Consider the following 57,671-nt stretch of genomic DNA (forward strand, 5'->3'; position numbering starts at 1 on the left):
CGTCGCCGTGGAAGCCGCGGTGCGCAGACGGCTAATAACGTCATGGTGGGTTGTGCACTGTCTGTTGTTCAGCAGGCCCGAGTTCGCCGCCAGCAGCGCCCCTGAACAGACGCACATCACGGTGATATCCTGGCGCTGGATCTGCGGCTGCAGGCGCATCAGCCAGTGCTGGATCTGCTGCGCCTGCGGCGTGGAGAATTGACAGCGGGAGTCGCTCACTCCCGGCAGCACCAGCAGGCTGCCGGGAGGCAGGCTTTCGGGCAGCGGCTTAATGCCGCTCATCGTCAGGCCTATCGACGTCAAAACCTCAGGTTGCGGGCCAATGTAGTGCAGACGAAACGCGTCGCCTGCCAGCACAAAGGTCTCAGCCGGGCCGGTCAAATCTAACGACAGCACCCCGGGCATCATCACGAACCAGACGTCGATGCGCATTACAGTGACTCCAGCGTCTCCGCTACCGTTTTAATCTCGGCAAAACGCCCGGCCAGTACCGTTTCGGTACGATGGCGAATTTCCGCTGCGCTAAGGGTAATACCCTTGTACGTCATAGGGAACGTTAGCGTTGCCTCGCTCACAAAGGTCACAGCATAACCCAGATCGGATGCCACCCGGGCGGTGGTTTCACAGCATTGTTCAGTGCGAATGCCGCACACGATCAGCTGGTTGATATCGCGCTCGCGCAGCCAGCGATCAAGCCCAGTATCCGTGAAGGCATTATGGACGTGTTTCTGGAAAACCACATCCGGCTGATGACGCAAAAAGGCCATCGGTTTGACATAGCCGCTTTGCAGCGTGAAGGGACCGTCTTCATCAACATGAAAAATATCAACGACCGGAATAGCGCGCGCTTTACAGCCTTCAATCAGCCCCAGCATTGCCTGCTGAAAGGCTGGAATATCGTCTTCCTGCCAGTAATTGCGATGATGAAATGACTGCTGAGTATCGATATTGATTAATGCAATGCGTGACATGATAGATCTTCTCGCCAGTGGGTGTGACACCATACTGGCAAGGAAACGAAGGCACGCACAGACCAAAAAAGGACATCATCGTGCCTCTGTCGGACAAGCGTGTTTACAACATCATCGGCAGCAGCTGCTGATAGATTTTGCGGAACACGTCGCGCCTTTCCGCGTAACGCGCGTGGCGTGCCGCGTCAGGCAAATGCGCCTGTTCAAGCGTAAGCTGCGGCAACAGTTGAGGAAGCGGTTTTTCCGGGTTCATGGCTATCTGCGCCAGGCGCGCTGCGCCGAGCGCAGGCCCGACATCGCCACCGGTGCGAAAATCCAGCTGTAATCCGCTGATATCCGCCAGCATCTGCCGCCAGTACGGGCTTCGCGCGCCGCCGCCAATCAGGGTGACGCTTGCCGGTTTCAGGCCGCAGTCATGCACCACGTCCATCCCGTCAGCCAGCGCATACCCCACGCCTTCCAGAACCGCACGCGCCAGTTCTGCCCGGCCGTGTTGATGCGTTAACCCAAAGAACACCCCTTTCGCTTGCGGATTGTTGTGCGGCGTACGCTCGCCGGAAAGGTAGGGTAAGAACCAGACCGCACCGGCACTTTCATCTGCCCGCTGCGCGGCTTCGATAAGGGCAGGAACATCCGCCATACCGGTCAATTTTGCTGCCCAGTCAAGGCAGGAGGCCGCACTCAGCATCACCGACATCAGATGCCATTTACCCGGCAGTGCGTGGCAGAAGCTGTGAACCGCGCTTTCTGGGTTGCTGCGATACCCGTCGCTAACGGCAAAATAGACGCCTGAGGTCCCCAGGGAAAGCATGGCCTGCCCTGCTTCGACCATCCCGACACCGACGGCTCCTGCCGCGTTATCCCCGCCTCCGGCAACGACCGGCACGGCAGGCATGTTCCAGCGTTCCGCAAGGGATGGCTGTAACGTCCCCGTAATCTCGCTGCCTTCGAACAGTGCAGGCATGTGGTCGCGGGTCAGGTGGCAAGCACTGAGCATTGCCTCACTCCAGTCGCGTTTCGCCACGTCAAGCCACATGGTCCCCGCAGCGTCGGACATGTCGCTGGCGAAGTCGCCCGTCATGCGAAAGCGCAGATAATCTTTTGGCAGTAAGACTTTCGCCACCTGGCGGAAAATATCCGGCTCATGACGTTGTACCCACAAAAGTTTTGGTGCGGTGAAGCCCGGCATCATCAGGTTGCCGGTGATCTGACGGGATGTAGTTACTCGCTCCTCCAGGATCGCACACTCTTGCGCACAGCGGCCGTCGTTCCAGAGAATGGCGGGTCTTAGCACACGGTGCTGGCTATCCAGCAGCGTTGCTCCGTGCATTTGCCCGGCGATGCCCAGCGCTTTTACTTCCCGCAGGCTGTGCTGCTCGCCCAATGCGCTAACTGCGCGATCCGTCGCCTGCCACCACTGCTCCGGGTCCTGCTCCGACCATAGCGGATGCGGACGTGAGACCTGCAGTTTTTCCGTCTGCGTGGCTAAGACGTCGCCCTGCTCGCTTAACAGGATGGCTTTCACGCCCGATGTGCCAAGATCGATCCCGATATACATTACGGTGCTCCTTTAACAGAAATGCCCGGTGGCGCTAACGCTTACCGGGCCTACGTGCATCTTCAGCTAAATCACTTATCAAACAGATAGTGGTTTACGAGGTTTTCCAGCAGCTCCTGATGCCCGCTATGATGCTGCGGCGCCAGATGATGTTGTTCAGCGTACTTCGCGATTTCAGCCAGCGATAACTGCCCTTTCAAAATTTGCTGGCCCAGCTCACTGTTCCAGCCGCTGTAACGCTTCGCAACGCGTTTATCCAGTTCGCCGTCTTCAATCATGCGAGCCGCAATTTTCAAGGCCAGCGCCATGGTATCCATCGCACCAATGTGGCCGTAGAACAGGTCGTATTTATCGGTGCTTTGACGGCGCACCTTAGCGTCGAAGTTCAGGCCGCCGGTCGTAAAGCCACCCGCTTTGATGATTTCGTACATCACCAGCGCATTCTCTTCCACGCTGTTCGGGAACTGATCGGTATCCCAGCCCAGCTGAGGATCGCCACGGTTTGCATCCACAGAACCAAAGATGCCCAGCGCAATGGCGGAGGCAATTTCGTGGTGGAAAGAGTGGCCCGCCAGCGTCGCGTGGTTGGCCTCAATGTTCACTTTGATCTCTTTTTCCAGACCGAACTGTTTCAGGAAGCCGTACACGGTCGCAACGTCATAGTCATACTGATGCTTCGTTGGCTCTTGCGGTTTCGGTTCAATCAGCAGCGTACCGCGGAAACCGATTTTGTGCTTATGGTCGACCACCATCTGCATAAAGCGGCCAATCTGTTCACGCTCCTGACGCAGGTCGGTGTTCAGCAGGGTTTCATAGCCCTCGCGGCCGCCCCACAGAACGTAGTTCTCACCGCCCAGCTGATGCGTAGCGTTCATGGCGGTCACGACCTGAGTGGCTGCCCAACTAAACACTTCCGGATCCGGGTTGGTTGCCGCACCTGCACCGTAGCGTGGGTTGGTGAAGCAGTTTGCCGTGCCCCACAGCAGCTTAACGCCGCTTTGCTGCTGTTTTGCAGCCAGTACGTCGACCATCTGGGCGAAATTGTTCAGATACTCTTTCAGTGATGCCCCTTCCGGCGACACGTCCACGTCGTGGAAGCAGTAATACGGTACGTTCAGCTTGTGGAAAAATTCAAATGCGACATCCGCCTTACGTTTCGCCAGTTCAATGGCCTCACCCGGCTGTTGCCACGGACGGTCAAATGCACCAACCCCGAACATATCGGCACCGTTCCAGCAGAAGGTATGCCAGTAACAGGCGGCAAAGCGCAGGTGATCTTCCATACGCTTACCCAGCACCAGCTCATCCGGGTTGTAGTGACGAAAAGCTAAAGGATTAGCCGTTTTCGGGCCTTCGTAACGAACGCGATCGAGTTGGTCGAAATAAGCTTGCATATTGAGCTCCATAATCAGGGTATGCGGCGAAGTAGTGCGTCTTGCGTTAATAGTGAATAGACATTCGACGTTGCTCAATTACGTTATTTCACACTGCTATTGAGAGAATGCACAACTGTGCGCTGGCTCGCAAAATAATGCGCAAGCAAACTATTTTTCGGCGCATATTCCAGAATCAAATGTAATTAATAAGTTACGCATTTTAAAATCCGATCGCGGTCATAAATTCAGAAATAAACCAAATATCGTAATGAGAAGGTAAAAAACTGTAATTGCCAGCAGGCCTTTCCACGTTAAAAATTTGCTGCGTCTCAGCAGTGAATGTTTCTTTTATCTCAGCAACACATACCCCTACAAAAAGGCCTAATAATTATGAAGATAAAGAACCTGTCCCTTACTCTCTGCACTACTCTCCTGCTAGCCAGCTTCGCCGGGCACGCCAAAGAGGTCAAAATCGGTATGGCGATCGACGACCTGCGCCTGGAGCGCTGGCAAAAAGATCGCGATATTTTTGTAAAAAAAGCAGAATCACTTGGCGCAGAGGTGTTCGTTCAGTCGGCTAACGGCAACGAAGAAACACAAATGTCGCAAATTGAGAATATGATCAACCGCGGCGTCGACGTACTGGTTATTATCCCGTACAACGGCCAGGTACTCAGTAACGTGGTGAAAGAGGCAAAACAAGAAGGCATAAAAGTGTTGGCCTACGATCGCATGATTAATAATGCGGACATCGATTATTATATTTCTTTCGACAATGAAAAAGTCGGTGAATTACAGGCCAAAAGCCTGATTGATAAAGTGCCACAGGGCAATTATTTCCTGATGGGCGGCTCGCCGGTGGATAACAATGCCAAACTGTTCCGCGAAGGACAAATGAAGGTCCTCAAGCCTTATATTGATGAGGGTAAAATTAAAGTGGTCGGCGATCAGTGGGCCGATGGCTGGCTCCCCGAAAACGCGCTGAAAATTATGGAAAACGCGTTAACGGCGAACAACAACAAAATCGATGCGGTTGTGGCCTCCAACGATGCCACTGCAGGCGGTGCCATTCAGGCCCTTAGCGCACAGGGTCTTGCCGGGAAAGTCGCGATATCCGGTCAGGATGCCGACCTGGCCGGCGTGAAGCGCATTATCGCCGGAACCCAGACCATGACGGTCTATAAGCCCATTACCGAGCTTGCAAATACCGCCGCGGAGATTGCCGTGGAGCTGGGTAACGGTCAGCAACCGAAAGCCGATGCCTCTCTGAACAACGGGCTCAAAGACGTCCCTGCCCGCCTGCTCACCCCTATTGAAGTCAATAAAGAGAACATTGACGCCACCGTGGTGAAAGACGGCTTCCACAAAAAGAGTGAACTGTAATCCCGCGTTGCCCCTGCTCAGCGGGGGCGCATTGCCTTGTCCTGTTCTTCCCTCGGGTCATGTGGAGCAGTTATGCCTTATTTACTGGAAATGAAAAGCATCACTAAAGCCTTTGGCGCGGTGAAAGCGGTCGATAACGTAAGCCTGCGGCTGAACCCTGGTGAAGTGGTTTCGCTGTGCGGCGAAAACGGTTCGGGCAAATCAACGCTGATGAAAGTGCTGTGCGGTATCTATCCGCACGGCAGCTACGAGGGTGAAATACTCTTTGCCGGCGAGGTAATCCAGGCCACGCATATTCGCGATACCGAGCGTAAAGGCATTGCCATTATTCACCAGGAGCTGGCGCTGGTGAAGCACCTCACGGTGCTGGAAAACATCTTCCTCGGCGCCGAAATTTCACGCCGCGGCGTGCTGGATTACGACACCATGACGCTACGCTGCGAAAAGCTGCTGGCTCAGGTGAGCCTCGCCATCTCGCCCGATACCCGCGTGGGCGACTTAGGCCTGGGTCAGCAACAGCTGGTGGAGATCGCCAAAGCGCTGAACAAACAGGTGAGGCTGCTCATCCTTGATGAACCCACGGCCTCGCTCACCGAACAGGAAACCGCTGTTCTGCTTAACATCATCCGGGACCTGCAAAACCACGGGATCGCCTGTATTTATATTTCGCACAAGCTTAATGAGGTGAAGGCCATCTCGGACACCATCTGCGTGATCCGCGATGGGCAGCACATCGGCACGCGCGAAGCCACAGGCATGAGTGAAGATGACATCATCACCATGATGGTCGGACGCGAACTCACTGCACTTTATCCGAACGAACCCCATACCGTCGGGGAGGAGATCTTACGCGTTGAAAACCTCACCGCCTGGCACCCCGTCAACCGCCACATCAAGCGGGTGAACAATATCGCCTTCTCACTGCATCGCGGTGAGATCCTCGGCATTGCGGGGTTGGTCGGTGCAGGGCGAACCGAGGCCGTGCAGTGCCTTTTCGGCGTGTGGCCGGGGCGCTGGGAAGGGAGCATTTATATCGACGGCCAGCCGGTGAAAATCGATAACTGCCAGCAGGCGATTGCGCAGGGGATCGCCATGGTGCCAGAAGATCGCAAAAAAGACGGCATCGTGCCGTTGATGGCGGTGGGGAAAAACATTACGCTCGCCGCGCTTAATCAGTTCTCCGGCACGCTCACCAGCCTCGACGATGCCGCAGAGCAGCAGTGTATTCTTCAGTCGCTCGCCAGGCTCAAGGTGAAAACCTCCTCACCGGAACTGGCGATTGGACGACTAAGCGGCGGCAACCAGCAGAAGGCCATTCTGGCGCGCTGCCTGCTCCTCAACCCACGCATTTTAATCCTTGATGAACCGACGCGCGGGATCGACATCGGCGCAAAGTATGAAATATACAAACTGATTAATCAGCTTGTGCAGCAAGGGATTGCCGTCATTGTCATCTCGTCTGAACTGCCCGAAGTGCTGGGCCTGAGCGACCGCGTGCTGGTCATGCACGAAGGGAAACTGAAAGCCAACCTGATTAACCAGAACCTGACGCAGGAGCAGGTGATGGAAGCCGCTTTAAGGAGCGAACGCCATGTCGAAAAGCAACCTGTCTGAAAGTAAAGTCACTGTACCGGTGCCCGGTGCGTTCGCGGGGCTAAAAGCGCTGAACCTGCAGGTTTTCGTGATGATCGCGGCCATTATCGCCATCATGCTGTTCTTCACCTGGATGACCGACGGCTCTTATTTAAGCGCGCGTAACGTCTCTAACCTGCTGCGCCAGACCGCCATCACCGGCATTCTGGCCGTGGGGATGGTATTTGTGATTATCTCCGCGGAAATTGACCTGTCGGTAGGCTCTATGATGGGCCTGCTTGGCGGCGTGGCGGCGATCTTTGACGTCTGGCTCGGCTGGCCGCTGCCGCTGACGATTGCCGTCACGCTGGTGCTGGGCCTGGTGCTCGGTGCGTGGAACGGCTGGTGGGTAGCCTATCGCAAGGTCCCGTCATTCATCGTCACCCTGGCGGGCATGCTGGCTTTTCGCGGCATTTTAATTGGCATTACCAACGGCACCACCGTCTCCCCTACCAGCGCGTCAATGTCGCAGATTGGTCAGAGCTACCTCTCCGATGGCGTGGGCTTTACGATCGGCGTGCTGGGGCTGATGGTGTTCGTCGCGTGGCAGTGGCGTGGACGTATGCGCCGTCAGGCGCTGGGTCTGGCGTCACCGGCTTCAACCGCCGTTGTGGGCCGCCAGGCGCTGACGGCCGTGATTGTGCTCGGGGCTATCTGGCTGCTGAACGACTACCGCGGCGTCCCGACGCCCGTCCTGCTGCTGGCCCTCTTGCTGCTGGGCGGGATGTTTATGGCCACGCGCACCGCGTTCGGCCGCCGTATTTATGCTATCGGCGGCAACCTTGAGGCGGCACGTCTGTCGGGCATCAACGTGGAGCGCACCAAGCTCGCCGTCTTTGCCATCAACGGCCTGATGGTCGCGATTGCGGGCCTGATCCTCAGCTCACGCCTGGGGGCAGGTTCACCGTCCGCAGGGAACATTGCAGAGCTGGATGCCATTGCGGCCTGCGTTATCGGCGGTACCAGCCTCGCCGGCGGCGTCGGCAGCGTGGCGGGTGCGGTGATGGGCGCATTTATTATGGCTTCGCTGGATAACGGGATGAGTATGATGGACGTCCCGACGTTTTGGCAGTATATCGTCAAGGGTGCCATTCTGTTGCTGGCAGTCTGGATGGACTCTGCCACCAAGCGACGTGCCTGAGAACAGTATCGTTACCTATTTGGGAAAGTGAGCCATGTTTGAGAAGCGTCACCGCATTACGTTGTTATTCAATGCCAACAAGGCCTACGACCGCCAGGTGGTTGAAGGAGTTGGTGAATATTTGCAGGCGTCGCAATCAGAGTGGGATATCTTTATAGAAGAAGATTTCCGCACCCGTCTGGAGAACATCAAAGACTGGCTGGGTGATGGCGTCATCGCCGATTATGACGATCCGGTCATTGAGCAGTTGCTCACTGACGTCGACGTCCCCATCGTGGGCGTCGGCGGCTCTTATCATGCGCCCGAGAACTATCCGCCGGTCCACTACATCGCCACCGATAACCATGCACTGGTCGAAGCCGCGTTCCTCCATTTAAAAGAGAAAGGCGTGCATCGCTTTGCCTTTTACGGGCTTCCCGCGTCCAGCGGCAAGCGCTGGGCGGTAGAGCGGGAGCACGCGTTCTGCCAGCTGGTAGCGCAGGAGAAATACCGCGGGGTGGTCTATCAGGGGCTGGAAACGGCGCCGGAGAACTGGCAGCACGCGCAAAACCGCCTGGCAGACTGGCTGCAAACGCTGCCGCCGCAGACCGGGATTATTGCCGTAACGGATGCGCGCGCCCGCCACGTGCTTCAGGTCTGCGAACATTTGCATATTCCGGTGCCTGAAAAGCTGTGCGTAATTGGTATCGATAACGAAGAGCTAACGCGCTACCTGTCGCGCGTGGCGCTCTCCTCCGTGGCGCAGGGAACCCGCCAGATGGGCTATCAGGCCGCAAAGCTACTTCATCGATTGCTTGATAACGAATCCCTGGTGCTGCAGCGTTTGCTCGTCCCCCCCGTTCGCGTGGTAGAGCGTCGCTCCACTGACTACCGCTCCTTAAATGACCCGGCCGTTATTCAGGCCATGCACTACATTCGCAACCACGCCTGTAAAGGCATCAAGGTTGATCAGGTCCTGGATTCCGTGGGCATCTCTCGCTCGAATCTGGAAAAACGCTTTAAAGAGGAAGTGGGTGAAACTATTCACGCGGTGATCCATGCGGAAAAACTGGAGAAAGCGCGCAGTTTGCTCATCTCCACGTCGCTGTCCATCAACGAGATCTCACAGATGTGCGGCTACCCGTCGCTGCAGTATTTTTATTCGGTATTCAGAAAGGAGTATGAGACCACGCCGAAGGAGTATCGGGAGCGCTACAGCGAAGTGCTGATTTAAAAAAACAAAACGCCTTCTGAAGGAAGGCGTTTGGGTGAATTACATATGTGCGGCAATCAGGCGCTGGTTATCCTGGTACATCGCAAACAGATAGTTGTTATAGCGCTGTCCCTGAGTGGAATACCCCTTCAGCTTGTGGATCATCGTGCTGGCAGTCACTTCCTGATCCGCTTTACGCAGCTGGGCACGTGACTTACGGAACGAGGAGTAAGCCGGGTGCGTATTCAGGTTTACCACGTAAGCATTCACGGAATCTTTAACTGACTCAAACTGTGAATAGCCCTTCACCTTGCCCGGCGCGTTAGAACAGCGACCTTTGGCACATTTCATGCCAAACAGGTTGTTGTTATTACGGGCCAGCTTAGAGGTGCCCCAGCCGCTTTCGGCTGCAGCCATCGTTGCTACCATGCTGCCAGGAATAATGTCCACGCGTTCTAACAGCGTGTTCCACGGCACGCGACGCGTGTTGCCGTTCCAGCTCACTTTATAGCGTTTTGAAATGTCTTTGAGACGCGTGCGCTCAGACGGCGACCAGCGGCTATCGTACTGTTTTGAGATCAGCCAGTTACGGTCCGCGGTAATCGCAGAGTTTTGACTTGTAATATAAGGCATTACCGTCCGGAGAAACGCTTTTTTCCTTGGTGTCCCGGAAGGGTATTTTCGCAAATCAGGAAGTGAACTACTCTTTGCACTATTGCGAGAATACTCTTGTTTACTGCTAACCTTACTACTACTTGTACTTGTCGTCTTTATGACGTGGGCTTTCTTACTCGTTGTATCCGTGTGCGTCTTAGCAAGCACCTCACCCGAAAATGCCGTGGTGAGTAACATGAGTATCGCGGCCCCATATCGTCGAATGGGAGTCGATATCATTAGGTCTCCTGGTCGGATATATGCATTCCAACACCTTATTTTTTTCACAAATTTGAGAGCGGAATCTCAAATCATAGCAAAAATAGTCTTCCAGAGCACGTATAGAAATAGTCCAATTCCGAAACTATGTCACTCAAAAGCTGCTCATTAAAACAACATTCGCCATAAATTGTGTGCGATATCGCAGTTAACTGGCTAATTTTGCGCGAGATCACTCACCCCTTCGTATCCTCCTGGCAGAACGCGCCGGAGGAGGAGTTTTTCATCCTCGCCCGATGGCACACTGGTCAAAAATGCCGCGACAGGAAAATGGAATGAAACGCACCGCATTAGCTTTTCTGATGTTACCCGCACTGGCACACGCAGACTGGTCTTCGCCGGAGTTTGGCGCATTCAGCGCTGAAGGAACCGGGGTCTTCACCAGCCAGGCAAAGCTTGCGAAGGGTACCCGTCCTCTTACGCTGAGTTTTGACAAGACGTGCTGGCAGCCAACCGATGCGATAAAACTCAACGAGATGCTGTCGCTAAAACGCTGTGAGGGTACACCGCCGCAGTGGCGTCTGTTCCGGGACGGCGAATACCAGATGCGCATCGATACCCGCTCCGGCACACCCACCCTGATGTTGACCATTCAGAGCGCAGCGGAACGTCCTGTCGCGGACGTCACGCGACAGTGTCCGAAGTGGGACGGTAAGCCCTTAACGCTGGACGTGAGCAGCACCTTCCCGGAAGGCACGGTGGTGCGAGATTTCTACAGTAAGCAAACGGCAACGGTGCAGAGCGGGAAAATCACCCTGCAGCCCGCCGCTAACGGTAACGGTCTGCTGCTGCTTGAGCGCGCGGAAACCGATAAGCCTGCGCCGTTTAGCTGGCAAAACGCTACCGTCTATTTTGTGCTGACCGATCGCTTTGTGAACGGTGACCCGACAAACGACAGCAGCTACGGCCGTCATAAAGACGGTATGCAGGAGATAGGGACGTTCCACGGCGGCGATCTCAAAGGACTTGCCGGCAAGCTCGATTATCTTCAGCAGCTGGGCGTTAATGCGCTCTGGATAAGTTCCCCGCTGGAGCAGATCCACGGCTGGGTGGGCGGTGGAACCAAAGGTGACTTCCCGCATTACGCCTATCACGGCTACTACACGCAGGACTGGACGAAGCTCGATGCCAACATGGGCAGCGAGGATGATTTACGCCATCTTGTCGACGAAGCGCACAGGCGCGGGATCCGCATTCTGTTCGATATCGTCATGAACCACGTTGGTTACGCCACGCTGGCGGATATGCAGGAGTACCAGTTTGGTGCCTTATACCTGCAGGGCGATGAAGTGAAAAAGACGCTGGGTGAGCGCTGGACGGACTGGAAGCCGGGGGCAGGCCAAAGCTGGCATAGCTTTAACGACTACATCAACTTCAGCGACAAAGCGGCGTGGGAAAAATGGTGGGGCAAGAAATGGATCCGCACCGATATCGGGGATTACGACAACCCCAGCTTCGATGATTTAACCATGTCCCTGGCCTTCCTGCCCGACCTGAAAACGGAATCCACGACGCCTTCCGGATTGCCAAACTTTTACCAACGCAAGCCCGACACGAACGCTAAAGCAATAGCCAGCTTCACGCCCCGGGATTATCTCACCCACTGGCTCAGCCAGTGGGTGCGTGACTACGGTATCGACGGCTTCCGGGTCGATACTGCAAAACACGTTGAACTCGAGGCGTGGCAGCAGCTGAAAGATCGGGCAAGCCAGGCGCTGGCGGCGTGGAAAGCCGCCAACCCGGATAAAAAGCTCGACAACGCACCGTTCTGGATGACCGGGGAATCCTGGGGCCACGGCGTGATGCAGAGCGATTACTACCGCCACGGTTTCGATGCGATGATCAACTTTGATTACCAGGAGCAGGCGGCGAAAGCGGTAGATTGCCTGGCCGATATCGACCTGACCTGGCAGCAGATGGCAGAAAAACTGCAAAGCTACAACGTCCTGAGCTATCTCTCGTCGCACGATACACGCCTTTTCCGGGAGGGGGGCCAGCGCGCCGCCGAGCTGCTCCTGCTGGCACCGGGCAGCGTACAGATTTACTACGGTGATGAATCCGAGCGTCCGTTCGGCCCGACGGGCTCCGACCCGCTTCAGGGCACCCGCTCGGACATGAACTGGCAGGACGTGACGGGCAAACAGGCCTTAACCGTCGCGCACTGGCAAACTCTGGGACAGTTCCGCGCCCGTCACCCGGCGATTGGTGAAGGCAAGCAAACCACGCTGTCGCTGAAAGAGGGCTACGGCTTCGTGCGTGAGCACAAAGGCGATAAGGTGATGGTGGTATGGGCGGGTAATCAATAAACGGCCCCTCACCCCGTCCCTCTCCCCGATGGGGCGAGGGGGTTTAAACCGCACCGTGCAATCCCCTCTCCCCTCCGGGGAGAGGGTTAGGGTGAGGGGAAACCAACCAGAACAATTCACTACCCAAATAAAAATCCACCACACAAAACAACAAATCCGACCACACCCGTCGATTTGCACCCGCACGGTGCTAGCGTTATGGTTACCCCCTTTCATAATAAGCCCGACAGATCACCTGCTATGACCTTTTCACTTTTCGGCGACAAATTTACCCGCCATTCAGGCATTACCCGCCTGATGGAGGACCTCAACGACGGGCTGCGCACACCGGGCGCAATCATGCTCGGCGGCGGTAATCCGGCTCAAATCCCGGAGATGAATACTTATTTCCAGACGCTGCTGGCGCAGATGCTGGAAAGCGGCAAAGCGACCGACGCGCTTTGCAATTACGACGGCCCTCAGGGAAAAACTGAGCTCCTGTCGCTCCTTGCCGAAATGCTGCGTGAAGAGCTGGGTTGGGATATCGAGCCACAGAATATTGCGCTGACAAACGGCAGCCAGAGCGCATTTTTCTACTTGTTTAACCTCTTCGCAGGGCGTCGCGCCGACGGCACCACCAAAAAAGTGCTGTTCCCGCTGGCACCGGAGTATATCGGCTACGCTGATTCCGGCCTCGAAGAAGACCTGTTCGTCTCCGCGCGCCCGAATATTGAGCTGCTGCCGGAAGGCCAGTTCAAATACCACGTTGATTTTGAACATCTGCACATTGGCGAAGAGACGGGCATGATCTGCGTATCGCGTCCCACCAACCCAACGGGCAACGTCATCACCGACGACGAGCTGATGAAGCTGGATGCGCTGGCCAATCAGCACGGTATCCCTCTGGTTATCGATAACGCCTACGGCGTACCGTTCCCGGGGATTATCTTCAGCGAAGCCCGCCCGCTGTGGAACCCGAACATTGTCCTGTGCATGAGCCTGTCGAAGCTGGGTCTGCCGGGCAGCCGCTGCGGCATCATCATCGCCAATGAAAAAATCATCACTGCCATCACCAATATGAACGGCATTATCAGCCTTTCTCCAGGCGGTATCGGCCCGGCGATGATGTGCGAAATGATCAAACGCAACGACCTGCTGCGTCTGTCGAATGAGGTGATCAAGCCGTTTTATTATCAGCGCGTTCAGGAGACGATCGCGACGCTTCGCCGCTATTTACCGGAAAAACGCTGCCTAATCCACAAGCCGGAAGGTGCCATTTTCCTGTGGCTGTGGTTTAAGGATCTGCCGATTACAACGGAACTGCTTTACCAGCGCCTGAAAAAACGCGGTGTGCTGATGGTGCCGGGTGATTACTTCTTCCCGGGGCTGGATAAACCGTGGCCGCATACGCATCAGTGCATGCGCATGAACTATGTGCCGGACCCGGAAAAAATCGAAGCGGGCGTGAAGATTCTGGCCGAAGAGATTGAAAACGCCTGGCGCGAAGGCGCTCAGTAGCGCGTTATGCCAGATTACGCAGCCTTTCCGCGCGTAATCTGGCGGGATCGACACAGCTCAGCGCGCGGGTTGGGCAGGCTTCTACGCAGGCTGGCCCACCCTTGCGATGCGCGCACAAATCACATTTCAACGCCTGGGCGCGGTTACCCACCGCTCTGACCTGCATCGCCCCAAACGGGCACGCCACCATGCAGCTTTTGCACCCGATACAGCGCGCCTGCTCCACCTCCCAGACGCCAGCGTAACGGCGGATTGCCTGCGTCGGGCAAACGTTAGCACAGGGCGCATCTTCACACTGATGACAGCCAACGGCCGTGGTGTATGAACCGCCTTTAACCACCCGAATGCGGGGCGTAAAGGTGCTTGCGGAGACAGCGCCCTGATGCGACACCACGCAGGCCACCTCACAGGTACGACACCCAATGCATTTTTCCGAATCCGCCGTGATAAATCGGTTCATGTGTTACGCCTCGCGCACGTTAAAACCCAGTTCTTTTGAGATGGCTTCCGCGGTTTCACGCAGCGGTTTGAGCAGGTTCTTCTCGCCCACCTGCTTCATGCGCGACGTCGACAGCGAAATGGAGATCGCATACGGCACGCGCCCGTGAATATCAAAGACCGGCACGGCAATGCAGGATACACCCAGCTCGTTCTCTTCTTTGTCCATCGCCATGCTGCCCTCGCGGATTTCCGCCAGCTCATCATACATCGCGCTCAGTTCGGTAATGGTGTTGCGGGTCAAAGGTTGGATCTGTTCCTGGTGGCTTTCCCAGTAGCTCGCCACGTAATCCTGATGGCCAAACGCCATATAGATTTTGCCCATTGCGGAGCAGTAGAGCGGCATATGCTGGCCGATATAGGCGCGCGTGCGCAGCATGCCGGTTGTCGGCTCCAGCTTATAAATCAGGATCGCGTGGTCGTCTTCGCGGCTGGAAAAGTTGACCGTCTCGCCGGTCGCAATGTTCAGCGCCTCGAGGTGCGGAGCCGCCACGTGGATGATGTTCAGCGACGACAGCGCCTTTTGCCCGACGGCGATAAATTTGGTGGTGAGGCGATAGCTGCCCGCCGCAGGCGCCGGGGTGACATACCCGCACGACTGTAGCCCCTGTAGCAACCGGTGCACGGTGCTCTTATTCAGCCCCGCCAGTTCCGATAAATGCGCAAGCGGGCACCCGTTCGGATAGTTGCTGAGGATCTCAATCAGCATCAGGCCGCGAAACAAGCTCTGGCTACCTGCTGGCCTCTCTTTTTCTTGCGTCATTTCGCTCTCTTTCGTGCTCATCAAATGGCTCCTTTTTTGTCGGCCCTGATGGTAGCGCAAAGTGTGGTTCAGTTCACGATCTCAACAGAAAAAACACAAGCGGTTGATTTTAATCGATTTTGAAAATCATGAATGTCGTTGATCTGGCAAAAATTGATCGCTATATTTGAAATCAGATTTCGCATAGTGAAATTTAGCGATAAAAAAGCACACGCACTTGCCCCTAAAAAAACAGGAGAACAGGGATGAAAGTGACCTTTGAAGAGTTAAAAGCGGCGTTCAATCGAGTTCTGCTCGATCGCGGCGTGAAGGCGGAAACCGCAGACGCCTGCGCCGACATGTTTGCCCGCACCACGGAATCTGGCGTCTATTCACACGGCGTCAACCGCTTCCCGCGCTTTATTCAGCAGCTTGATGCTGGCGACATCATCCCTGACGCCCAGCCAAAACGGGTGACAACATTAGGGGCGATCGAACAGTGGGATGCCCAGCGCTCCATCGGCAACCTGACGGCGAAGAAGATGATGGATCGCGCCACCGAGCTGGCGTCCGATCACGGCATTGGCCTGGTGGCACTGCGTAACGCGAACCACTGGATGCGCGGCGGCAGCTACGGCTGGCAGGCGGCGGAGAAAGGCTACATCGGCATATGCTGGACCAACTCTATCGCCGTGATGCCCGCGTGGGGATCAAAAGAGTGCTGCATCGGCACCAACCCGCTGATCGTTGCTATTCCATCAAGCCCAATCACCATGGTCGATATGTCGATGTCGATGTTCTCTTACGGCATGCTGGAAGTAAACCGTCTGGCCGGGCGCGAGCTGCCGGTTGACGGCGGTTTTGACGATGAGGGGAATCTGACCAGAGAGCCGGGCGTGATCGAGAAAAACCGCCGCATTCTGCCGATGGGCTACTGGAAAGGATCCGGGTTATCGATTGTGCTCGACATGATCGCCACCCTGCTCTCTAACGGCGCCTCCGTCGCGGAAGTGACCCAGGACAACAGCGACGAGTACGGCGTGTCGCAGATCTTTATCGCTATCGAGGTTGATCGCCTGATCGACGGCCCAACCCGCGATGCCAAACTGCAGCGCATCATGGACTTCATCACCACCGCAGAACGCTCTGATGAAAATGTCGCCGTCCGTCTGCCTGGCCATGAATTCACTCGCCTGCTGGAAGAAAACCGCCGGGACGGCATCACCATCGACGACAGCGTGTGGGCGAAAATCCAGTCTCTGTAAGGAGCCGACGATGATATTCGGACATATTTCACAGCCAAACCCGTGCCGCCTGCCGCTGGCGATTGAAAAAGCGCTTCATTTTCTGCGCACCACGGATTTCGCCTCGCTGGAGCCTGGCGTGGTGGAAATTGAAGGGCGCACTATTTTTGCCCAGGTTCTCGACCTGACGACAAAGGAACCGCACGAGAACCGTCCGGAAGTGCACCGCCGCTTTCTGGATATTCAGTTTCTGGCGTGGGGAGAAGAAAAAATCGGTATCGCTATTGATACCGGCAATAACGAAATAAGCGAATCATTACTGGAACAGCGGGATATTATTTTTTATCACGACAGCGAAAATGAATCGTTTATCGAAATGATATCCGGCAGCTATGCCGTATTTTTCCCGCAGGATGTGCATCGTCCTGCCTGTATTAAGAACAAGGAAGCCGCAATTCGTAAAATTGTGGTGAAAGTGGCAATCAGCGAATTAGATTAATTTTCTGATAAATACAGGAACGCGAAATGACCAACACCGGTTTTATTATTGGTGCGTACCCCTGCGCACCCTCGTTTCACCAGAAAGGGGAACAAGAAGAACAATCCTTCTGGCGGGAACTTTCCGACACACCGTATATCCGCGGGCTGGAACAGCCTTGTCTCGAAAGCCTTCATCCGTTTGGTGATGAATGGCTGTTCCGCCATACGCCGGGCGACTGGCAAATCGTAGTCACCGCGGTAATGGAAACCATGCGTAGACGCGGCGCTAACGGTGCCTTTGGCCTGGCATCAGCCGACGAAGAACAGCGTAAAGCGTGCGTTGATTTTTACCGTCATCTGCAACAGAGAATTACTGCCGTGAACGCCCGCTTCCCGGGCAAAGTGATTGCCCTGGAGATGCAGGCAGCCCCGCAGGCGGGCAATGCTTCCGTCGAACAGGCTACCGAGGCGTTTTCACGCTCGATCCGGGAAATCGCGGGCTGGGACTGGGGCTGCGATCTGGTGCTGGAACACTGCGATGCCATGACCGGCCCCGCGCCGCGCAAGGGATTCCTGCCCCTGAAGCAGGTGCTGGAGGTGGTGAAAGACACCGATATCAGCGTCTGTATCAACTGGGCGCGCTCGGCTATCGAAGGCCGTAATACGACGCTCCCGCTGGAACATGTTCAGGCCGCACTCCGTGCCGGAAAGCTGGGAGCAGTGATGTTTTCGGGCACGACTACTCGCGGGGAGTACGGTGAATGGCAGGATCTGCACACGCCCTTTTCTTCATTCTGCACCGACAGTTTGATGTCCACTGAACACGCAAAATCACTCTTTACTGCGGCGAGCGCCGCAACGTTGAAATTCTCCGGTATTAAATTACTGGAAATAAATGCTAATGCTGACGTCAGCCATCGCATCGCTATTTTGCGCGACGGCATTAGCGAAATGAATAAAGCAACGCAATAACAATAAAAACATCCCTATTCCGGTTACATTGACTGAGACAGTAAATATGAACACTTACTCGAATGCTCTACAAGCGGATATACCGCGTCAGCGCTGGCTAAGAATCATTCCTCCTATTCTTATCGCGTGCATCATTTCGTATATGGACCGCGTAAACATCGCCTTTGCGATGCCCGGCGGCATGGATGAAGAACTGGGCATCACCGCTACTATGGCGGGCCTGGCGGGTGGGATCTTCTTTATTGGCTATCTGTTCCTGCAGGTTCCCGGCGGCAAGATTGCCGTTCACGGCAGCGGCAAGAAGTTTATCGGCTGGTCGCTGGTCGCCTGGGCGGTAATTTCGGTGCTGACCGGTCTTGTCACCAACCAGTACCAGCTGCTGGTGCTGCGCTTCTTACTCGGCGTGGCGGAAGGCGGGATGCTGCCCGTCGTGCTCACCATGATCAGCAACTGGTTCCCGGACGCCGAGCGCGGCCGCGCCAATGCCATTGTGATTATGTTCGTTCCCATCGCGGGGATTATCACCGCCCCGCTGTCGGGCTGGATCATCACCGCGCTCGACTGGCGCTGGCTGTTCATCATTGAAGGTTTGATGTCCGTCGTTGTGCTGGTGCTGTGGGCCTTTACCGTTTACGACCGACCGCAGGAAGCGCGCTGGATTTCAGACGCCGAGAAGAATTACCTGGTGAAAACGCTGGCGGCTGAGCAGCGGGCCATTGCCGGTAAAGAGGTAAAAAACGCGTCCCTGAGCGCCGTGCTTTCCGACAAAACCATGTGGCAGCTGATTGCACTTAACTTCTTTTACCAGACCGGAATTTACGGTTACACGCTCTGGCTACCAACCATCCTGAAGGAGCTGACGCACACCAGCATCGGCCAGGTGGGCATGCTAGCCGTGCTGCCTTACGTCGGCGCGATTGCGGGTATGTTCTTGTTCTCGACCCTCTCCGACCGCACCGGCAAGCGCAAGCTGTTCGTCTCCCTGCCGCTGATTGGCTTTGCGCTCTGCATGTTCCTCTCCGTGGCGCTGAAAGAGAGTACCTGGCTGGCGTATTCCGCACTGGTGGGCTGCGGGTTCTTCCTGCAATCCGCCGCGGGCGTGTTCTGGACGATCCCGGCGCGTCTGTTTAGCGCAGAGATGGCGGGCGGCGCGCGCGGCGTGATCAACGCGCTTGGCAACCTTGGCGGATTCTGCGGCCCGTATGCGGTTGGCGTGCTGATCACCCTGTACAGCAAAGACGCGGGCGTTTATTGCCTGGCGGTGTCGCTGGCGCTGGCCTCTCTGCTGGCCCTGCTGCTGCCGGCGAAATGCGATGCCGGAGCAGAGTCTAACCCCACGGTGAACCCGCACAAGCGTGCGGCCTGATGCCCTCACCCCAGCCCTCTCCCACGGGGAGAGGGAGAAAACCGAACCGTAGGCCGGGTAAACGAAGCGCCACCCGGCGAATAAGTGAGATGAAGATGAGTGAAAAAGAGCCCTTCTGGCTGGGTATCGACTGTGGCGGTACGTATCTGAAAGCCGGTCTATACAACCGCCAGGGCAAGGAAATCTGCATCGAGCGACGCTCCGTTGCCACGCTTAGCCCGTGCCCGGGCTACGCGGAGCGGGATATGCACTCGCTCTGGCAGCATTGCCACGCTACCGTCTCCACGCTGCTCAAACATTCAGGCGTAGACAGTAAACAGATCAAAGGTGTCGGCATTTCTGCTCAGGGCAAAGGGCTGTTTCTACTCGATAAACAGGACCGGCCTCTGGGCAACGCTATGCTCTCTTCCGACCGCCGGGCGCTGGAGATCGTGCAGCGCTGGCAGCAGGACGGCATTCCTGAAAAGCTCTATCCGCATACGCGCCAGACGCTGTGGACAGGGCATCCGGCTTCGCTCCTGCGCTGGGTGAAAGAGAACGAGCCGCAGCGGTACCAGCAGATCGGCTGCGTGATGATGGCGCACGACTATCTGCGCTGGTGCCTCACCGGCGTGAAGGGCTGCGAGGAGAGCAATATCTCCGAGTCCAATCTCTACAACATGACTACCGGGAAATACGACCCCCAGCTCACGCGCTGGCTCGGTATCAGCGAAATAGACGGCGCCCTGCCGCCGATTGTCGGTTCAGCAGAAATTTGCGGGGAAATCACCGCTCAGGCAGCCGCACTGACCGGTCTCGCGGCGGGTACGCCCGTCGTTGGTGGACTGTTTGATGTGGTTTCCACCGCGATCTGCGCCGGGCTTCACGACGAACATACGCTGAATGCCGTTATGGGCACCTGGGCCGTCACCAGCGGGATCGCCAGCGCACCTCGCGACAACGAGCCGTTCCCGTACGTCTATGGCCGTTACGTTCACCCGCAGCAGTTCATCGTTCACGAAGCCAGCCCCACCTCATCCGGCAACCTGGAGTGGCTCACCGCGCAGTGGGGCGACATCTCATTTGATGAGATCAACCACGCCGTGGCCAGCCTGCCGAAAGCGGAAAGCGATCTGTTCTTCCTGCCGTTTTTGTACGGCAGCAACGCCGGGCTGGAGATGACCAGCGGCTTCTACGGCATGCAGGCGCTGCACACCCGCGCGCATCTGCTGCAGGCCGTTTACGAGGGCGTGGTGTTCAGCCACATGACCCACCTCAACCGCATGCTCGAACGCTTTACCCAGGTGCAGGCGCTGCGCGTGACGGGTGGCCCGACACATTCGGACGTGTGGATGCAAATGCTCGCCGACGTCAGCGGCCTGGCGATTGAGCTGCCGCAGGTGGAAGAGACAGGCTGCTCCGGCGCGGCGCTGGCGGCGCTGGTAGGCACCGGCATTTACCCGGACTTCCACACCGCGCAGCGGGCCCTCAAGCACGACATTCGTGTGATTGAACCCGACATGCACGCCCATGCGGCCTACCAGCGCAAATATCACCGCTACCAGCTACTGATTTCAGCACTACAGGGCTATCACGCCCGCGTTAAGGAGTACGACCTATGAGCCGACCATTACTGCAGCTGGCGCTCGACCACACCTCGCTTCAGGCCGCCCAGCGCGACGTCGCAACGCTTTCAGAGTGCGTCGACATCGTTGAAGCCGGCACCATTTTGTGCCTGACCGAAGGGCTGAACGCCGTGCGCGCCCTGCGAGAGCAGTGCCCGGATAAAATCATCGTGGCGGACTGGAAGGTCGCCGACGCCGGGGAAACCCTGGCTGAACAGGCATTTGGCGCAGGCGCGAACTGGATGACCATCATCTGCGCCGCGCCGCTGGCAACCGTTGAACGAGGCCACGAGGTCGCACAGCGCTGCGGCGGCGAAATCCAGATGGAGCTGTTTGGCAACTGGACGCTGGACGACGCGCGCGCCTGGTATCGCACTGGCGTGAAGCAGGCAATCTACCATCGCGGGCGCGACGCGCAGGCCAGCGGTCAGCAATGGGGCGAAGCGGATCTCGCGAAAATGAAGGCGCTTTCCGATATCGGCCTGCAGCTCTCGATTACCGGCGGTATCACCCCCGCCGACCTGCCCCTGTTTAAGCAGATCAACGTCAAAGCCTTTATTGCCGGGCGCGCGCTGGCAGGCGCCGCTAATCCGCCGCAGGTGGCACAGGCATTCCATTCGCAAATCCGCGACATCTGGGGAGCGTAACCATGCGTCAGCATCCGTTAGGTATTTACGAAAAAGCGCTGTCGAAAGATCTCTCCTGGCCAGAGCGCCTGGTGCTGGCGAAAAGCTGCGGGTTCGATTTTGTTGAGATGTCTGTCGACGAAACCGACGAACGCTTATCGCGCCTTGAGTGGAGCACCACGCAGCGCGCTTCGCTGGTTGAAGCGATGCTGGAAACCGGCGTGGCGATCCCGTCGATGTGTCTTTCCGCCCACCGCCGCTTTCCGTTTGGCAGCCGGGATGAATCCGTGCGTCAACGCGCTCGCGAGATCATGACCAAAGCCATCAGGCTGGCGCGTGACCTGGGCATTCGCACCATTCAGCTTGCCGGGTATGACGTCTATTACGAAGAGCACGATGAAGGCACGCAGCAGCGTTTCGCTGAAGGGCTGGCGTGGGCGGTAGAGCAGGCCGCCGCCGCGCAGGTGATGCTGGCGGTGGAGATCATGGATACCGCGTTTATGAACTCCATCAGCAAGTGGAAAAAGTGGGACGAGATGCTCGCCTCGCCGTGGTTCAGCGTTTACCCGGACGTTGGCAACCTGAGCGCGTGGGGCAACGACGTCACCGCCGAGCTGACGCTGGGCATTGACCGCATCGCCGCGATCCACCTGAAGGACACCCAGCCCGTTACCGCACAAAGCCCCGGGCAGTTCCGCGACGTGCCGTTTGGCGAGGGCTGCGTCGATTTCGTTGGCGTGTTTAACACGCTGAATAAGCTCAACTATCGCGGCGCGTTTCTGATTGAAATGTGGACCGAAAAAGCAAAAGAGCCGGTGCTGGAAATTATCCAGGCGCGCCGCTGGATTGAAGCCCGCATGCAGGAAGGAGGCATGACATGTTAGAACAACTCAAAGCCGAGGTGCTGGCGGCAAACCTGGCGCTGCCCGCCCACCAGCTGGTGACTTTTACCTGGGGCAACGTCAGCGCGGTTGACCGCGAAAGCGGCCTGATGGTGATCAAGCCCTCCGGCGTGGAGTACGACGTGATGACGGCAGAGGATATGGTGGTGGTGGATATCGCCACCGGCCAGGTCGTTGAAGGCAGCAAAAAGCCCTCCTCCGACACGCCAACCCACCTTGCGCTGTACCGCCGTTACCCGGAGATTGGCGGCATCGTGCATACCCACTCCCGCCACGCCACCATCTGGTCGCAGGCGGGTCAGGATTTACCCGCCTGGGGCACAACGCACGCGGACTATTTCTACGGGGCAATCCCCTGTACACGGCGGATGACCACGGCTGAAATCGCGGGCGAGTATGAATACCAGACGGGTGAAGTGATCATTCATACGTTCGAAGAGCGCGACTTAAGCCCGATGCAGATCCCGGCGGTGCTGGTGCACTCCCACGGTCCGTTTGCCTGGGGTAAAGACGCTGCCGACGCGGTCCACAATGCCGTGGTGCTGGAAGAGTGCGCCTATATGGGCCTGTTCTCGCGCCAGCTTGCGCCGCAGTTGCCGGTAATGCAGCAGGAGCTGCTCGACAAGCATTATCTGCGCAAGCACGGGGCGAATGCCTATTACGGCCAGTGATGCTCTTTACAGGTCGTAGGCCGGGTAAGGCGAAGCCGCCACCCGGCTTTACCGCATCAGAAACGCCAGGTCAGGCCGGTCATCAGCGCGAAGCTGTCGTCGCGGTCAATCATCGGGCTGTTCTTCACGTCGTCAGGCAGCACGGTATACACCGCGCTCGCATTCAGGAACAGGTTTTGCGTCAGCTGGTATTTCGCGGCCAGGCCAACGTATGGCGTCCAGCTGTTGCCTGCGGTGTATTCATCCAGGCCCGAGCGACGTGACTCGCTGCCCGATACGCCGTAGTAATAGTCGTTGTAGCTTTCGTCGCTGTAGAAAATGCCCAGGGAAGGGATCAGCGTCAGGCGATCCATGCGGATGGGATGGAAGTAAGAGATCTCACCGACCACGCCACCGCTTTCGTCCATTGCATCGCCGGAGACGGCAAATTTAAGGCTCCCCCAGCTTTCATGGCGATAGTATGCGCCGCCCAGGAATGCCGAGGCTTTACGCTCATCCAGGTGTTTCATCTGATGGTCGTCGTTATCATCCGGATCAAAATGCAGCGGCATCCAGGATGCGGTCAGGCTAATTTCATTCTTGCTGTCTTTCCACAGGATCCATCCCCCGGTGGTTTGACGAACATAGAAATTGTCACCCTCGTAGCTGATTAACGGCACTGCGGTGGTATTTTCATTGTACCCTTTGAAAGGTGACTCATTAAATACCGCCCCCGCCCCAACTGAAAAGTCACCGGCCATTGCAGATGATGCTGCAAATAACGTAGCAGCGATAAGTAAATTCTTTTTAATAGTCATTCCATGCAATCCATTTAAACGCCAACAGGCGGGGCGAATAATAATGGTTACAAATTTGCCAATGCAACGCCGTAGTTTATATAATATTATATATAGAATCATATAGATGAGCGTGCATGATGATTAAACTGCAATTAAAGCCGCGTGAGTTAAAAATTATCTCAGTCATCGCCGCAACGCGCAGCATTGGTGATGCCGCGGCGCTGTTAGGGATAGCGCAGGCCAATGTGAGTAAATATTTATCTGATTTTGAAACGCGCGTTGGACTCAAGGTGTTTGAACGCACGACTCGTCAGTTAGCGCTTACTCAGTTCGGTGAGGCGTTAATGCCCTACATCAATGAAACGCTTGATAAAAACACCCAACTTATTAATTTTATTGCGGATTATAAGCATGAGAAGCGTGGAAAAGTCACGATTTACGCCCCTACCGGCATCGTGACCTATCTGGCACGGCATGTGATCCACAGGATTGAGGAGATCGGCGATATTCGCCTGTCGTTGAAAACCTACAACCTCGATCGCAACGAGTTTTCTGAGGGCGTTTCCTTTCCGGATGACTGCGATATTTTAATCACCTACGCTCAGCCTAAAGATGAAAACTTAGTTGCCAGCATCCTCACTAAATATTCTGTCACCGCATTTGCAAGCAAAGAGTATTTAAATAAACACCCCATTACAGGGCCGGAAGATTTGATCAACCACTCCTGTATATTAATAGACTCGATGTTGGTTGACGATGCAAATATCTGGCGCTTCCGCGTTCACGGAAGCGATGAGGCTCAAGATTATAAAGTGACGGGAAACTATATTTGCGACAATACCCAGACCGCTCTCGAACTCGCCAGAAATAATCTGGGTATTGTTTTCGCGCCAAAAGAAAGCCTGAAAAAAGAGTTAACGCACGGGATGCTGGTCCCCTGCTTTCCGCACCAGGAAGAGTGGTGGCTCGATCTGACCGCCATCTTCCGCAAGCGTGAATATCAGCCATGGCGCGTGCAGTACGTGCTCGACGGCGTGCTGAACTGCCTGCGCCAGCAGGTTACTCAGGCCATCCACGGACGGCCTGAGCTGGGCGACTAGAACAGCCCAAGCGGTTTATCAGAATAGCTCACCAGCAGGCATTTCGTTTGCTGGTAGTGCTCCAGCATCATCTTGTGCGTTTCGCGCCCTATGCCCGACTGTTTGTAGCCGCCAAACGCGGCATGCGCAGGATAAGCGTGATAGCAGTTTGTCCACACGCGCCCGGCCTGAATGCCCCGGCCCATTTTATACGCCAGATTACCGTTACGGCTCCAGACGCCCGCCCCCAGGCCATACTGCGTGTCGTTGGCAATCTCCAGCGCGTCGTCCATCGTTTTGAAGGTCGTCACGGCCAGTACCGGGCCGAAGATTTCCTCCTGGAAGACGCGCATATCGTTCTTGCCGAACAGGATTGTCGGTTCAAGGTAATACCCTTCCTGCAGATCGCCGCCCAGCATCTTACGTCGACCGCCGGTCAGGACGTCCGCGCCCTCTTTCTTGCCGATATCAATGTAGTTGAGGATGGTTTCCAGCTGCCCGTGCGACACCTGCGCCCCCATCTGCGTAACGTTATCAAGCGGGTTACCGCTGCGGATAGACTCCACGCGGCGGATCGCCCGCTCCATAAAGCGCTCATAGATAGACTCCTGCACCAGCGCGCGGCTTGGGCAGGTGCAGACTTCACCCTGGTTAAACGCAAAGAGCGCAAACCCTTCCAGGGCTTTATCAAAGAAGGCGTCTTCTTCATCCATCACGTCGGCAAAGAAAATGTTTGGCGATTTACCGCCCAGCTCCAGCGTGACGGGAATGATGTTCTGGGTCGCGTACTGCATGATCTGCTGGCCCACTTCCGTCGACCCGGTAAACGCCACTTTGGCGATGCGTTTTGAGGTCGCCAGATATTCACCGATTTCGCCGCCGGCACCGTTAACCACGTTGATGACGCCAGGTGGCAGCAGATCGCCAATCACCTCCATCAGCAGCAGCACGGAAAGCGGCGTTAAGCGCGCAGGCTTGAGCACCACGCAGTTGCCCGCCGCCAGCGCGGGCGCCATCTTCCAGCTCGCCATCAGCAGCGGGAAGTTCCACGGAATAATTTGCCCCACCACGCCCAGCGGCTCGTGGAAGTGATACGCCACGGTATCTTTATCTACTTCGCTGATCCCCCCCTCCTGGGCGCGAATGCAGGAGGCAAAATAGCGGAAATGGTCAATCGCTAGCGGGACATCCGCCGCCATGGTTTCACGGATCGGCTTACCGTTGTCCCAGGTCTCCGCCGTTGCCAGCAGCTCAAGATTCTGCTTCATCCGATCGGCAATTTTGAACAAGATGGCGGCCCTGTCCTGCACGGACGTCTGCCCCCACTTGTCTTTGGCTTTATGCGCCGCATCCAGCGCCAGATCGATATCGCGCTTGCCCGAGCTGGCTATTTCACACAGCGGCTGGCCGGTGACGGGCGTCAGGTTGGAATAGTATTCGCCGTCGACGGGCGCCACCCAGTCGCCGCCGATAAAGTTGTCATAACGGGGTTTAAGCTTGAGCGGAAAACCATACTCGCCGGGCTGGATACGCGATGAGGGAGGATTGTTTGTCATGACCATCTCCTTGCTGTTGATGTACAACAAGGGTAGTTCTGGCTGGCGATTTTCTCGCCAGCCGGTGACGGGTTTACGAGCCGTATCACGGATTACCCTACTTTACGTTTCGTTTCTGCCGCTGAGCCATACTTAACAGCTAAAGGGCTCAGGAGGAACGATGCGATGCAGCTATTTATCGGCTTTGACGTGGGTGGAACGCACGTTAAACACGGCGTGATTGATGAGAACGGCAAGGAGCTTACTGCCGACGAGTACGATACCCCCGGCGATGAAAACGCCTTCAAAGAGAAATGGGAAGCGGTCGTCGCCGCGTATCAAAAGGAACATGATGTCGTCGGCATCGGCGTCAGCTTTCCCGGCCATATCAATCACCATACTGGCGAAGCGGCGAAGGCCGGCGCGCTCGACTACCTTGACGGCGAAAACCTCTGCGAGCTGTTTAGCGGGCTGACCGATCTTCCCGTCACCATCGAGAACGACGCCAACTGCGCGGCGCTGGGCGAACGCTGGCAGGGCGCGGGTAAGGACTACGCGCATTTCGTTTGCATCACGATTGGAACCGGCATCGGCGGGGGAATTGTGATGGAAGGCGATCTTTATCGCGGCTCACACTATCGGGCGGGAGAGTTTGGCGTGCTGCCCGTTGGCAATAATGGCGAATGCATGCACGAGGTGGCGTCCGCCAGCGGCCTGATGAAGGCCTGCAGCCGGGCGCTGCGGCTTTCTGAGGATGAAATGCCCCACGGCGAAGAACTCTTCAAACGGATGGAGAGCGACGTGCACCTGCGTGAAGCGATTGAAGAGTGGGCGCATTTTTTATCACGCGGCGTCTACAGCGTCATTTCCATGTTCGACCCACAGGTCGTGCTGATTGGCGGCGGTATTAGCGAGCAGGAGAAGATTTATCTCCTGCTCGATAAGTATTTGCAGCGGTTCGAGGAGTGGGAGGCGCTCAAGGTGCCTATTCTGCCCTGCGAACTGGGTAACCAGGCGGGACGGCTGGGCGCGGTCTGGCTGGCGAAACAGAAGCTGAGCCGCAGCGCTTAAGGGAACAGCTGCCCGTCACGAAGCAGATGATCGTTGCCGCGGCGGCGCGTAAAGCCTATTCGGTTGAAGTATTCCAGGATCTGAATCGCCAGCTTGCGCCCCACGTTCAGCCGATCGCGGAAATCCGCGGCGCAGGTGGATCCTCGCGCCCGATCCATCTCGCGGATCAGGTTTGCAAACGCCACGATACGATCGTTTCGGTAGTAGCGATCTTTTACGATCGCGACAATCAGCCCCTGCTGCGCAGCGTGCCGCAGAACCTGCCGCATGAGCGGCTCATCAGCATTCGTTTCGCGCGCAAGGTCGCGTACCCACCAGGGATCGTCGCCAAACAGCGGTTCTACCTTTTGCCAGATCGCCTCCTGCTCAGCCGTAAAACCGGCCTTGTGATCGGGCAGATGCAGCCAGCCATGATGGCTTTTGATCGCACCGCTCTCACGCATCTTTTCAATCAGCAGCAGCACCAGGGCGTCGTCTTCCATCGGCAGCGCCATGCGCCGCAGACGCTCGCGCCCCGGGCCGGGCTCATCCTGATGCTGCTCATGATAGGTGGCGAGCGTACTCAGCACTTTGCGCTGCCAGCGCGCCGCAACCGGCGCATCCAGCAGGCTGTATCCGGCCTGGATATACCCCGGCTCCTGAGTCAGCAGGCGCAACCCTTCACCGCTCAGCTGGCGCGCCCACGCAAAATCGGCAAGATTCACCGCGCCACGCTCAAGGTGCACCCGCAGTGCGGCTTTATCATCTCTGGCCTGCGCCAGCGTCGCCAGCCACTGAAGATACTCGGGCTTGCGTTTACCGCGACGCGGCGGGTTGAGTGCCACGACGCGCGCCCCGGCAAGCGTTTCCCGCGCCGAGATATCGCGCAGGACCAGACGATCGTTATCCGCAAGCCAGAGCGGGGAATCGAACACCAGCTCCGCGAGGTCATTCTCAAGCAGCGACACGCGACCGGTGATATGGCTGGCCGCATGGTGAATATGCAGCGGCTGCCACTGCGTGAGCGGAGTATGGGCCTGCAGGGAGACAATCACCCGTTCGAACGGCTCAGGCGGCGCGTCGGCCAACAGCCAGTCGCCGCGGTTGAGCTGCTCTTTCTCGGCATCGCCCGCAATATTGAGTGCGATACGCTGCCCGGCAGTGGCTTTTTCCGTCGGCTGATTCTGGGCGTGCATTCCGCGCACGCGCACAGGTTTGTTAACGCCGGTCAGCCACAGCGTGTCGCCCACCTTCACTTCGCCGCTCAGGGCCGTACCCGTTACCACCAGGCCAGCGCCTTTTACGGTAAACGCGCGGTCGATGGCCAGACGGAATAGATGGTGATCGGCGTGCTCGCGGGAGGTCAGCTGCTGTAAATGGCGGCGAAGTTCGTCAATACCGCGCCCTTCTGTCGCCACGGTGACGAACAGTGAGGCATCGGTGAAACCGAACTCGTGCAGGGTCTCCAGGACCCGGGCGCGTACCTCTTCAACACGGGCGTCATCCACGCGGTCGGCTTTGGTGAGCGCAACGGTCAGCTGCGGATTGCCCGTGAGCTGCAGGATCGCCAGATGCTCGCGCGTTTGCGCCATCACGCCGTCATCGCACGCCACCACCAGCAGGGCATGGTCAATACCCCCGACGCCCGCCAGCATATTAGAGAGAAATTTTTCGTGGCCGGGCACGTCAATAAAGCCCAGCACTCGCCCATCAGGCTGAGGCCAGTAGGCATAACCCAGATCGATGGTCATGCCGCGCTTTTTCTCTTCCGGCAGGCGATCGGCATTTACGCCGGTAATGGCCTGCAGCAAGGTGGTTTTTCCGTGGTCGACGTGACCGGCGGTGGCAATAATCATTTCAACAACATCTCCAGAAACCGCTCTTCATCTTTAAGACAGCGTAGATCTAACCACATTCGGCCGTCGTATATACGCCCGATAACCGGCGTTGGCAACGATCGCCAGCGCACCGACAGCGCCTCAAGCTGGCTGCCGCGCCCGTCGCGCGGGGTAAACGTGAGCGCTTCGCTCGGCAGCCTGTCTACCGGCAGCGAGCCGCTGCCAATCTGCGACTGGCAGGGTTCTACGCGAACGTCAAAATCGGGGTAGCGCGGGGCGACTTTCGGAAGCAGTAATTCCCCCTGCGCACGTATCGAGGCGGCATCGCGCGTCAGCAGGCGCAGCGTCGGCAGGCGCTCGGCCAGCTTCTCCGGGTGGAGATAAAGCTGCAGCGTCGCCTCCAGCGCGGCCAGCGTCATTTTATCAGCGCGCAGGGCGCGCTTCAGCGGGTGCTGCTGCAGCCGGGCAATCAGCTCGCGCTTGCCGACGATAATCCCCGCCTGCGGGCCGCCCAGCAGCTTGTCGCCAGAGAAGCTGACCAGGCTTACGCCTGCGGCAATCATCTCCTGCACCATCGGCTCCTTCGGCAGGCCATACTGGCTCAGATCCACCAGCGAACCGCTGCCGAGATCGGCTATCACCGGCACATTGAACTCGCGCCCGATGGCGGCAAGCTCCGCCTCTTCAACCGCTTTGGTAAAGCCTTCAATATGGTAATTGCTGGTGTGAACCTTCATCAGCAGCGCCGTGTGCTCATTCACCGCAGCCCGATAATCTTTGGCATGGGTACGGTTGGTGGTGCCCACTTCATGCAGCGTACAGCCCGCCTGGCGCATCACATCCGGAATGCGAAACGCCCCGCCTATTTCAACCAGCTCGCCGCGTGACACGACGACTTCTTTACCACTCGCCGTAGCGGCCAGCATCAAAAACACCGCCGCCGCGTTGTTATTCACAATGCAGGCGTCTTCTGCCCCGGTGATCCTGCAGAGAACATCCGCCAGCGCACGATCGCGGTGCCCGCGCCCGGCGCCATCCAGATCGTATTCAAGCGTAACCGGGGAGCGCATAGCCTGCGCCACCGCCGCCACCGCCTCTTCGGCCTGCTGCGCGCGTCCAAGGTTGGTATGCAGAACGGTCCCCGTCAGGTTGAGTACCGGGCGCAGCGCGCTTTGCGCTGTCTCCGCCAGCCTTTGCTCAACTTCCTGTTCCCACGCCGCGCACCAGGCGGGTAACGTGTTTTCAGCCTGAATATGGCTGCGGGCTTCCTCCTGGAGCTGGCGCAGCATCTCGACCGTCGCGGTATGGCCGAAATGTTCCAGAGCAGTACGAATACGAGGCTCACGGAGCAGACGGTCGGTAGCAGGAATTTGGCTGTACAGAGAGTGATGAGTAGTCATGAATGCGCCCGGCGAGTAAATATCTTCCCCCCTCCCGACGGGAGAGGGAGTTAACATGTTGGGGGATTGTACCGCCTCCCGCCGCGAAGTGTTATAACCCGCATCAAGCCTTTGGCGGTTCAGTCTGGGCAAAGCTTTCGCGCTGGAAGAGGGTTTCTGCCAGCTTCACCAGCAGCGGCCGCTCCACGCACCAGCCCGGGGAAACGCGGCGGAAGTTGAGGTAGCCAATGGCGCAGGCGATGGCAATTGTCGCCAGGTTAACATCGTCATTCTGAATTTTGCCGTCCCGGATTAACTGTTCACACACGTCCAGGCTGCGGCTGATTTTTTCGCGCTGGCGCAGCAGCTCGGTTTCGGACTGCTGGGCAGCGGGTCTTGCCTGTTCGCGCACCGAGGCAAGCGCCGCGTCCATGATGCCATCGGCCAGGGCTTCAATTTGCTTCACCACCAGCGCGGCGTTAGGATCGGCAGGCAGCATCTGGGGCGCCACGCCGAGCAGTTCAACGTATTGCGCAATAATTGGGGAATCAAACCAGCATTCGCCCTCGTCCGTCACCAGCGCCGGAACTTTTCCCAGCGGGTTGTACTGTGCCACGCCGTTTTCCGCGCTGTAAGGCTGTTCATTCACGAATTCAAATTCAATCCCTTTCTCCAGCAGGAGAATCGAAATTTTGCGCACGAAGGGACTGGTGTAGCTGCCGATAAGTTTCATTGCCTGTTCCTGACTGTCCATAAAGTGGTCAGTATGGATCAAGGCGAAAAAAAAGGCAGGTATGCGTATCGCATTCCTGCCTCAGGGGAGATTAGTGATCGAGGTAGAGGTAGTGCATCCAGCTGGTCATACGTAACAGCACTTTACGCATCACCGAGACGTGGGCGAAGTGGTCGGAATAGACCGCCACCTGGGCATAAATGCCGTCCGGCAGGGCATCGACATCGGCATTTGGCTCCAGTTCGATCAGGGCCTGCACGCCGTCGGTACCCGGTACGACCGTCAGCGCCTGCAGTGCGCCCTGCGCCTGATAAGACCCTCCCGGCACCACCGGCAGAACGCTGGTGAGTTTGCCGGTGAACACCTGGCCCGGCAGGGCATTAAACACCACTTCCGCTTCATCGCCCGGCTTCAGACGCAGCAGCGAATTCTGGCGGAACTGCGCCACAATCTGACGTTTTTGTTCAGGAATAAAGACCATCACCGGGCGCAGCGGCAGCGCAGCCGCATAGGTCCCCGGACGGATCAGCACCTGGGTGATGTAGCCGTTGCTTGGCGCACGCACCACGGTCTGATCGAGGTTATAGGTCGCTTCGGCTAACTGCGCGCGCAGAGAGGCAATCTGTGACTGTTCGCCATTCACCATGCTGTCTAGCTGACTTTGGATCTGCGTCTGCTCGGCAACGGAGCCTTTCACCATCGCATCCTGTGCCAGGTAGTTTTGACGCGCGTTGTCGATATCGCTTTCAGAGAACGGGTTAACCTTCGCCTGGCTGCCCTTCAGGTAACGCTGATAATCTTTAAACAGACGGTCGCGTTCAGCGGACACGCGGGTAGTATTGGCGACGGCCTCCGTAAGCTGTGCTTTCAGGTTGTCGATATTGTGCGTGGCGGTGACCAGATCGGCCTTCAGCCTGTCAACGCGCGCCTGGTAGCGGCCGGGATCGAGTTTAAATAACACTTCGCCTTTTTTAATAAGCTGGTTATTTTTATCGGTGACTTCTGTAACTATCCCCGTAACCTGCGGCGTAATCGGAATGGAAATAACCGCTTTTTGCGCCGTAAAGGTATAAGGATGATTATAGTTCATTAATAAGATGAGGCCCGCAACAATAAATACCCCACCTAACGTGGCGGTGGCGAGCGTCCACTGGTTTACCGGAATACGGAATATTTTAAAGATAGCCCACGCAAAGGCCACATAGGTCAGAATAATTAACAGATCCATGATCAGTGCTCCAGCGTGTTCTTATCAATAGCGGGTTGTGACGCGGCCAGCTTTTGTTCTAATTCTGCCACGCGCCTGGTCAGCGCATCCATGCCGGGAACCTCGTCAGGCGTGGCGATATGGTTCTGCATCCCCCAACCGCGATCTTCACGGTACAGGGTCGCCCAGATCCACAGGAACGGCCATATGGCATGAAGCGTAAAGAGGCTAATCCAGCCCGCCGTATGAATGGCGTCGGCATGCGGATGGTTACGCTTTTTGGCCATATTATACGGAATGTCGTGAATAGCGATGATTCCATAAAACAGAACCAGGAACACAAAAATCAGCACGCCCAGCGCGAAATAGTTGAGAAACATAATCTCCTCGCTTAAATATCGTCAACTCATTAAATTAATAAAAAGGTATGCAGCCTAATTAATTTATTTTTAAACACAGGTGTTGTGTTTATTATTTCAGAGCCGGGGAGTATGGGTTTTTATAATATCTCCGCGCAAGTTTATAAGCGTGTCAAAATATATCCTGAATAATAATAGACTTATCCTTACATTATCAGCGTAATTCAGGTTTAAATTTTTCGCCATAACACATCCTAAAAGTCTTTTTTTAGGTTTGCGTGTTGCTTTCTGACATCCTGGCAATGAACGTCAAAACAGAGTTTGCTGTCGATCGCATCCGGACAAATCTGCATAAAAATAATTTGTGAATTCAGTCACACTTCAGAAACAAACCGACGAGAGTCGAATGTGACCCTAATCACAAAACATGGGGCAAACTGCTTTATTTTTGTCCACTGTATTTTTTTTACGCGTCAGTTTTGTGATGCAGATCACTTCAATAATCTCCCCACCCCCTACATTTACGTGATTGAGATCACACAAATTTTCGCTGTCTGGACAGTTGAACGATTCAGTGCCAGATTTCACAGCATCAGAACAGGGCTCGGCTACCTCTGCCGCCGCGCATTAACAATAAACCTCGGGCCGCAAGCCTAAGCGTAAACAGAAGAAGGGGTGTTTTATGTCATCCGATTTCAAGATCAAAGTACAAAGCTTTGGTCGTTTCCTCAGCAACATGGTGATGCCAAATATCGGCGCGTTTATCGCGTGGGGTATTATCACCGCATTGTTTATTCCAACAGGGTGGTTGCCTAACGAAACGCTGGCGAAGCTTGTTGGCCCAATGATTACCTATCTGCTGCCGCTGCTCATCGGTTATACCGGTGGTCGTCTGGTCGGCGGTGACCGCGGTGGCGTAGTGGGTGCCATCACGACCATGGGTGTGATCGTCGGTGCGGACATGCCGATGTTCCTTGGCGCGATGATTGCCGGTCCTCTGGGCGGCTGGGCGATTAAGAAATTCGACGTCTGGGTTGATGGCAAAATCAAATCCGGCTTCGAAATGCTGGTGAACAACTTCTCTGCGGGCATCATCGGGATGATCCTCGCGATTCTGGCGTTCATGGGCATTGGCCCTGCGGTTGAAGTCCTGTCCAAAATTCTGGCTGCGGGCGTTAACTTCATGGTGGCGCACGACATGCTGCCGCTGGCGTCTATCTTTGTTGAACCGGCGAAAATCCTGTTCCTCAACAACGCCATCAACCACGGTATCTTCTCACCGCTGGGTATTCAGCAGTCTCACGACCTCGGCAAGTCCATCTTCTTCCTGATTGAAGCTAACCCGGGTCCGGGTATGGGCGTTCTGCTGGCGTACATGTTCTTCGGTCGCGGCAGCGCGAAGCAGTCTGCTGGCGGCGCGGCTATCATCCACTTCCTGGGCGGTATCCACGAAATTTACTTCCCGTACGTGCTGATGAACCCGCGTCTGATCCTGGCCGTTATCCTCGGCGGTATGACCGGCGTGTTCACCCTGAGCGTGCTGGGCGGTGGTCTGGTTTCTCCGGCGTCTCCGGGTTCCATCCTGGCGGTACTGGCGATGACCCCGAAAGGTGCTTACTTCGCTAACATCGCGGCGATCTGCGCGGCAATGGCGGTCTCCTTCGTTGTCTCTGCCATCCTGCTGAAAACCAGCAAAGTGAAAGAAGAAGACGATATCGAGGCCGCAACCCGCCGTATGCACGACATGAAAGCGGAATCCAAAGGGGCAACCCCGCTGGCCGCTGGCGATGTCTCTAACGACCTGAGCCACGTGCGTAAAATCATCGTTGCCTGCGATGCCGGTATGGGCTCCAGCGCGATGGGTGCAGGCGTGCTGCGTAAGAAAGTGCAGGATGCAGGCCTGACCAACATCTCCGTGACCAACAGCGCCATCAACAGCCTGCCGCCGGACGTTGACCTGGTTATCACGCACCGCGATCTGACCGAACGCGCCATGCGCCAGGTCCCGCAGGCGCAGCACATTTCGCTGACCAACTTCCTCGACAGCGGCCTGTACACCAGCCTGACAGAGCGTCTGGTTGCGGCACAGCGTCACGAAGATAACGAAGTGAAAGTGCGCGACAGCCTGAAAGACAGCTTCGACGCCAACGACAGCCACCTGTTCCGCCTGGGTGCGGAAAACATCTTCCTGGGCCGTACCGCGACTCACAAAGAAGAGGCGATTCGCTTTGCCGGCGAGCAGCTGGTAAAAGGCGGCTACGTTCAGCCTGAATACGTTGATGCGATGCTGGAGCGTGAAAAGCTGACCCCAACCTATCTGGGTGAATCCATCGCGGTTCCGCACGGTACGGTTGAAGCGAAAGACCGCGTGCTGAAAACCGGCGTGGTGTTCTGCCAGTATCCGCAGGGCGTTCGCTTCGGCGAAGAGGAAGACGACATTGCCCGTCTGGTAATTGGTATCGCCGCTCGCAACAACGAGCATATCCAGGTGATTACCAGCCTGACCAACGCGCTGGATGACGACACCGTCATTGAGCGTCTGGCTAACACCACCAGCGTGGAAGAAGTTCTGGCGCTGCTGAACAAGTAAGTTCCGGTCTATCCCCTCTCCCCTTTGGGGAGAGGGCTAGGGTGAGGGGAAAGTTATGCGGTTCCTCACCCCAGCCCTCTCGGGTAAAAACATTGATAAAGGTTAAAACTATGAAAGCATTACATTTTGGCGCAGGTAATATCGGTCGTGGCTTTATCGGCAAACTGCTGGCAGACGCGGGCATTACGCTGACATTCGCCGATGTGAATCAGGTCGTCCTTGATGCCCTGAATGCACGTCATAGCTATCAGGTACACGTGGTGGGCGAAAACGAGCAGGTTGAAACGGTATCGGGCGTCAATGCGGTGAGCAGCATTGGCGACGATGTTATCGACCTTATTGCCAGCGTTGATCTGGTCACCACGGCGGTTGGCCCGGTGGTGCTTGAGCGTATCGCCCCTGCGGTCGCGAAAGGTCTGGCAAAGCGTAAAGCGCAGGGTAACGATACCCCGCTGAACATCATCGCCTGTGAAAACATGGTGCGCGGCACCACGCAGCTGAAAGGCCACGTTCTGGCCGCAGTGGCGGACGAAGACAAGGCCTGGGTTGAAGCCCACGTCGGTTTTGTCGATTCCGCCGTAGACCGCATCGTTCCGCCGTCAGAATCTGCCACCAACGACCCGCTGGAAGTGACCGTGGAAACCTTCAGCGAGTGGATCGTCGATAAAACCCAGTTTAAGGGCGCGCTGCCGACCATCCCGGGGATGGAATTAACCGATAACCTGATGGCATTTGTCGAACGTAAACTCTTCACGCTGAACACCGGGCATGCTATAACCGCGTACCTCGGAAAATTGGCCGGTCATCAGACCATTCGTGATGCGATCCTCGATGAGAAGATCCGCGCGGTGGTGAAAGGGGCAATGGAAGAGAGCGGCGCGGTGCTGATTAAACGCTACGGTTTTGATGCTGACAAACACGCAGCATATATCCAGAAAATCCTCGGTCGCTTTGAAAACCCGTACCTGAAAGATGACGTTGAGCGCGTGGGTCGTCAGCCGCTGCGCAAGCTGAGCGCGGGCGATCGTCTGATTAAGCCGCTGCTGGGCACCCTGGAATACGGCCTGCCGCACGCTAACCTGGTAAAAGGGATTGCCGCCGCGATGCACTACCGCAGCGAGCAGGACCCGCAGGCGCAAGAGCTGGCACAGCTGATTGAGAGCAACGGCGCGCAGGCTGCGCTGGCGCAAATTTCCGGTCTGGATGCCAACAGCGACGTGGTTGTGGAGGCGGTTGACGCTTATAACGCAACCAAATGATGCAGAATGCGGCGCAGGTCATCCTGCGCCCAAATAACAGATTGTCAGATATGCAGGCAATAATGGAACAAACCCAGGCCTTTGAAAATCGTGTGCTTGAGCGTCTGAATGCTGGCAAAACCGTCCGAAGCTTCCTGATTGCCGCCGTCGAGTTACTGACCGAGGCGGTGAACATTCTGGTGCTTCAGGTGTTTCGCAAAGACGACTACGCGGTAAAATATGCTGTAGAACCGTTACTGGACGGAGACGGACCGCTGGGCGATTTATCGGTACGTCTGAAGCTGATTTACGGCCTTGGCGTGATCAGCAGGCCAGAGTATGAAGATGCCGAGCTGCTGATGGCGCTGCGCGAAGAGTTAAATCACGACGGTAATGAATACACTTTTACCGATGATGAGATTCTGGGCCCCTTCGGCGAACTGCACTGCGTAACCGCTCTGCCACCCGCCCCCCATTTTGATAACAGCGATCCCGAGCTGTACGCGATGCAAAAGCAGCGCTATCAACAGGTTGTACGTTCCACAATGGTGCTTTCCCTGACTGAGCTGATTTCCCGAATCAGCTTAAAAAAAGCGTTTCAGAAGTAAGCCTGCGCACATTGGTGTATCCTTCCCTGTAAATCCTCCGTTTTTAGAGCCATTTGTCATGAAAGAAGTCGAAAAGAACGAAATTAAACGCCTGAGCGACCGCCTGGATCTGATCCGCCACCAGATGGCGAGCCTGTCACTGGTCGATTCCGCCGAGAAGTACGCTGAACTCGAGAAAGAGACGGCCACGCTGGAAGCTGAGATCGAGCGCCTGCGCGAAGTGAAAGGCCAGAAGCTGAGCAAAGAAGCGCAAAAGCTGATGGACATGCCGCACCGCCGCGCGATCACCAAAAAAGAACAGGCTGATATGGGCAAGCTGAAGAAAAGCGCCCGTGGTCTGATCGTGGTTCACCCGATGACCGAGCTTGGCCGCGAAATGGGCCTGAAAGAGATGACGGGCTTTTGTAAGACGGCGTTCTGATCGCCAAATACCTCTGCCCCGGCAGAGGTATTTCCGTTCCTCGCCTGCGGCTTAGCCAACTTCCCGCTTACAATACCCAATGACGCCATCATATCCGGTGAGTAGCCCTACCTCTCTGCGGTCATAGATTGCTTCTATGTCAGTATTTTTGCCATTCCCCGAGATATCAAGCGTGATGTACTTCTCGATGCCATTTTTATGTAATTCGTATCGGTGGGCGTCGCCAATTTTATCGCCAGTATCTTTCAGTGAGTAACCGTGGTTCATCGCAGCCGTCTCAAGGCAGTCCAGAGTACGATGGAGCTTTGCGGGGTAACTGATCCGCTCCACCGTCATGTTATTGAAGTCGTTGATCATACCTGCACAGCCCGAAACAACCATTGGCAAGGTAAGAACTAATAGCTTACTTTTATGGAACACACGCATTATTTGAGATCCTCTAAAAAAAACAACGCGTAAAGTATCGCAGGCTTTAGTCGTTGTTTTAATGAAAAGCGTAAGAATTTATCTGGCTAGAATAATCCCGTTATTTTTCCGAAATCTCTTTCACATCACTTGGGTGTAGTTGATGAATGTTTCCATCGGCGTCGCGGTAAGAAATCAGCCCGGTATCCTTATCTTTCATCGGCTTGCCATGGGCAGTCATCATATGGCCGTCTGGCGTGGAGATAACATAGTCATGTGAGCAGGCGGTGATTGAGCATGCCGCGCTGAAGAGAATGACGAGGGGAAACAACTTCATGGTGCGCTCCTAAATGGCGAGAACTGATGATACGTCAGTGGATAAAATAACAGCTTGAGTCCGGATATAATCACATCAAAGCCAAACGACGCGACAACCACTCTGGCTGCGCAGGCCAATTGCTACACAATATCCGTTGCTGTGAAATCACTGTTACTTATTTGCTAAATAATGAATTACTGGCGCCTATCAAATAAACTATTCAGTATTTAACGCACGTATACTGCGGAGAATATGTACTGCTCACAATCAGCATATTACCTTTGACTTTCTTCAAATTAAGAGTAATCGATTGGTTATCGCTGGTATTCTCTAGCCACATCTGCTGGAACGTCTCATCGGTTGTTCGATTAAGGGGGGATGAGGTTATTTTACTAATTTTAAAAGTATAAGTTTCCGTATCGACCTGTTCGCCCTGCGAAAGATAAATTGTGCGCTCGAGATAGGTATTCGAGTCCGGTGATTTCACGTAACCTTCATACTCCAGCATCCCTTCAACTTTATTATATAGCTGGAGATTTTCTACCAGTGAGAAGATTAGTGCGCCGTTTTCAGTATCAATGGTTGCCCTGCTAAACGCCTTACATTTTAAAGGGGGAATACCCCCATTGAGCGACTGAATTACCAGTAAGGAGAACAGCATAAGGGCGCCCAGGATACCCGCAATCGGCCAGAATTTATTCATCGATTTTTATTCCATTTATAATGGTAAAAATTATCGCATGACACCACTTCCTGGGATTTGCCAGCATGGCAGTAAGAAAATAGCTCTCTGGTATCATCTTTGTTCGAAATACTCGCTTCGTTGCTGTATATAACTACGTCATTCTTTTTACAGACTATCTTTTTTTGCTTCATGACTTGCATGATTTTGCTTAATACCAGCCGGCTCTCTTCTTCTGAAATATTATGCACATAATGTATATCGCAGAGGCTATCTGAAGTCTGAAGCTTCGTCACGCCCTCAACGGTATCATTATAATAGGCATAACCCAGTACGGCCGCGATTATCAGGAATACCGTAAGCAGGCTTAGGATAATGCGGTTTTGCAGAGGGCTAAAACGACGACGATGAGGTTGAGACGAAGCAGGCGGAGCCGCACTCACTTCCATAACTTCAACGTGGATTGCCGCATTGAGCTTAAACCCCACCTTTGGCAGCGTGACAATCAATTCATGGCAGCCCAACAGCGCCAGGTTACGGCGAAGAATACTGACGTATTGATTTAAATTACTTCCTGAAGCATGCAAGCCGTGGTTATCCCAGACGGTTTCAAGCAGATATTCGCGTGTCAGCTCTTTTCCTTCAGAAGAAAGGAATGTTTCCAGCAGGCGTGCAGCAGGTAAAGCCAGCTTGATGACATCCTCGCTGGAAGGTAACTGTAAAGTACCGTCGTCGCTGTTAAATATAATCAGCCTATCAATAAGATACTTCATAATTTCCTAATCAATAGAGAAAACATCGTCTGACCAGCAGGTGATTACAATAAGTATACAGGTTAACAGGCACGATCAGAACCCATCCATCCTGCACTACGACGCTAAGTTGGCAGAGACTTGAATTAGTCAAAATGACTGCAATAATTAATTTTTTAAGCACATAAACCTATATATAACTTCATTATTGAATTAAATTGTCGACAAAGCCCATTTGCGGTTTCCTTAAGATGTTTGATGAATGCAGGCAAGCGCTTGCGATGGTCCTACCGAACGGGAACTGGATTGTGGACATTTCTTTCACTGACTTTTTGACAGTATTGTCATTAGCGCTGGATCTCCGTGATCCTCAAAATGGACGGCGTGGAATTCGTCGTGCCTTTATTGCTATGGCTTTTTTACGTGAACAAGGTGCCAGCCTTTCTGAGCAGCAAGATGTGTATATCGCCGCATTACTTTATGAGCTTGGCGTAAAAGGCGCACACAATTTATCCCACTGCCGGGAGGCAGTATCCCAGATTTCTTTATTATCAAATAGTGCATCACTGATATTTGAAAAATCAGCCCAGGCTACTCACAGCCGTCTGCTCGATTTGGTCGATAATCTAGACCTTCTCGCCTTATATGAATTTCCGTCAGGAAAATATCCTTCCTCGGCAATAGAGACCCTTTGCGACTCCATCGGATCCCGCTATTCTCTTGATGACATTCTTACGCTACGTGAGCTTGAGCAGTGCCCTGAAATATGGCTCAAGCTGGCATCACCATCGTTATTAAATGACGTCCGGGCTCAGTCGCCTTTTTTATCGCAGAAACTTCAACAGGCCGAACTGATCCAGCTTGCAGCTTTGGTCGCAATGACCGTTGATCAGCATTGCCAATACCCCGATCCCCGTTCAGTCCTTGTCGCAAAATACTCTGTGTGCCTTGCAAAAATGTACGGGTTTTCCCCCACAGGAATTATGGAAATGCGCCTGGCGGGTTTACTCCACGGACTGGGAAAACTGGCCCTGCCCTCCCGTATCTTTACCAAAGCGGATTATGCGCTGGAGAAAAACCATCAATCATTTAAGTCTTACCCACTGGCGACCCGAGAAATCCTGTGCGGAATACCCGGCATGTACCAGATTGCAATGATCGCCAGCCGTCAGCACGAGCAGCCAGATGGAAAAGGATTCCCTGACGGTTTAACAGGCACACAGTTGGATTTGAGCACCAGAATGATATCCGTCGCCAGAACCTATGTTTCGTTGCGTGCACGTAATGGCGGCAAGACGATGTTATCACCCGCTGCCACACTCAGCCTGATGAAAATGAAGGCAACAGAGGGCTTGCTAGACCTTGATATTGTCAATGCGCTGGAAGGGGTAATTTACAAAATGAGGTCAATGGAGGGCGTAAATGATGATTAGAATTATATTCGAGGTATTTTCTGTACTGGTCTCAATTTGGTACGTCATATGGATATTGATAGAAGGTCTCGGGAAATTTTAGTTTCTTACGTCTTATTTTTCACGTTATACATTAGCGGTAAAAAGCAACAAGCAATCCCCTCGTACGTGCGGCATTCAACCACTTCAACTGCATATGGCCCGCATTCCCTGGCAGAGCAAACGACTGGTTATCGCCGGATGAAACGTGGAAAGAAGCAATGCGGTTCATTTTTTTATGGTTACAGCTGGTGCTGATATCACCGTTTGAAGCAGAGATATGACATGCAGCCTCGGTGATCATTCCCTTAAATGAGATCGTGGTTTGCGAGGCTGCTGAACAGGTGGTACTAAAAACAATAAACATCATAGCCAGGAAAATACGCATCATTGTCATCTCTCAGGGAAAAGTATGGGTGGAAACACATCCCACCGTTCATGCATCTATATAACCATAGAATTTAAAAAACCCGGCATCATATGCTGCACATCACACATAAATAGATATTTAAACCAGTAAAGAGTAATTTGACGGCATCCATTTAGAGGTTTGAACTGGTTTTTAGCACCAACGAAGCGCTCAAATATGCTCAATAACAGAATTAAAGAAGAGATTTGCAGGGAAGTGAGGTAACGAAGCGAAAAAAAGGGATGTTGTACATCCCTTTTTTTAACGCGGTTTGAAAAAGTGAGATTAGTAGCCGTTGCAGGTGAAAATGTAGCTGAGAGGGGTGCCAATCAGATAAAGATTATCTGAAATGTGGTTGATATCAAAAGATATGAGCGAACTGTCTCCCGTTAACTCCATCAGAAACATTTCGAACGCCTTGTCGCTTACCGTATCGTTAGCGGCTCTATGGATGTCCGTTATGTTAAAAAGCCAGGTGTGCTTGTAGGCTTTCTTACCATTTTTCATATAGATGACACGATGCAGCTTTTCGCGCCCTTTGACCGTGGAGACATAACCTTCGAGGGTAAGGTAAGCTGCATCGGGACCCGACACGCGTAGATCCTGGTTAACCATAACGCTTTCATTCTCAAGGAAGTAACGCGTGGGCCCGTTGCAGCGGAAATCGCCGAACTGCTCTTCATGTTTGGCTTCAAAAAGAGAAAATATCAGGCCTGTAAGGAAAATAAAACATACCAGCAGGATTACATATTTTTTTCTATTCATGATGCTCTTTCCACCCTGAATAGAAAAAGTCTGTACAATTCCCCAGCGTTTTTTCGCCAACATTATGACAATATGAAAGGAAGGTCCGCCCGTAGTCATCGTCATCCGGTATAGGATCCACGTTATCGAACAGCAGGGTGTTCCCTGCATCACATTTGAGTTTCAGTTCTTTGAGCATCGCATTAATTTGATTTTTCGCACGCAGTTTTTCGTTGTCGCTGAATTTATGCAGATAAAGCGCATGGCAATTGGGCGCGACTTCAACCATCTCACTGCTGACAATGTCGTAGTGAGACGTAAACTGCTTAAGGATAATAAATCCCGCTAAGGGGAGGATGATGCACAGAAAAGCGATGACAATCATCCAACGCTCTTTTCTGTTCTTTTTTTGCACAGAATGAGGAGCAGAAAAATGTACGTTTTCACCGGGGCCGGCACGCATCTCAATGCTGATAATGGTATTGAGACGAAAGCCAATTTTAGGAATAGTAATGAAGAGATTTTCGCATCCATGAGACGCCAGCGTTCGTCGCAACATACTCATGTATTGATTTAGATTGTTGTTTGATCCACGCAGCCCATTTTTATCCCAAACTTCAGTCAATAAATAATCTCGGGTAACCAGCTCACCCTTCGACAGAATGAGCAGTTCCAACAACTGACTTGCTGGAATACTGAGCTTAATAAATTCATCATTATCCCCGCATTCAATCGTATGATCGGCGGGGTTGAATAACATGTTATCAGATATACAATAAAGCACAGTCGCAATCACTGTTTAAAAAGTAGGGACAAACTTTATCAGATCCCTAAACAGAGAAAACGACCGATACCTATATACTCCTTAAACCTGACGGGAAGGCGGGAGATTGTCCCGCATCAAAATAACATATTCACCCTACTATTTTACAATTTAATAATAATGACTACTGTTCATTCATAACAATCGCTATTGATTGTCCATCCAATAAAATGGCGATTTAAAATGCTATAGACAGTAGCCCACCACTCAGCACGAGCCCTGCACCCAGCAGCGATAAGCCCGTTAATCTCAGATTGCCAGTGATTGCATTCCATACCATGTTGATGCACAAGCATGCCCCTGCCACCGTAATGAAGATAAGCGCAAAATCCAGATATGCGATATAAGTGGATAGCGCGTAATAGGATAATAGCGACGTAAGCAAGTAAAGAGCGGTAGGTAATTTCTTGTTGAATCGCTGAGTGTAAGGAAGCAACGTAACCCCCATCGCTCTGGTCAGAACGGTGATTATCAAATAGCTGGTCAAATGTAGTGTTTGCATCAATGTAACTCATCTGCTTTGGTTTTCATCAGAATGAAAAAACCGACCAGGATCATTACCCAGGCAAGGCTCGCTTTGCCAGAGGGCATGACATCGAAAAAGGCATAGTTAGCAACGACGGCAGTCAGCATCATTGCCCCGGTTATAATCGTGCAGCTTACGATGCTATCTGCAGGATCATCTTTATTTTCCGACAACGAAATAACGTAACCGCCGCTCATCTGTACGAGTGCGCTACACCAAAAAAAGAAATTGCTCGATGAATAAACAGCCCATGCCATCAGACACGTCGCCACTACGCTGCTAAAAATAGTAATAAGTAAGCCGTATCTGCTGTTACTTAGCCACATAGTTGTTCCCTAAATAAAGGTTTTTGTGTGGCTCAAATATCACCATTACCAATGATTAACAGCAAGATAAAAAGGTCATCCTGATATAATTAGATTTTTATTTTGCATTCAGGACCAAATTTATAAATTTCCTCTACCGCCGCAAAGTGACAATCAAAAGCACCCCCAACAATTGCGCGTATGCCATCCTCGATGGCATACCCTTTAATTACATGCGTTTTAGACTATTTGAGTGTAACGAGAACCGTTGCATCAGCTGAAAATTTCCCGTAGTGCGGAGTATGGCCGGGAAGCATAATGGGGCGGGCGCGATAGTTGAATGAAGAAGAGGCGTTATGGGTTACTGCATTAAACGCCACAGGTTCACCGTGCGTATCAACAATCTGTATGCCGATATTATCCAGCTGTGTAGGCAACGTATTGCTGTCCACAAGACGGCCATGGAAGGTGAACTGAATATTCACTTTTCCGTAGTCCTCTGGATTCATGCACACAACGGGAATTTTAAAGCTGGCACTGGGTAAATCCTTTCCACCCTTTTTTAACGAGAAAGACGGGAAAGGGACTTTAATTTGCTGAGCCGTCACGCCGCAAAGCGAGGTATTTATAACCACTGCAGGCAAATTTATACGCAGTAAAGGATGCGTTTTCCCATAAATACTCAGCGACGGCAACCTATACTGCCCGCCGTGCAAATCACCAATCTTGTAGAGACGCAGTGAGAGGTTATCGCCAGGTAGCCAGTTTGAGAGCCTCGACACGCATCGCTCATTGCCTTTTGTACACAGACTAAAACCAATGCCTGGCACGTTCGTTTTAAAAATGCTCCTTGAGGTGTCCCACATCCCGGCATCCGTTTCAACGGATAGCTCGTTTTCGCTCAATGCGCTGGCGGCCAGGGAAGAGAGTGGCAATGTCTTTAGTAATGTTCCATCCTGCAGGCCCGCGATATTTTGCAACGTCATGTTGGGCATATTTTGTACCAGGCTGGCTGCAGAGGTGGAGAATGAGGCGATGAGCGCCAGCAAAGCGCCCTTTTTTATCGGCATTGTAATTCCCATATGTGCTGTTTCTTATTAACTGCAGAGAGGTCAACGGCGCAGTCTGAATCAGAAGCGGTATCCCCGGCATGGTAAGGCCAGCGATGTTCGCGAATATCAAGCGCGATTAATCCACCAGCCGATACGATCCCGACAGGCTTGTTATCTGCGTCATAGATCTGTGTGCCAAACGGCTCAGCGCCACCTTTCGTACTATAGATGTGCGCATAATGGATCTGCACCCGCCGGGCTTTGGTGTCTACTTCCACAATGGCCCCTGCACGTGGAACGTTTTGATAGATGTTATTGTCGATGGCGATCTGTTGATGGAGCCCCTCAGAAGAGAGCGATGTGTCGTTGTAGCGATAAGGGGTCAAATTACTCACGATGGCGTTGCCAAAATAATCCGTCGTGACGTCATTGTTGTTTGTAATATGAAGCCCTGAAACACGATCGGTGTGGACTAAGGCGATGCTCGTGCCCAGGGGTTGCCCGAGCGTCACGCCGTGATGGTGCACGATCATCGCCCCATTCAGACCGGCGGTCATTTCCTGACTGTCTCCATTATGGCTCCACCCCGCACGGAGAATCCCTTTGCTGGTGCTCCAGTCCAGAGACGAATCATATTGTCGCTGCCCTGTAGTCGATATTCCTGTGTCATAGCTCAGACTGTCGTCGTCAAGCAAACTGCCAGAAAGCGAAAGTCGGTTATCCGCCGTTGTACCGTGGGTCTGGTTGTAATTAAGGTAGTGGTTGTTCTCTTTCCCCAGAGGGAGCGAGACGTTGAATGAAATCGTATTGTCGGTACTGCTGCCATACTGATGATTAATACTGGCGATGAATTGCATGCTGCGGAGGCTGAAGGTGACGCTGCCGCCAATGGCCCTGCTCGTTTCATTCACAAAGCCATACTGCTGCGTGTAATTTACTGTCACATTGACCTCGGCCAGCTGCTGGTTAAGCTGTAGCACGTAGCGGGACTTATAATCGTTGCTGGGCGTCGCCCTTACGGCATCCTCGAAGTCTGCATAGCCACGGGATAATCTGTTTTCCGCAGTTAAATAGAGGTAGCTATCTGTCTCCCTGATACTATGACTCAGGCCTGATTTAATAACATAACCTTGTTTTTTATCTGGGAAATTACTTTGACTTTTATTCACCGTGGCAAAAAGTCCGCCAAGCCATCTGATGTTTCCGCCTGCGCCAGAGGCAATATTGCGGTAATGATTTGCATACTGGAAACCGTTGATCAGCGTTATCGAGTTAGTCACACCGTACAGGCTGTTGGTTTCCAGTAATTTCGGGGATGCGCTTAGGCTCCGGTTTCGACCCAGATAGACGCTGTAACGGAACACCTTTTCAGGTACCAGGATGTTGACCGTATTGTAAGGCTGAACAAAATGGCGGGTTTCCCCGTTGGCTTCTATCACCGAAATATCCAGGTCACCCGCGTTCGATGAAGCGGGTATATCTTTTAGCGCAAAAGGTCCAGGCGTAACTTTTCGTGTCGCGATAACCAGATCGTTTTGTTTAATAACGATGGTCGCGTTCGATTTAGCCACCCCTGAGATCACCGGGGCATAGGTGCGCTGCGCGTTTGAGAGCATTTCACTGTTCGTGGCAAGCTTGACGCCTCGCAAATTCTGAGCGGCAAACAGATCGCCCGAGGTAAAAAAGTCACCGACCACTGCAGTGCTTCGCAGCGCATCCACATCATGACTGAGAGAGTTAGTACTGCTCACATAGCGCAGACTGGCGCTATCGGTTTTGGTCATAAACCCGTTGTTTCTGAACTGAAACCCGGCGAGATTGACGCCGTTAGTAAAGTTTCCGTAGAGGGATTTAACGCGCGTCGTGCCACGCGCATCGTCATAGTTAAGGTTGTAGCTGGTAAACGCCGCAGCAATGCCGTCCTCCCACTCTTCAGTAGGGGGAAGATCGTTTTCTGATATCGTTTTCTGGTATTTCTGTGGGATCGTAATCGAGAGCGTATTTTCGCCTTGATCCAACTTTACGCTGGACCCTGCGATGTAATCCGTCAGCGGCCGGGGGTCATCAAAGCAGTGTTCAACTATCACCCCCCATTTTTTTAGCGTGCCACAGGAAAAAACGGCGCTGATTTTATCGTCGCTGATTTTTTTGTACGTTATGTTTTGCCCTTGCAATTCTTTATCGTTCAGGTAGACGGTCAGGGTATAGTCACCTGGCAACACGTCGTTTCCTTTATCGAACTCAGCAGCATCCTTAATGCTTACGCCACCCACATTTTCGAGAAGAGAAAGATCGTACTTTTCTTCAGCATGGGCGACTGGAAAAATAAAAAACAGAAGAGAAAAAAAAGCATTTTTCTTCATGGGAAGGGGTTCGGTTTTCAGGATAACCAGCGACAGAAATAAGACAATAACCTTGCCACAGTTTACTTGTGGCAAGGCTTTCGAACTTACTTATTGATACGTAATTTCAAACACTGCATCGGTTGCAAGTGTACCGCCAGTCACATCGCCTTTATAGCGGGCATATTTTGCAACAAGGTCGAGATTGTTATTTTTATTAAGGAAAGCATTTTCAAGCCCAGATTCCTTTGCTGTTAAATCCGTGCCGATAGGTAATAAATGATTTCCGCCATTGGAAAATATTTCCACACCAACACCTTGCGCTGTTCCTTTACTATTTTTAAGAATGTTGTGATCGCCTTCCCCGTTAATTTTCATACGTAAATTTGAGGGATTATTACCATCAACACAGTCAATTTCGAGTGTGAAGTTTTTCGCCGCCGTATCCAGTACCTCGCCTTGCGCCAAATTCATAAACTGGGAACTGTTTACGCTATCAAGAGATACGTCCAACGACTTAGACTTGAAAGAACATGTTGGTTCAATTACCTGTCCTGTAAAGTGGACAGTCGTTGAATGGGTTGGTTTATCAGCTGCAAATGCAGAACTGGCTAAGCCAGCGAGGGCGAGCGCCATTGCCATAGAAGTTAATTTTTTCATTGTATATCCACTTTATTTACACAGATTTCATCGGAAATGTGATGAAGCCATTTCTGTTACGTCACCGAAATCGCTGATGGCACTCCAGGTGACAGAATTACATTTCGCCGTGCCTTGCAACTGCATACGTTTTTTTGAAAATGGCGCAATCATATCGACATTTAATTTGGTATGGCCGTCAGTCATCGCACTATCAATAGTGATGAAATAAGGCGTTGGATTATTTACCTCAATACTATTGCCCGCACATTGCCAGATGAGTTTTTTCCACGCATCGCCAGATTCGGCCTCAACACCCGCGGGTCGATAAAATACTTTTATTTTCGTCTGCATCGCTAACAACAGTTCTGATCCTGAGGCATTAGCATCAACCTTAGGGATCTCTTTTACATTGAGCCAGAAGAGCTTCTCGCTTTTATTATCCTTGAGCGCGGGATCTACCAAGTTAAATCGTAATTCAACCTTATGATGTGCTTTTATTTGCGCGACCGGCGGCTCAACCAAGATACCCTGCTGAGGTTTACCTGATTCATCTTCTACCCAGCTCTGCATGAGATAATCATTGTCAGTGGGATTATCCACTTTGAGCGAGACTTGATTTTCACTTGCCGGGAATACGACTCTCGTTCCACTGAGCACCAGCGCCGCCCTGGCGTTAAAAAACGGCATCAGCAGCATCGCCATAACCAGCGCTCTGCCTGTGCAAAGACGTATCAAAGAACACATTTTATTAACCCATTTTAATACCGAGACGTTGTACGGAAACCGTTCGCGATCGTCACAACATAATTGGTGATTTAACCTGCTAAGCAGGATAGGGGTTTCAGAAAGAAGTTTCCTAAACGCTTCAAAAATGGTCGTTGGCACTCCTGGTTTCGGTGAACATTTATCGCCAAAAGTAAATTCGCCGCTGATTTAATGTTAATGAATGCGCTACTGCCAGCCCGCGAGATTTGGTCCTACCAATGCCAGAAAAACTGTCTCACCTTTCACAAAACGGTTCGAACCCCTCACAAAATCATTGCTCGTACATAACATTTGATTAACCATTCATTGTCATTAACCCTACATCACACTATTGGCAGGACCACTTTTACGCAGACTGTGACGCAGAGATGAGCGCAGACTCACCCGACGCGCAGGCTGCAGGGTCCCCAGGAGACCTGCATGAGCCTCTGGCAACAAAACTACGATCCGGCCGGGAATATCTGGCTGTCGAGCCTGATCGCATCGCTTCCGATCCTGTTCTTCTTCTTTGCGCTGATTAAGCTCAAGCTGAAGGGCTACCTTGCCGCGACGTATACCGTTGCCATCGCCCTGATGGTGGCCCTGTTCTTCTACAAAATGCCGGTCGATCGCGCGCTGGCCTCCGTCGTCTATGGCTTCTTCTACGGACTGTGGCCAATTGCGTGGATTATCATCGCCGCCGTCTTTGTCTATAAAATCTCGGTGAAAACCGGGCAGTTCGACATTATTCGCTCGTCGATTCTCTCCATCACGCCGGACCAGCGCCTGCAGATGCTGATCGTCGGCTTCTCCTTCGGGGCGTTCCTGGAAGGGGCGGCAGGTTTCGGCGCGCCGGTGGCGATCACCGCCGCGCTGCTGGTCGGGCTGGGCTTTAACCCGCTGTATGCCGCGGGCCTGTGCCTGATTGTGAATACGGCGCCGGTGGCGTTCGGCGCAATGGGTATTCCGATTCTGGTAGCCGGACAGGTCACGGGCCTGGACAGCTTTGAGATCGGCCAGATGGTGGGCCGCCAGCTGCCGTTCCTGACCATCATCGTGCTGTTCTGGATCATGGCGATTATGGACGGCTGGCGCGGCGTGAAGGAGACCTGGCCTGCGGTGATGGTGGCGGGCGGTTCGTTCGCCATTGCCCAGTATCTCAGCTCCAACTTCCTCGGCCCGGAACTGCCGGACATCATCTCTTCCCTGGTATCGCTGGTGTGCCTGACGCTGTTCCTGAAACGCTGGCAGCCGGTGCGCATCTTCCGCTTTGCCGATATGGGCGCCTCACATGTGGATCAGACTCTGGCCCGCACGGGCTATACCGCAGGACAAATCGTTCGCGCCTGGTCACCGTTCCTGTTCCTGACCGCCACCGTGACGCTGTGGAGCGTACCGCCGTTCAAAGCCCTTTTCGCCCCGGGCGGCGCGCTGTACGACATGGTAATCAACATCTCCGTGCCGTTCCTCGACAAGATGGTTGCCCGTATGCCGCCGGTGGTTCACGACGCCACCCCGTATGCAGCGGTGTTCAAGTTTGACTGGTTCTCAGCAACCGGTACGGCCATCCTGTTTGCCGCTATCCTTTCGGTGGTGTGGCTGCGCATGAAGCCTGCCGCCGCGGTGCAGACCTTTGCGGCGACGATTAAAGAGCTGTTGCTGCCAATCTACTCCATCGGCATGGTGCTGGCGTTCGCGTTTATCTCGAACTACTCCGGCCTGTCGTCGACGCTGGCGCTAGCGCTGGCGCACACCGGACACGCGTTTACCTTCTTCTCGCCGTTCCTCGGCTGGCTGGGGGTGTTCCTGACCGGTTCCGATACCTCATCAAACGCCCTGTTTGCCGCCCTGCAGGCAACCGCGGCCCAGCAGATTGGCGTTTCTGACGTCCTGCTTGTCGCGGCGAACACCACCGGCGGCGTGACCGGGAAGATGATCTCCCCGCAGTCCATCGCCATTGCCTGCGCCGCGGTGGGGCTGGTGGGCAAAGAGTCGGATCTGTTCCGCTTTACCGTAAAACACAGCCTGATATTTACCTGCATGGTGGGAGTGATCACCACGCTGCAGGCCTATGTCTTAACCTGGATGATTCCATGATAGTGATGCCCAGACGCCTGTCCGACGAGATTGCCACTCGCGTGCGGGCGCTGATTGAAGAACAACATCTGGAGGCGGGCATGAAATTGCCCGCCGAACGCCAGCTTGCCGCCCGGCTTGGCGTGTCGCGCAATTCACTGCGCGAGGCGCTGGCGACGCTGGTCAGCGAAGGGGTGCTGCTGAGCCGTCGCGGCGGCGGCACTTTCGTGCGCTGGCAGCATGATAACTGGTCCGAGCAAAACATCGTTCAGCCGCTGAAAACGCTGATGGAGAACGACCCGGACTACAGCTTCGACATCCTCGAAGCGCGCCATGCCATCGAAACCAGCACCGCGTGGCACGCGGCGATGCGAGCGACCGAGGCCGACAAAGAGAAGCTCAAAGCCTGCTTCGAAGCCACGCAAAGCAGCGACCCGGACATCGCCTCCCAGGCGGACGTGCGGTTTCATCTGGCGATTGCCGAGGCGTCGCACAACGTGGTTCTGCTGCAAACCATGCGCGGCTTCTTCGACCTGCTGCAATCCTCCGTGAAGCAGAGCCGCCAGCGCATGTATCTGGTCCCGCCGGTTTTTGCTCAGCTAACCGAACAGCACGAGGCGGTGCTCAACGCCATTCTGGCGGGTGATGCCGAGGCCGCGCGTAAAGCGATGATGGCGCATCTCGGCTTCGTGCACACCACCATTAAACAATTCGATGAAGATCAGGCCCGACAGGCGCGCATTACCCGTCTGCCTGGCGACAACGATATTTCCAGGGAGAACAAAGCATGATTATTTCAGCAGCCAGTGACTATCGCGCCGCGGCGCAGCGCATTTTGCCGCCGTTCCTGTTCCACTACATCGACGGCGGGGCGTATGCCGAATATACCCTGCGCCGCAACGTGGAAGATCTGTCTGAGGTGGCCCTGCGCCAGCGCGTGCTGAAGAATATGTCTGACCTGAGCCTTGAGACGAAGCTGTTTAACGAAACGCTCTCCATGCCGGTGGCGCTCGCGCCTGTGGGCCTATGCGGCATGTACGCCCGCCGTGGCGAAGTGCAGGCCGCCGCCGCGGCGGACGCCAAGGGTATTCCGTTTACGCTTTCCACCGTGTCCGTCTGCCCGATTGAAGAGGTCGCCCCGACCATCAAGCGCCCGATGTGGTTCCAGCTGTACGTCCTGCGCGATCGCGGCTTTATGCGTAACGCGCTGGAGCGGGCCAAAGCAGCAGGCTGCTCTACGCTGGTCTTTACCGTGGATATGCCAACGCCGGGCGCGCGCTACCGTGATGCCCACTCCGGCATGAGCGGCCAGAATGCCGCCCTGCGCCGCTACTGGCAGGCCGTCACCCATCCGCAGTGGGCGTGGGATGTGGGGCTGAACGGTCGTCCGCACGACCTGGGAAATATCTCGACCTATCTCGGTAAACCAACCGGGCTGGAAGATTACATCGGCTGGCTGGCGAACAACTTCGATCCGTCGATCTCGTGGAAAGACCTGGAGTGGATCCGCGAATTCTGGGACGGCCCGATGGTGATCAAAGGGATCCTCGACCCGGAAGATGCCCGCGACGCGGTGCGCTTCGGCGCGGACGGGATCGTCGTCTCTAACCACGGCGGACGCCAGCTCGACGGCGTGCTCTCTTCTGCCCGCGCGCTGCCGGCCATCGCCGATGCGGTGAAAGGCGATATTGCCATCCTGGCCGACAGCGGCATTCGCAACGGGCTGGACGTGGTGCGCATGATTGCCCTGGGCGCGGACAGCGTGCTGCTGGGTCGTGCGTACCTGTACGCGCTGGCCACCAGCGGTCAGGCGGGCGTGGCAAACCTGCTGAACCTGATCGAGAAAGAGATGAAGGTGGCGATGACGCTGACCGGGGCGAAGACGATTAGCGAAATAAGCAAGGATTCGCTGGTGCAGGAGCTGAGTAAACTGCCTGCGGCGCTGGCACCGCTGTCGCAGGGCGACGCTGCTTAAGGTCTGATCCCCTGACCTGGCCCTCTCCCCAAAGGGGAGTGGTGATGCTATTCTGCCCCCGCAATTAAGGGGGCAGCATGCTTAACATCGTTTTATTCGAACCAGAAATTCCACCCAATACCGGCAACATCATCCGCCTGTGCGCCAACACCGGGTTTCGTCTGCACATCATCGAGCCGATGGGCTTTGCGTGGGACGACAAACGCCTGCGCCGCGCGGGGCTGGATTACCATGAATTTACCGCCGTTGTTCGCCATCGCGATTACGCCGCGTTTCTGGACGCCGAAAAGCCGCAGCGCATGTTCGCCCTGACCACCAAAGGCACGCCGGCACACAGCGCCGTAAGCTATCAGGACGGGGATTATCTGATGTTTGGCCCGGAAACGCGCGGCCTGCCGGCCACCATTCTTGATGCCCTGCCGGCCGAACAAAAAATTCGTATTCCGATGATGCCGGACAGCCGCAGCATGAACCTGTCGAATGCGGTGTCGGTGGTGGTGTATGAGGCGTGGCGCCAGCTGGGATACCCCGGCGCGATACTGCGTAGCTGAAACAGTTCGGGTGGCTTTCGCCACCCGATTCGTCGGTTTAGCCTGCTACCGCGATACGCTTCATGTCGGTCATGTAGCCGCGCAGTTTCTGGCCCACTTTCTCGATCTCATGGCTGCGAATCGCTTCGTTTACGTCGCGCAGCTGCGCGTTGTCTACCGCACCTTCTGCAATCGCTTTGCCCAGATCGCCCGCCTGCAGGGTGGTCATGAACTCTTTCAGCAGCGGTACGCAGGCGTAAGAGAACAGGTAGTTACCGTACTCGGCGGTATCAGAGATAACCACGTTCATTTCATACAGGCGCTTACGGGCGATGGTGTTCGCGATCAGCGGCAGCTCGTGCAGTGATTCGTAGTAAGCAGACTCTTCGATGATGCCGGAATCCACCATGGTTTCGAACGCCAGCTCTACGCCCGCTTTCACCATGGCGATCATCAGCACGCCCTTATCGAAGTACTCCTGCTCGCTGATTTTGCCGTCGAACTGGGCTGCGGTTTCGAACGCGGTTTTACCGGTCTCTTCGCGCCAGGTCAGCAGGTTTTTATCGTCGTTTGCCCAGTCCGCCATCATGCCGGAGGAGAACTCACCGGAGATGATGTCGTCCATGTGTTTCTGGAACAGCGGCGCCATGATGGTTTTCAGCTGTTCGGACAGCGCGAACGCACGCAGTTTTGCCGGGTTGGACAGACGGTCCATCATCAGCGTGATGCCGCCCTGCTTCAGCGCTTCGGTGATGGTTTCCCAGCCGAACTGAATCAGTTTTTCAGCGTATGCCGGGTCAGTACCTTCTTCCACCAGCTTGTCGAAGCACAGCAGAGAACCGGCCTGCAGCATACCGCAGAGGATAGTCTGCTCCCCCATCAGGTCAGATTTCACTTCGGCAACGAAGGAAGATTCCAGAACGCCCGCACGGTGGCCGCCGGTCGCTGCTGCCCAGGCTTTGGCAATCGCCATGCCTTCGCCTTTCGGATCGTTTTCCGGGTGAACTGCGATCAGCGTCGGAACGCCGAAACCGCGTTTGTACTCTTCACGCACTTCCGTGCCCGGGCACTTCGGCGCCACCATCACAACGGTGATGTCTTTACGGATCTGCTCGCCCACTTCAACGATGTTGAAGCCGTGGGAGTAACCCAGCGCCGCACCGTCTTTCATCATCGGCTGAACCGCACGCACAACGTCTGAGTGCTGCTTGTCCGGCGTCAGGTTAACCACCAGATCCGCCTGCGGGATCAGTTCTTCGTAGGTGCCGACTTTGAAGCCGTTTTCTGTCGCTTTACGCCAGGAAGCGCGCTTCTCAGCGATCGCTTCTTTACGCAGGGCATAGGAGATATCCAGACCGGAGTCACGCATGTTCAGGCCCTGGTTCAGACCCTGCGCGCCACAGCCGACGATGACCACTTTTTTACCCTGAAGGTAGCTCGCGCCATCGGCAAATTCATCGCGGCCCATAAAGCGGCATTTGCCCAGCTGCGCCAGCTGCTGGCGCAAGTTCAGTGTATTAAAGTAGTTAGCCATGGGTGATACCTCGTGATGTTGTGCGTCTTATTGTTCGGTTCGCTTATGCGAGAATGAACTTACTATATGACAGGAAATTTATTGCGGAAATTGATATATTCACAACGTCACGTTGCAATTTATGCAATGAAAAAAAAGGGAGTGGACTCCGTGGATTTACGCGACCTGAAAATGTTCCTGCACCTGGCGGAAAGCCGTCACTTTGGCCGCAGCGCCCGGGCGATGCACGTCAGCCCCTCCACGCTTTCGCGCCAGATCCAGCGCCTTGAGGAAGACCTCGGCCAGCCCCTTTTTGTGCGCGATAACCGCACCGTCACCCTCACCGAAGCCGGGGAAGAACTGCGCGTCTTTGCCCAGCAGACCTTGCTACAGTACCAGCAGCTGCGGCACACCATTGACCAGCAGGGGCCGTCGCTTTCCGGCGAGCTCCATATTTTTTGCTCCGTGACCGCGGCCTATAGCCATCTGCCGCCCATCCTCGATCGCTTTCGCGCGGAGCATCCGTCGGTTGAAATTAAACTCACCACCGGCGACGCTGCGGACGCCATGGAGAAAGTCGTTACGGGTGAAGCCGATCTCGCCATTGCCGGAAAGCCCGAAACCCTGCCGGGGGCGGTGGCATTCTCAATGCTGGAAAATCTGGCGGTGGTGCTGATTGCCCCTGCGCTGCCCTGCCCGGTGCGTAATCAGGTGTCGGTGGAGAAACCGGACTGGTCTACGGTACCGTTTATCATGGCCGATCAGGGGCCGGTTCGCCGCCGCATTGAGCTGTGGTTCCGCCGTCAGAAGATCAGCAACCCGTCGATTTATGCAACGGTCGGCGGCCATGAGGCGATGGTGTCGATGGTGGCGCTGGGCTGCGGCGTGGCGCTCCTGCCGGAAGTGGTGCTGGAGAACAGCCCGGAGCCGGTGCGCAACCGCGTGATGATTTTAGAGCGTAGCGACGAGAAAACGCCGTTTGAGCTTGGCGTTTGCGCACAAAAAAAGCGGCTGCATGAGCCGCTTATTGATGCGTTCTGGAAGATTTTGCCGAACCACTAAAGCCGGGTGGCGCTGCGCTTACCCGGCCTACACGCAGCTCAACCCTTAGCCCGCCAGGAAGAACCTGAACGCCGGGTTGTGGGTTTCGTCGTGACACTCATAGCCCAGCTCGTTCAGCCGCGTTTCGAAATCCGGCTCGTGCTCGCCCAGCTCGAACGCCGCCAGCACGCGGCCGTAGTCGGTGCCGTGGCTGCGGTAGTGGAACAGGGAAATGTTCCAGTGTGTTCCAAGAGTATGCAGGAACTTGAGCAGCGCGCCCGGCGATTCCGGGAACTCGAAGCTGAACAGTCGCTCCTTTAGCGGCTTCGACGGACGCCCGCCGACCATATAGCGCACGTGCAGCTTCGCCATTTCATCGTCAGAGAGATCGACCACGCTGTAGCCACCCTCATGGAGCAGGTGGAGGATCTCTTTACGTTCTTCTACGCCGCGGCTCAGGCGCACGCCAACAAAAATGCAGGCGTCTTTGGCATCGGCAAAGCGGTAGTTGAACTCCGTTACCGAACGTCCGCCCAGCAGCTGGCAGAACTTCAGGAAGCTGCCCTTCTCTTCCGGGATAGTCACCGCCAGCAGCGCTTCACGCTGTTCGCCCAGCTCGCAGCGCTCGGAAACGTAGCGCAGACCGTGGAAGTTCACGTTCGCACCAGACAGCACGTGCGCCAGCCGCTCGCCGCGAATGTTGTGCTGCGCGACGTATTTTTTCATGCCCGCCAGCGCCAGCGCGCCGGACGGCTCCGCCACCGCGCGCACATCCTCGAACAGATCTTTCATCGCCGCGCAGATGGCGTCGCTGTCGACGGTGATGATGTCGTCGAGATACTCCTGGCACAGGCGGAAGGTTTCATCCCCGATGCGTTTCACCGCCACGCCTTCGGCAAACAGCCCGACGCGCGGCAGGTCCACCGGATGACCGGCATCCAGCGCCGCCTTCAGGCAGGCGGAGTCTTCCGCTTCAACGGCAATCACTTTAATCTGCGGCATCAGCTGTTTGATCAGCACCGCGACGCCCGCAGCCAGGCCGCCGCCGCCGACCGGCACAAACACGCGGTCCAGGTGGGCATCCTGCTGCAGCAGCTCAAGCGCCAGCGTGCCCTGCCCGGCAATCACCATCGGGTGATCGAACGGCGGCACCCAAGTGAAACCCTGCTGCTGCGCCAGCTCAATCGCTTTGGCTTTTGCTTCGTCAAAGTTAGCGCCGTGGAGCAGTACTTCGCCGCCAAAACCGCGCACCGCGTCGACTTTGATATCCGCCGTGGCGACGGGCATCACGATCAGCGCCTTCAGCCCTAAGCGGGCAGACGAGAACGCCACGCCCTGCGCGTGGTTGCCCGCCGAGGCGGTAATGACGCCGCGCGCTTTCTGCTCATCGGTCAGCCCGGCCATCATCGCGTAGGCGCCGCGCAGCTTGA

General features: G+C 54.8%; 54 protein-coding genes (2 of these 54 only partly in view). 26 read left to right on the plus strand and 28 right to left on the minus strand.

Going from position 1 to position 57,671, the window contains the following annotated elements:
- The 4 genes from D5067_RS22130 to xylA all read right to left on the minus strand — a co-directional run.
- Positions 1–432, minus strand: the 5' portion of a protein-coding gene (locus D5067_RS22130; protein ID WP_119938222.1) for a GlxA family transcriptional regulator. Its footprint begins 489 nt before the window's first position; 432 of the gene's 921 nt are visible here — the first part of the coding sequence; the start codon lies at positions 430–432; its stop codon lies beyond the left edge, outside the window.
- A complete protein-coding gene (locus tag D5067_RS22135) occupies positions 432–971 on the minus strand; it encodes an isochorismatase family protein (protein ID WP_119938221.1) in 540 nt (179 codons plus the stop codon). The genes D5067_RS22130 and D5067_RS22135 overlap by 1 nt, the downstream gene beginning before the upstream one ends.
- Before the next feature lie 103 nt (positions 972–1,074).
- Positions 1,075–2,529 carry a xylulokinase gene (xylB, locus tag D5067_RS22140; protein ID WP_119938220.1) on the minus strand — a complete coding sequence of 485 codons (1,455 nt, stop codon included), beginning with the start codon at positions 2,527–2,529 and terminating at the stop codon, positions 1,075–1,077.
- 71 nt (positions 2,530–2,600) lie between these two features.
- Positions 2,601–3,923: a xylose isomerase gene (gene xylA / locus D5067_RS22145; RefSeq protein WP_119938219.1), complete on the minus strand. Its 1,323-nt coding sequence runs from the start codon at positions 3,921–3,923 to the stop codon at positions 2,601–2,603.
- Between the two features lie 372 nt (positions 3,924–4,295).
- Here xylA and xylF point away from each other — a divergent pair, with 372 nt between their 5' ends.
- From xylF to xylR, 4 genes are all read left to right on the plus strand, one after another.
- Positions 4,296–5,288 carry a D-xylose ABC transporter substrate-binding protein gene (gene xylF, locus D5067_RS22150; protein ID WP_119938218.1) on the plus strand — a complete coding sequence of 331 codons (993 nt, stop codon included), beginning with the start codon at positions 4,296–4,298 and terminating at the stop codon, positions 5,286–5,288.
- Positions 5,289–5,360: 72 nt separating this feature from the next.
- A complete protein-coding gene (locus D5067_RS22155) occupies positions 5,361–6,902 on the plus strand; it encodes a xylose ABC transporter ATP-binding protein (RefSeq protein ID WP_119938217.1) in 1,542 nt (513 codons plus the stop codon).
- Positions 6,880–8,061, plus strand: coding sequence for a xylose ABC transporter permease XylH (gene xylH, locus D5067_RS22160; RefSeq protein WP_119938216.1), 1,182 nt, complete (start codon positions 6,880–6,882; stop codon positions 8,059–8,061). The genes D5067_RS22155 and xylH overlap by 23 nt, the downstream gene beginning before the upstream one ends.
- Positions 8,062–8,095: 34 nt before the next feature.
- Positions 8,096–9,274, plus strand: coding sequence for a D-xylose utilization transcriptional activator XylR (gene xylR / locus D5067_RS22165; protein WP_119938215.1), 1,179 nt, complete (start codon positions 8,096–8,098; stop codon positions 9,272–9,274).
- Between the two features lie 39 nt (positions 9,275–9,313).
- On the opposite strand, the gene D5067_RS22170 is transcribed toward xylR, so the two are convergent.
- A complete protein-coding gene (locus D5067_RS22170; protein WP_119938250.1) occupies positions 9,314–10,147 on the minus strand; it encodes a protein bax in 834 nt (277 codons plus the stop codon).
- 314 nt (positions 10,148–10,461) lie between these two features.
- Here D5067_RS22170 and D5067_RS22175 point away from each other — a divergent pair, with 314 nt between their 5' ends.
- Together D5067_RS22175 and avtA are read left to right on the plus strand one after the other, a co-directional pair.
- On the plus strand, positions 10,462–12,492 hold the full coding sequence (locus tag D5067_RS22175; protein ID WP_119938214.1) for an alpha-amylase: 2,031 nt from the start codon (positions 10,462–10,464) through the stop codon (positions 12,490–12,492).
- 240 nt (positions 12,493–12,732) lie between these two features.
- On the plus strand, positions 12,733–13,989 hold the full coding sequence (avtA, locus tag D5067_RS22180) for a valine--pyruvate transaminase (RefSeq protein ID WP_119938213.1): 1,257 nt from the start codon (positions 12,733–12,735) through the stop codon (positions 13,987–13,989).
- 4 nt (positions 13,990–13,993) lie between these two features.
- Here avtA and D5067_RS22185 read toward each other — a convergent pair whose 3' ends face one another.
- Together D5067_RS22185 and yiaJ are read right to left on the minus strand one after the other, a co-directional pair.
- Positions 13,994–14,449 carry a 4Fe-4S dicluster domain-containing protein gene (locus D5067_RS22185; RefSeq protein WP_119938212.1) on the minus strand — a complete coding sequence of 152 codons (456 nt, stop codon included), beginning with the start codon at positions 14,447–14,449 and terminating at the stop codon, positions 13,994–13,996.
- Positions 14,450–14,452: 3 nt separating this feature from the next.
- Positions 14,453–15,271 carry an IclR family transcriptional regulator YiaJ gene (gene yiaJ / locus D5067_RS22190; protein WP_119938211.1) on the minus strand — a complete coding sequence of 273 codons (819 nt, stop codon included), beginning with the start codon at positions 15,269–15,271 and terminating at the stop codon, positions 14,453–14,455.
- Positions 15,272–15,495: 224 nt separating this feature from the next.
- Between yiaJ and yiaK the strand changes: the two genes are divergently transcribed.
- The 8 genes from yiaK to araD all read left to right on the plus strand — a co-directional run bounded on the left by yiaK (position 15,496) and on the right by araD (position 23,094).
- Positions 15,496–16,494: a 3-dehydro-L-gulonate 2-dehydrogenase gene (gene yiaK / locus D5067_RS22195; protein WP_119938210.1), complete on the plus strand. Its 999-nt coding sequence runs from the start codon at positions 15,496–15,498 to the stop codon at positions 16,492–16,494.
- A 10-nt stretch (positions 16,495–16,504) separates the two neighbouring features.
- Positions 16,505–16,972 carry a YhcH/YjgK/YiaL family protein gene (locus D5067_RS22200; RefSeq protein WP_119938209.1) on the plus strand — a complete coding sequence of 156 codons (468 nt, stop codon included), beginning with the start codon at positions 16,505–16,507 and terminating at the stop codon, positions 16,970–16,972.
- A 26-nt stretch (positions 16,973–16,998) separates the two neighbouring features.
- Entirely contained in the window at positions 16,999–17,925 is a 927-nt protein-coding gene (locus tag D5067_RS22205) for a DUF4862 family protein (RefSeq protein WP_119938208.1), read from the plus strand.
- Between the two features lie 46 nt (positions 17,926–17,971).
- Positions 17,972–19,291 (plus strand): MFS transporter, encoded by a 1,320-nt coding sequence (locus D5067_RS22210; protein ID WP_119938207.1) that lies wholly within the window; start codon positions 17,972–17,974, stop codon positions 19,289–19,291.
- 95 nt (positions 19,292–19,386) lie between these two features.
- Entirely contained in the window at positions 19,387–20,892 is a 1,506-nt protein-coding gene (locus D5067_RS22215; RefSeq protein ID WP_119938249.1) for an FGGY-family carbohydrate kinase, read from the plus strand.
- A complete protein-coding gene (ulaD, locus tag D5067_RS22220) occupies positions 20,889–21,542 on the plus strand; it encodes a 3-keto-L-gulonate-6-phosphate decarboxylase UlaD (protein ID WP_119938206.1) in 654 nt (217 codons plus the stop codon). Before D5067_RS22215 ends, ulaD begins: the two co-directional genes overlap by 4 nt.
- A 2-nt stretch (positions 21,543–21,544) precedes the next feature.
- Complete coding sequence (locus tag D5067_RS22225; protein WP_119938205.1) at positions 21,545–22,405, plus strand: L-ribulose-5-phosphate 3-epimerase; 861 nt, start codon at positions 21,545–21,547, stop codon at positions 22,403–22,405.
- A complete protein-coding gene (gene araD / locus D5067_RS22230) occupies positions 22,399–23,094 on the plus strand; it encodes an L-ribulose-5-phosphate 4-epimerase (RefSeq protein WP_119938204.1) in 696 nt (231 codons plus the stop codon). The genes D5067_RS22225 and araD overlap by 7 nt, the downstream gene beginning before the upstream one ends.
- A gap of 56 nt (positions 23,095–23,150) precedes the next feature.
- Here araD and D5067_RS22235 read toward each other — a convergent pair whose 3' ends face one another.
- On the minus strand, positions 23,151–23,891 hold the full coding sequence (locus tag D5067_RS22235) for a MipA/OmpV family protein (RefSeq protein WP_119938203.1): 741 nt from the start codon (positions 23,889–23,891) through the stop codon (positions 23,151–23,153).
- Between the two features lie 116 nt (positions 23,892–24,007).
- Between D5067_RS22235 and D5067_RS22240 the strand changes: the two genes are divergently transcribed.
- Positions 24,008–24,973, plus strand: coding sequence for a LysR family transcriptional regulator (locus D5067_RS22240; RefSeq protein WP_119938202.1), 966 nt, complete (start codon positions 24,008–24,010; stop codon positions 24,971–24,973).
- Here D5067_RS22240 and exaC read toward each other — a convergent pair.
- Positions 24,970–26,508 (minus strand): acetaldehyde dehydrogenase ExaC, encoded by a 1,539-nt coding sequence (gene exaC, locus D5067_RS22245; protein ID WP_119938201.1) that lies wholly within the window; start codon positions 26,506–26,508, stop codon positions 24,970–24,972. The two genes, D5067_RS22240 and exaC, sit on opposite strands and share 4 nt — an antisense overlap.
- A gap of 165 nt (positions 26,509–26,673) precedes the next feature.
- On the opposite strand from exaC, the gene D5067_RS22250 reads away from it, so the two are divergent.
- On the plus strand, positions 26,674–27,558 hold the full coding sequence (locus tag D5067_RS22250) for an ROK family protein (RefSeq protein ID WP_119938200.1): 885 nt from the start codon (positions 26,674–26,676) through the stop codon (positions 27,556–27,558).
- Here the strand turns inward: D5067_RS22250 and selB are convergent.
- The 5 genes from selB to D5067_RS22275 all read right to left on the minus strand — a co-directional run bounded on the left by selB (position 27,555) and on the right by D5067_RS22275 (position 33,074).
- Positions 27,555–29,393 carry a selenocysteine-specific translation elongation factor gene (gene selB, locus D5067_RS22255; protein WP_119938199.1) on the minus strand — a complete coding sequence of 613 codons (1,839 nt, stop codon included), beginning with the start codon at positions 29,391–29,393 and terminating at the stop codon, positions 27,555–27,557. The genes D5067_RS22250 and selB overlap by 4 nt on opposite strands.
- The gene (gene selA / locus D5067_RS22260; RefSeq protein ID WP_119938198.1) at positions 29,390–30,775 is read right to left on the minus strand and encodes an L-seryl-tRNA(Sec) selenium transferase; all 1,386 of its coding nucleotides are present in this window, start codon (positions 30,773–30,775) and stop codon (positions 29,390–29,392) included. The genes selB and selA overlap by 4 nt, the downstream gene beginning before the upstream one ends.
- 103 nt (positions 30,776–30,878) lie before the next feature.
- Positions 30,879–31,487: a glutathione S-transferase gene (locus tag D5067_RS22265; protein WP_119938197.1), complete on the minus strand. Its 609-nt coding sequence runs from the start codon at positions 31,485–31,487 to the stop codon at positions 30,879–30,881.
- Positions 31,488–31,578: 91 nt separating this feature from the next.
- A complete protein-coding gene (locus D5067_RS22270; RefSeq protein ID WP_119938196.1) occupies positions 31,579–32,715 on the minus strand; it encodes an HlyD family secretion protein in 1,137 nt (378 codons plus the stop codon).
- A gap of 2 nt (positions 32,716–32,717) precedes the next feature.
- Positions 32,718–33,074 (minus strand): DUF3302 domain-containing protein, encoded by a 357-nt coding sequence (locus D5067_RS22275; protein WP_108418119.1) that lies wholly within the window; start codon positions 33,072–33,074, stop codon positions 32,718–32,720.
- A gap of 661 nt (positions 33,075–33,735) precedes the next feature.
- On the opposite strand from D5067_RS22275, the gene D5067_RS22280 reads away from it, so the two are divergent.
- The 4 genes from D5067_RS22280 (at position 33,736) to D5067_RS22295 (ending at position 37,910) form a co-directional block, all read left to right on the plus strand.
- Entirely contained in the window at positions 33,736–35,643 is a 1,908-nt protein-coding gene (locus tag D5067_RS22280; protein ID WP_119938195.1) for a PTS mannitol transporter subunit IICBA, read from the plus strand.
- A 110-nt stretch (positions 35,644–35,753) separates the two neighbouring features.
- Positions 35,754–36,902 carry a mannitol-1-phosphate 5-dehydrogenase gene (gene mtlD / locus D5067_RS22285; RefSeq protein WP_119938194.1) on the plus strand — a complete coding sequence of 383 codons (1,149 nt, stop codon included), beginning with the start codon at positions 35,754–35,756 and terminating at the stop codon, positions 36,900–36,902.
- Positions 36,899–37,489: a mannitol operon repressor MtlR gene (gene mtlR, locus D5067_RS22290; RefSeq protein ID WP_119938193.1), complete on the plus strand. Its 591-nt coding sequence runs from the start codon at positions 36,899–36,901 to the stop codon at positions 37,487–37,489. Before mtlD ends, mtlR begins: the two co-directional genes overlap by 4 nt.
- 58 nt (positions 37,490–37,547) lie before the next feature.
- On the plus strand, positions 37,548–37,910 hold the full coding sequence (locus D5067_RS22295; protein WP_119938192.1) for a YibL family ribosome-associated protein: 363 nt from the start codon (positions 37,548–37,550) through the stop codon (positions 37,908–37,910).
- A gap of 51 nt (positions 37,911–37,961) precedes the next feature.
- Here the strand turns inward: D5067_RS22295 and D5067_RS22300 are convergent, their stop codons facing one another.
- The 4 genes from D5067_RS22300 to D5067_RS22315 form a co-directional block, all read right to left on the minus strand.
- The gene (locus D5067_RS22300; protein ID WP_119938191.1) at positions 37,962–38,336 is read right to left on the minus strand and encodes a hypothetical protein; all 375 of its coding nucleotides are present in this window, start codon (positions 38,334–38,336) and stop codon (positions 37,962–37,964) included.
- 100 nt (positions 38,337–38,436) lie between these two features.
- Complete coding sequence (locus D5067_RS22305) at positions 38,437–38,652, minus strand: YgdI/YgdR family lipoprotein (protein WP_119938190.1); 216 nt, start codon at positions 38,650–38,652, stop codon at positions 38,437–38,439.
- Positions 38,653–38,854: 202 nt separating this feature from the next.
- Entirely contained in the window at positions 38,855–39,337 is a 483-nt protein-coding gene (locus tag D5067_RS22310) for a FidL-like protein (protein WP_119938189.1), read from the minus strand.
- Positions 39,334–40,089 (minus strand): winged helix-turn-helix domain-containing protein, encoded by a 756-nt coding sequence (locus D5067_RS22315; protein WP_119938188.1) that lies wholly within the window; start codon positions 40,087–40,089, stop codon positions 39,334–39,336. Before D5067_RS22315 ends, D5067_RS22310 begins: the two co-directional genes overlap by 4 nt.
- 287 nt (positions 40,090–40,376) lie before the next feature.
- Here D5067_RS22315 and D5067_RS22320 point away from each other — a divergent pair, with 287 nt between their 5' ends.
- A complete protein-coding gene (locus D5067_RS22320) occupies positions 40,377–41,501 on the plus strand; it encodes an HD-GYP domain-containing protein (RefSeq protein WP_160117948.1) in 1,125 nt (374 codons plus the stop codon).
- A 112-nt stretch (positions 41,502–41,613) separates the two neighbouring features.
- Here D5067_RS22320 and D5067_RS22325 read toward each other — a convergent pair whose 3' ends face one another.
- The 8 genes from D5067_RS22325 to D5067_RS22360 form a co-directional block, all read right to left on the minus strand.
- Positions 41,614–41,910: a YmdA family protein gene (locus tag D5067_RS22325; protein WP_119938186.1), complete on the minus strand. Its 297-nt coding sequence runs from the start codon at positions 41,908–41,910 to the stop codon at positions 41,614–41,616.
- Between the two features lie 303 nt (positions 41,911–42,213).
- Positions 42,214–42,693, minus strand: coding sequence for a FidL-like protein (locus D5067_RS22330; protein ID WP_160117947.1), 480 nt, complete (start codon positions 42,691–42,693; stop codon positions 42,214–42,216).
- Entirely contained in the window at positions 42,686–43,432 is a 747-nt protein-coding gene (locus tag D5067_RS22335) for a winged helix-turn-helix domain-containing protein (RefSeq protein ID WP_119938184.1), read from the minus strand. Before D5067_RS22335 ends, D5067_RS22330 begins: the two co-directional genes overlap by 8 nt.
- Before the next feature lie 564 nt (positions 43,433–43,996).
- On the minus strand, positions 43,997–44,347 hold the full coding sequence (locus D5067_RS22340) for a hypothetical protein (RefSeq protein ID WP_133302841.1): 351 nt from the start codon (positions 44,345–44,347) through the stop codon (positions 43,997–43,999).
- A gap of 224 nt (positions 44,348–44,571) precedes the next feature.
- Positions 44,572–45,408: a fimbrial protein gene (locus D5067_RS22345; RefSeq protein WP_119938181.1), complete on the minus strand. Its 837-nt coding sequence runs from the start codon at positions 45,406–45,408 to the stop codon at positions 44,572–44,574.
- Positions 45,387–47,741 (minus strand): fimbria/pilus outer membrane usher protein, encoded by a 2,355-nt coding sequence (locus D5067_RS22350; RefSeq protein ID WP_119938180.1) that lies wholly within the window; start codon positions 47,739–47,741, stop codon positions 45,387–45,389. Before D5067_RS22350 ends, D5067_RS22345 begins: the two co-directional genes overlap by 22 nt.
- A 90-nt stretch (positions 47,742–47,831) precedes the next feature.
- On the minus strand, positions 47,832–48,380 hold the full coding sequence (locus D5067_RS22355) for a fimbrial protein (RefSeq protein WP_119938179.1): 549 nt from the start codon (positions 48,378–48,380) through the stop codon (positions 47,832–47,834).
- A gap of 27 nt (positions 48,381–48,407) precedes the next feature.
- Complete coding sequence (locus D5067_RS22360) at positions 48,408–49,064, minus strand: fimbrial biogenesis chaperone (RefSeq protein WP_160117946.1); 657 nt, start codon at positions 49,062–49,064, stop codon at positions 48,408–48,410.
- Between the two features lie 483 nt (positions 49,065–49,547).
- Between D5067_RS22360 and lldP the strand changes: the two genes are divergently transcribed.
- The 4 genes from lldP (at position 49,548) to trmL (ending at position 53,708) form a co-directional block, all read left to right on the plus strand.
- Entirely contained in the window at positions 49,548–51,203 is a 1,656-nt protein-coding gene (gene lldP, locus D5067_RS22365) for an L-lactate permease (RefSeq protein ID WP_119938177.1), read from the plus strand.
- On the plus strand, positions 51,200–51,973 hold the full coding sequence (lldR, locus tag D5067_RS22370; RefSeq protein ID WP_119938176.1) for a transcriptional regulator LldR: 774 nt from the start codon (positions 51,200–51,202) through the stop codon (positions 51,971–51,973). Before lldP ends, lldR begins: the two co-directional genes overlap by 4 nt.
- Positions 51,970–53,157, plus strand: coding sequence for an FMN-dependent L-lactate dehydrogenase LldD (gene lldD, locus D5067_RS22375; protein ID WP_119938175.1), 1,188 nt, complete (start codon positions 51,970–51,972; stop codon positions 53,155–53,157). Before lldR ends, lldD begins: the two co-directional genes overlap by 4 nt.
- Before the next feature lie 77 nt (positions 53,158–53,234).
- On the plus strand, positions 53,235–53,708 hold the full coding sequence (gene trmL / locus D5067_RS22380) for a tRNA (uridine(34)/cytosine(34)/5-carboxymethylaminomethyluridine(34)-2'-O)-methyltransferase TrmL (protein WP_119938174.1): 474 nt from the start codon (positions 53,235–53,237) through the stop codon (positions 53,706–53,708).
- 37 nt (positions 53,709–53,745) lie between these two features.
- Here trmL and ilvC read toward each other — a convergent pair whose 3' ends face one another.
- Complete coding sequence (ilvC, locus tag D5067_RS22385; protein WP_119938173.1) at positions 53,746–55,221, minus strand: ketol-acid reductoisomerase; 1,476 nt, start codon at positions 55,219–55,221, stop codon at positions 53,746–53,748.
- 150 nt (positions 55,222–55,371) lie between these two features.
- Between ilvC and ilvY the strand changes: the two genes are divergently transcribed.
- Positions 55,372–56,262: an HTH-type transcriptional activator IlvY gene (ilvY, locus tag D5067_RS22390; RefSeq protein WP_006179210.1), complete on the plus strand. Its 891-nt coding sequence runs from the start codon at positions 55,372–55,374 to the stop codon at positions 56,260–56,262.
- A 45-nt stretch (positions 56,263–56,307) separates the two neighbouring features.
- Here the strand turns inward: ilvY and ilvA are convergent, their stop codons facing one another.
- Positions 56,308–57,671 carry the 3' portion of a threonine ammonia-lyase, biosynthetic gene (gene ilvA, locus D5067_RS22395; protein ID WP_119938248.1) on the minus strand. It continues 181 nt past the right edge of the window, so only the last 1,364 of its 1,545 coding nucleotides appear in the window; its start codon lies beyond the right edge, outside the window; its stop codon occupies positions 56,308–56,310.

This window comes from Enterobacter huaxiensis (assembly GCF_003594935.2).
In the GTDB taxonomy this organism is placed as follows: domain Bacteria; phylum Pseudomonadota; class Gammaproteobacteria; order Enterobacterales; family Enterobacteriaceae; genus Enterobacter; species Enterobacter huaxiensis.

Bases quoted from the DNA above. Each gene is read 5' to 3' on its own strand.
- D5067_RS22135 (WP_119938221.1), bottom strand. From the start codon at position 971: ATGTCACGCATTGCATTAATCAATATCGATACTCAGCAGTCATTTCAT.
- xylB (WP_119938220.1), bottom strand. From the start codon at position 2,529: ATGTATATCGGGATCGATCTTGGCACATCGGGCGTGAAAGCCATCCTG.
- xylA (WP_119938219.1), bottom strand. From the start codon at position 3,923: ATGCAAGCTTATTTCGACCAACTCGATCGCGTTCGTTACGAAGGCCCG.
- xylF (WP_119938218.1), top strand. From the start codon at position 4,296: ATGAAGATAAAGAACCTGTCCCTTACTCTCTGCACTACTCTCCTGCTA.
- D5067_RS22155 (WP_119938217.1), top strand. From the start codon at position 5,361: ATGCCTTATTTACTGGAAATGAAAAGCATCACTAAAGCCTTTGGCGCG.
- xylH (WP_119938216.1), top strand. From the start codon at position 6,880: ATGTCGAAAAGCAACCTGTCTGAAAGTAAAGTCACTGTACCGGTGCCC.
- xylR (WP_119938215.1), top strand. From the start codon at position 8,096: ATGTTTGAGAAGCGTCACCGCATTACGTTGTTATTCAATGCCAACAAG.
- D5067_RS22170 (WP_119938250.1), bottom strand. From the start codon at position 10,147: ATGATATCGACTCCCATTCGACGATATGGGGCCGCGATACTCATGTTA.
- D5067_RS22175 (WP_119938214.1), top strand. From the start codon at position 10,462: ATGAAACGCACCGCATTAGCTTTTCTGATGTTACCCGCACTGGCACAC.
- avtA (WP_119938213.1), top strand. From the start codon at position 12,733: ATGACCTTTTCACTTTTCGGCGACAAATTTACCCGCCATTCAGGCATT.
- D5067_RS22185 (WP_119938212.1), bottom strand. From the start codon at position 14,449: ATGAACCGATTTATCACGGCGGATTCGGAAAAATGCATTGGGTGTCGT.
- yiaJ (WP_119938211.1), bottom strand. From the start codon at position 15,271: ATGAGCACGAAAGAGAGCGAAATGACGCAAGAAAAAGAGAGGCCAGCA.
- yiaK (WP_119938210.1), top strand. From the start codon at position 15,496: ATGAAAGTGACCTTTGAAGAGTTAAAAGCGGCGTTCAATCGAGTTCTG.
- D5067_RS22200 (WP_119938209.1), top strand. From the start codon at position 16,505: ATGATATTCGGACATATTTCACAGCCAAACCCGTGCCGCCTGCCGCTG.
- D5067_RS22205 (WP_119938208.1), top strand. From the start codon at position 16,999: ATGACCAACACCGGTTTTATTATTGGTGCGTACCCCTGCGCACCCTCG.
- D5067_RS22210 (WP_119938207.1), top strand. From the start codon at position 17,972: ATGAACACTTACTCGAATGCTCTACAAGCGGATATACCGCGTCAGCGC.
- D5067_RS22215 (WP_119938249.1), top strand. From the start codon at position 19,387: ATGAGTGAAAAAGAGCCCTTCTGGCTGGGTATCGACTGTGGCGGTACG.
- ulaD (WP_119938206.1), top strand. From the start codon at position 20,889: ATGAGCCGACCATTACTGCAGCTGGCGCTCGACCACACCTCGCTTCAG.
- D5067_RS22225 (WP_119938205.1), top strand. From the start codon at position 21,545: ATGCGTCAGCATCCGTTAGGTATTTACGAAAAAGCGCTGTCGAAAGAT.
- araD (WP_119938204.1), top strand. From the start codon at position 22,399: ATGTTAGAACAACTCAAAGCCGAGGTGCTGGCGGCAAACCTGGCGCTG.
- D5067_RS22235 (WP_119938203.1), bottom strand. From the start codon at position 23,891: ATGACTATTAAAAAGAATTTACTTATCGCTGCTACGTTATTTGCAGCA.
- D5067_RS22240 (WP_119938202.1), top strand. From the start codon at position 24,008: ATGATGATTAAACTGCAATTAAAGCCGCGTGAGTTAAAAATTATCTCA.
- exaC (WP_119938201.1), bottom strand. From the start codon at position 26,508: ATGACAAACAATCCTCCCTCATCGCGTATCCAGCCCGGCGAGTATGGT.
- D5067_RS22250 (WP_119938200.1), top strand. From the start codon at position 26,674: ATGCAGCTATTTATCGGCTTTGACGTGGGTGGAACGCACGTTAAACAC.
- selB (WP_119938199.1), bottom strand. From the start codon at position 29,393: ATGATTATTGCCACCGCCGGTCACGTCGACCACGGAAAAACCACCTTG.
- selA (WP_119938198.1), bottom strand. From the start codon at position 30,775: ATGACTACTCATCACTCTCTGTACAGCCAAATTCCTGCTACCGACCGT.
- D5067_RS22265 (WP_119938197.1), bottom strand. From the start codon at position 31,487: ATGAAACTTATCGGCAGCTACACCAGTCCCTTCGTGCGCAAAATTTCG.
- D5067_RS22270 (WP_119938196.1), bottom strand. From the start codon at position 32,715: ATGGATCTGTTAATTATTCTGACCTATGTGGCCTTTGCGTGGGCTATC.
- D5067_RS22275 (WP_108418119.1), bottom strand. From the start codon at position 33,074: ATGTTTCTCAACTATTTCGCGCTGGGCGTGCTGATTTTTGTGTTCCTG.
- D5067_RS22280 (WP_119938195.1), top strand. From the start codon at position 33,736: ATGTCATCCGATTTCAAGATCAAAGTACAAAGCTTTGGTCGTTTCCTC.
- mtlD (WP_119938194.1), top strand. From the start codon at position 35,754: ATGAAAGCATTACATTTTGGCGCAGGTAATATCGGTCGTGGCTTTATC.
- mtlR (WP_119938193.1), top strand. From the start codon at position 36,899: ATGATGCAGAATGCGGCGCAGGTCATCCTGCGCCCAAATAACAGATTG.
- D5067_RS22295 (WP_119938192.1), top strand. From the start codon at position 37,548: ATGAAAGAAGTCGAAAAGAACGAAATTAAACGCCTGAGCGACCGCCTG.
- D5067_RS22300 (WP_119938191.1), bottom strand. From the start codon at position 38,336: ATGCGTGTGTTCCATAAAAGTAAGCTATTAGTTCTTACCTTGCCAATG.
- D5067_RS22305 (WP_119938190.1), bottom strand. From the start codon at position 38,652: ATGAAGTTGTTTCCCCTCGTCATTCTCTTCAGCGCGGCATGCTCAATC.
- D5067_RS22310 (WP_119938189.1), bottom strand. From the start codon at position 39,337: ATGAATAAATTCTGGCCGATTGCGGGTATCCTGGGCGCCCTTATGCTG.
- D5067_RS22315 (WP_119938188.1), bottom strand. From the start codon at position 40,089: ATGAAGTATCTTATTGATAGGCTGATTATATTTAACAGCGACGACGGT.
- D5067_RS22325 (WP_119938186.1), bottom strand. From the start codon at position 41,910: ATGATGCGTATTTTCCTGGCTATGATGTTTATTGTTTTTAGTACCACC.
- D5067_RS22330 (WP_160117947.1), bottom strand. From the start codon at position 42,693: ATGAATAGAAAAAAATATGTAATCCTGCTGGTATGTTTTATTTTCCTT.
- D5067_RS22335 (WP_119938184.1), bottom strand. From the start codon at position 43,432: ATGTTATTCAACCCCGCCGATCATACGATTGAATGCGGGGATAATGAT.
- D5067_RS22340 (WP_133302841.1), bottom strand. From the start codon at position 44,347: ATGTGGCTAAGTAACAGCAGATACGGCTTACTTATTACTATTTTTAGC.
- D5067_RS22345 (WP_119938181.1), bottom strand. From the start codon at position 45,408: ATGGGAATTACAATGCCGATAAAAAAGGGCGCTTTGCTGGCGCTCATC.
- D5067_RS22350 (WP_119938180.1), bottom strand. From the start codon at position 47,741: ATGAAGAAAAATGCTTTTTTTTCTCTTCTGTTTTTTATTTTTCCAGTC.
- D5067_RS22355 (WP_119938179.1), bottom strand. From the start codon at position 48,380: ATGAAAAAATTAACTTCTATGGCAATGGCGCTCGCCCTCGCTGGCTTA.
- D5067_RS22360 (WP_160117946.1), bottom strand. From the start codon at position 49,064: ATGGCGATGCTGCTGATGCCGTTTTTTAACGCCAGGGCGGCGCTGGTG.
- lldP (WP_119938177.1), top strand. From the start codon at position 49,548: ATGAGCCTCTGGCAACAAAACTACGATCCGGCCGGGAATATCTGGCTG.
- lldR (WP_119938176.1), top strand. From the start codon at position 51,200: ATGATAGTGATGCCCAGACGCCTGTCCGACGAGATTGCCACTCGCGTG.
- lldD (WP_119938175.1), top strand. From the start codon at position 51,970: ATGATTATTTCAGCAGCCAGTGACTATCGCGCCGCGGCGCAGCGCATT.
- trmL (WP_119938174.1), top strand. From the start codon at position 53,235: ATGCTTAACATCGTTTTATTCGAACCAGAAATTCCACCCAATACCGGC.
- ilvC (WP_119938173.1), bottom strand. From the start codon at position 55,221: ATGGCTAACTACTTTAATACACTGAACTTGCGCCAGCAGCTGGCGCAG.